General features: G+C 60.5%; 45 protein-coding genes, 1 tRNA gene and 1 pseudogene (1 of these 47 running past the window's edge). 30 read left to right on the top strand and 17 right to left on the bottom strand.

Annotation, left to right across the window (positions count from 1 at the left end; all coding sequences use genetic code 11):
• The 6 genes from KHP07_RS29640 to rfbB form a co-directional block, all read right to left on the bottom strand.
• A partial coding sequence (locus KHP07_RS29640) for a response regulator (protein WP_502937545.1) occupies positions 1-300 on the bottom strand: 300 nt, incomplete at its 3' end.
• Positions 297-2105, bottom strand: a complete 1809-nt coding sequence (locus tag KHP07_RS28425; RefSeq protein ID WP_214498448.1) for a sensor histidine kinase — start codon at positions 2103-2105, stop codon at positions 297-299. The genes KHP07_RS28425 and KHP07_RS29640, both read right to left, overlap by 4 nt.
• 36 nt (positions 2106-2141) lie before the next feature.
• Positions 2142-3011: a dTDP-4-dehydrorhamnose reductase gene (gene rfbD / locus KHP07_RS28430; RefSeq protein WP_078046408.1), complete on the bottom strand. Its 870-nt coding sequence runs from the start codon at positions 3009-3011 to the stop codon at positions 2142-2144.
• Positions 3008-3553 carry a dTDP-4-dehydrorhamnose 3,5-epimerase gene (gene rfbC, locus KHP07_RS28435; RefSeq protein WP_214498449.1) on the bottom strand — a complete coding sequence of 182 codons (546 nt, stop codon included), beginning with the start codon at positions 3551-3553 and terminating at the stop codon, positions 3008-3010. Before rfbC ends, rfbD begins: the two co-directional genes overlap by 4 nt.
• Complete coding sequence (gene rfbA, locus KHP07_RS28440; RefSeq protein ID WP_214498450.1) at positions 3550-4425, bottom strand: glucose-1-phosphate thymidylyltransferase RfbA; 876 nt, start codon at positions 4423-4425, stop codon at positions 3550-3552. The genes rfbC and rfbA overlap by 4 nt, the downstream gene beginning before the upstream one ends.
• Positions 4422-5504: a dTDP-glucose 4,6-dehydratase gene (gene rfbB / locus KHP07_RS28445; protein WP_214498451.1), complete on the bottom strand. Its 1083-nt coding sequence runs from the start codon at positions 5502-5504 to the stop codon at positions 4422-4424. The genes rfbA and rfbB overlap by 4 nt, the downstream gene beginning before the upstream one ends.
• Before the next feature lie 151 nt (positions 5505-5655).
• Here rfbB and KHP07_RS28450 point away from each other — a divergent pair, with 151 nt between their 5' ends.
• The 3 genes from KHP07_RS28450 to KHP07_RS28460 all read left to right on the top strand — a co-directional run bounded on the left by KHP07_RS28450 (position 5656) and on the right by KHP07_RS28460 (position 10238).
• The gene (locus KHP07_RS28450) at positions 5656-8556 is read left to right on the top strand and encodes an aminotransferase (protein ID WP_214498452.1); all 2901 of its coding nucleotides are present in this window, start codon (positions 5656-5658) and stop codon (positions 8554-8556) included.
• A 122-nt stretch (positions 8557-8678) separates the two neighbouring features.
• Positions 8679-9785, top strand: a complete 1107-nt coding sequence (aguA, locus tag KHP07_RS28455) for an agmatine deiminase (protein WP_078046413.1) — start codon at positions 8679-8681, stop codon at positions 9783-9785.
• A 234-nt stretch (positions 9786-10019) separates the two neighbouring features.
• Positions 10020-10238, top strand: coding sequence for a hypothetical protein (locus KHP07_RS28460; RefSeq protein ID WP_078046414.1), 219 nt, complete (start codon positions 10020-10022; stop codon positions 10236-10238).
• Between the two features lie 90 nt (positions 10239-10328).
• Here the strand turns inward: KHP07_RS28460 and KHP07_RS28465 are convergent, their stop codons facing one another.
• Complete coding sequence (locus KHP07_RS28465; protein WP_214498453.1) at positions 10329-12416, bottom strand: TonB-dependent receptor; 2088 nt, start codon at positions 12414-12416, stop codon at positions 10329-10331.
• Positions 12417-12827: 411 nt separating this feature from the next.
• Between KHP07_RS28465 and KHP07_RS28470 the strand changes: the two genes are divergently transcribed.
• Entirely contained in the window at positions 12828-14144 is a 1317-nt protein-coding gene (locus tag KHP07_RS28470) for an OprD family porin (protein ID WP_214498454.1), read from the top strand.
• 280 nt (positions 14145-14424) lie between these two features.
• Complete coding sequence (locus KHP07_RS28475) at positions 14425-15126, top strand: SDR family NAD(P)-dependent oxidoreductase (protein WP_100491723.1); 702 nt, start codon at positions 14425-14427, stop codon at positions 15124-15126.
• A gap of 15 nt (positions 15127-15141) precedes the next feature.
• Here the strand turns inward: KHP07_RS28475 and KHP07_RS28480 are convergent, their stop codons facing one another.
• Positions 15142-16029 carry an AraC family transcriptional regulator gene (locus KHP07_RS28480; protein WP_214498455.1) on the bottom strand — a complete coding sequence of 296 codons (888 nt, stop codon included), beginning with the start codon at positions 16027-16029 and terminating at the stop codon, positions 15142-15144.
• Positions 16030-16117: 88 nt separating this feature from the next.
• Between KHP07_RS28480 and KHP07_RS28485 the strand changes: the two genes are divergently transcribed.
• From KHP07_RS28485 to KHP07_RS28535, 11 genes and pseudogenes are all read left to right on the top strand, one after another.
• Positions 16118-16642 (top strand): hypothetical protein, encoded by a 525-nt coding sequence (locus KHP07_RS28485; RefSeq protein WP_250883754.1) that lies wholly within the window; start codon positions 16118-16120, stop codon positions 16640-16642.
• A 360-nt stretch (positions 16643-17002) separates the two neighbouring features.
• A complete protein-coding gene (locus tag KHP07_RS28490) occupies positions 17003-17935 on the top strand; it encodes an NAD-dependent epimerase/dehydratase family protein (protein WP_078046419.1) in 933 nt (310 codons plus the stop codon).
• A gap of 62 nt (positions 17936-17997) precedes the next feature.
• Entirely contained in the window at positions 17998-20811 is a 2814-nt protein-coding gene (locus tag KHP07_RS28495) for a bifunctional glycoside hydrolase/polysaccharide deacetylase family protein (protein ID WP_214498456.1), read from the top strand.
• The gene (locus tag KHP07_RS28500; RefSeq protein WP_214498457.1) at positions 20789-24397 is read left to right on the top strand and encodes a tetratricopeptide repeat protein; all 3609 of its coding nucleotides are present in this window, start codon (positions 20789-20791) and stop codon (positions 24395-24397) included. Before KHP07_RS28495 ends, KHP07_RS28500 begins: the two co-directional genes overlap by 23 nt.
• A gap of 26 nt (positions 24398-24423) precedes the next feature.
• A complete protein-coding gene (locus tag KHP07_RS28505) occupies positions 24424-24942 on the top strand; it encodes a penicillin-binding protein activator LpoB (protein WP_100491719.1) in 519 nt (172 codons plus the stop codon).
• Between the two features lie 5 nt (positions 24943-24947).
• Positions 24948-26315: a PelD GGDEF domain-containing protein gene (locus KHP07_RS28510; protein ID WP_250883755.1), complete on the top strand. Its 1368-nt coding sequence runs from the start codon at positions 24948-24950 to the stop codon at positions 26313-26315.
• The gene (locus KHP07_RS28515; protein WP_078046424.1) at positions 26293-27288 is read left to right on the top strand and encodes a HEAT repeat domain-containing protein; all 996 of its coding nucleotides are present in this window, start codon (positions 26293-26295) and stop codon (positions 27286-27288) included. Before KHP07_RS28510 ends, KHP07_RS28515 begins: the two co-directional genes overlap by 23 nt.
• A complete protein-coding gene (gene pelF / locus KHP07_RS28520) occupies positions 27278-28792 on the top strand; it encodes a GT4 family glycosyltransferase PelF (protein WP_025858569.1) in 1515 nt (504 codons plus the stop codon). The genes KHP07_RS28515 and pelF overlap by 11 nt, the downstream gene beginning before the upstream one ends.
• Positions 28793-30163: an exopolysaccharide Pel transporter PelG gene (pelG, locus tag KHP07_RS28525; protein WP_214498458.1), complete on the top strand. Its 1371-nt coding sequence runs from the start codon at positions 28793-28795 to the stop codon at positions 30161-30163.
• Positions 30164-30243: 80 nt separating this feature from the next.
• Positions 30244-30776: pseudogene (locus tag KHP07_RS28530) on the top strand (phage portal protein); the annotation flags it as partial.
• Positions 30777-30987: 211 nt separating this feature from the next.
• Positions 30988-31281: a hypothetical protein gene (locus tag KHP07_RS28535; RefSeq protein WP_214498459.1), complete on the top strand. Its 294-nt coding sequence runs from the start codon at positions 30988-30990 to the stop codon at positions 31279-31281.
• A 135-nt stretch (positions 31282-31416) separates the two neighbouring features.
• Here the strand turns inward: KHP07_RS28535 and KHP07_RS28540 are convergent, their stop codons facing one another.
• Positions 31417-31635: a DUF3077 domain-containing protein gene (locus KHP07_RS28540; protein ID WP_502937546.1), complete on the bottom strand. Its 219-nt coding sequence runs from the start codon at positions 31633-31635 to the stop codon at positions 31417-31419.
• A 193-nt stretch (positions 31636-31828) separates the two neighbouring features.
• Here KHP07_RS28540 and KHP07_RS28545 point away from each other — a divergent pair, with 193 nt between their 5' ends.
• Positions 31829-32152, top strand: a complete 324-nt coding sequence (locus KHP07_RS28545) for a hypothetical protein (RefSeq protein WP_214498460.1) — start codon at positions 31829-31831, stop codon at positions 32150-32152.
• A 581-nt stretch (positions 32153-32733) separates the two neighbouring features.
• Positions 32734-33603: an AraC family transcriptional regulator gene (locus tag KHP07_RS28550; RefSeq protein WP_122456247.1), complete on the top strand. Its 870-nt coding sequence runs from the start codon at positions 32734-32736 to the stop codon at positions 33601-33603.
• Positions 33604-33734: 131 nt separating this feature from the next.
• On the opposite strand, the gene KHP07_RS28555 is transcribed toward KHP07_RS28550, so the two are convergent.
• Positions 33735-33810: transfer RNA gene (locus KHP07_RS28555), tRNA-Thr, on the bottom strand.
• Between the two features lie 183 nt (positions 33811-33993).
• On the opposite strand from KHP07_RS28555, the gene KHP07_RS28560 reads away from it, so the two are divergent.
• Complete coding sequence (locus KHP07_RS28560; RefSeq protein ID WP_099491358.1) at positions 33994-34401, top strand: hypothetical protein; 408 nt, start codon at positions 33994-33996, stop codon at positions 34399-34401.
• Between the two features lie 54 nt (positions 34402-34455).
• On the opposite strand, the gene KHP07_RS28565 is transcribed toward KHP07_RS28560, so the two are convergent.
• Positions 34456-34680, bottom strand: a complete 225-nt coding sequence (locus KHP07_RS28565) for a DUF2790 domain-containing protein (RefSeq protein ID WP_100491712.1) — start codon at positions 34678-34680, stop codon at positions 34456-34458.
• Between the two features lie 589 nt (positions 34681-35269).
• On the opposite strand from KHP07_RS28565, the gene bcsQ (KHP07_RS28570) reads away from it, so the two are divergent.
• The 10 genes from bcsQ (KHP07_RS28570) (at position 35270) to bcsQ (KHP07_RS28615) (ending at position 50883) form a co-directional block, all read left to right on the top strand.
• A complete protein-coding gene (bcsQ, locus tag KHP07_RS28570; protein ID WP_256581627.1) occupies positions 35270-36346 on the top strand; it encodes a cellulose biosynthesis protein BcsQ in 1077 nt (358 codons plus the stop codon).
• Positions 36343-38562, top strand: coding sequence for a UDP-forming cellulose synthase catalytic subunit (bcsA, locus tag KHP07_RS28575; protein ID WP_214498461.1), 2220 nt, complete (start codon positions 36343-36345; stop codon positions 38560-38562). The genes bcsQ (KHP07_RS28570) and bcsA overlap by 4 nt, the downstream gene beginning before the upstream one ends.
• A complete protein-coding gene (gene bcsB / locus KHP07_RS28580) occupies positions 38559-40793 on the top strand; it encodes a cellulose biosynthesis cyclic di-GMP-binding regulatory protein BcsB (protein ID WP_078046434.1) in 2235 nt (744 codons plus the stop codon). Before bcsA ends, bcsB begins: the two co-directional genes overlap by 4 nt.
• Complete coding sequence (bcsZ, locus tag KHP07_RS28585; RefSeq protein WP_214498462.1) at positions 40790-41986, top strand: cellulose synthase complex periplasmic endoglucanase BcsZ; 1197 nt, start codon at positions 40790-40792, stop codon at positions 41984-41986. Before bcsB ends, bcsZ begins: the two co-directional genes overlap by 4 nt.
• On the top strand, positions 41968-45858 hold the full coding sequence (locus tag KHP07_RS28590) for a cellulose biosynthesis protein BcsC (protein WP_214498463.1): 3891 nt from the start codon (positions 41968-41970) through the stop codon (positions 45856-45858). Before bcsZ ends, KHP07_RS28590 begins: the two co-directional genes overlap by 19 nt.
• Positions 45859-45874: 16 nt before the next feature.
• Positions 45875-46537: an SGNH/GDSL hydrolase family protein gene (locus KHP07_RS28595; RefSeq protein ID WP_078046437.1), complete on the top strand. Its 663-nt coding sequence runs from the start codon at positions 45875-45877 to the stop codon at positions 46535-46537.
• Positions 46537-47202 (top strand): alginate O-acetyltransferase AlgF, encoded by a 666-nt coding sequence (locus KHP07_RS28600; protein WP_078046438.1) that lies wholly within the window; start codon positions 46537-46539, stop codon positions 47200-47202. Before KHP07_RS28595 ends, KHP07_RS28600 begins: the two co-directional genes overlap by 1 nt.
• 16 nt (positions 47203-47218) lie before the next feature.
• The gene (locus KHP07_RS28605) at positions 47219-48634 is read left to right on the top strand and encodes an MBOAT family O-acyltransferase (RefSeq protein ID WP_214498464.1); all 1416 of its coding nucleotides are present in this window, start codon (positions 47219-47221) and stop codon (positions 48632-48634) included.
• A 12-nt stretch (positions 48635-48646) separates the two neighbouring features.
• Positions 48647-49771 carry an alginate O-acetyltransferase AlgX-related protein gene (locus tag KHP07_RS28610; RefSeq protein ID WP_214498465.1) on the top strand — a complete coding sequence of 375 codons (1125 nt, stop codon included), beginning with the start codon at positions 48647-48649 and terminating at the stop codon, positions 49769-49771.
• 176 nt (positions 49772-49947) lie between these two features.
• Entirely contained in the window at positions 49948-50883 is a 936-nt protein-coding gene (bcsQ, locus tag KHP07_RS28615) for a cellulose biosynthesis protein BcsQ (protein WP_214498466.1), read from the top strand.
• Positions 50884-51124: 241 nt separating this feature from the next.
• Here the strand turns inward: bcsQ (KHP07_RS28615) and KHP07_RS28620 are convergent, their stop codons facing one another.
• From KHP07_RS28620 to KHP07_RS28640, 5 genes are all read right to left on the bottom strand, one after another.
• Complete coding sequence (locus tag KHP07_RS28620) at positions 51125-52312, bottom strand: methyltransferase (protein WP_214498467.1); 1188 nt, start codon at positions 52310-52312, stop codon at positions 51125-51127.
• Positions 52293-52982: an ABC transporter permease gene (locus KHP07_RS28625; protein ID WP_078050854.1), complete on the bottom strand. Its 690-nt coding sequence runs from the start codon at positions 52980-52982 to the stop codon at positions 52293-52295. The genes KHP07_RS28620 and KHP07_RS28625 overlap by 20 nt, the downstream gene beginning before the upstream one ends.
• A gap of 38 nt (positions 52983-53020) precedes the next feature.
• Positions 53021-53716 carry an ABC transporter permease gene (locus KHP07_RS28630; protein ID WP_078046443.1) on the bottom strand — a complete coding sequence of 232 codons (696 nt, stop codon included), beginning with the start codon at positions 53714-53716 and terminating at the stop codon, positions 53021-53023.
• 74 nt (positions 53717-53790) lie between these two features.
• Positions 53791-54543 (bottom strand): ABC transporter substrate-binding protein, encoded by a 753-nt coding sequence (locus tag KHP07_RS28635; protein WP_003187758.1) that lies wholly within the window; start codon positions 54541-54543, stop codon positions 53791-53793.
• 13 nt (positions 54544-54556) lie between these two features.
• Positions 54557-55330, bottom strand: coding sequence for an ABC transporter ATP-binding protein (locus KHP07_RS28640; RefSeq protein ID WP_214498468.1), 774 nt, complete (start codon positions 55328-55330; stop codon positions 54557-54559).
• Between the two features lie 555 nt (positions 55331-55885).
• Between KHP07_RS28640 and gabP the strand changes: the two genes are divergently transcribed.
• The gene (gene gabP / locus KHP07_RS28645) at positions 55886-57277 is read left to right on the top strand and encodes a GABA permease (RefSeq protein WP_078046445.1); all 1392 of its coding nucleotides are present in this window, start codon (positions 55886-55888) and stop codon (positions 57275-57277) included.
• A 117-nt stretch (positions 57278-57394) separates the two neighbouring features.
• Here the strand turns inward: gabP and KHP07_RS28650 are convergent, their stop codons facing one another.
• On the bottom strand, positions 57395-57671 hold the 3' portion of the coding sequence (locus tag KHP07_RS28650; RefSeq protein WP_099491338.1) for a hypothetical protein. Its footprint extends 137 nt past the window's final position; the window shows 277 of its 414 coding nt (coding positions 138-414); its start codon lies off the right edge, out of view — the gene reads right to left on this strand; it ends in the stop codon at positions 57395-57397.

Consider the following 57671-nt stretch of genomic DNA (forward strand, 5'->3'; position numbering starts at 1 on the left):
TACACTGCGGTCCTCGGACGGTTGCAGACTGACGCCCGGCGAGCCGGCACGCAATTTCAAGGTTAACAGCGCGCCGCCTTCCTTGTGGTTGGCAAACAGCAATTCGCCGCCAAAGGCACGCATCAGGATGTCACTGACCACCACGCCCGGCCAATCCCGCGACAGGCGCGCAGTGAGGCCGGTGGCTTCACCCAGGGTCAGGACTTTCAGCCCGGCCAGGTCCAGGGTCTGGCACAGGGCCTGACGCAGGTGTGGATCGTCGTCGATCAACACCACCTGAATCTGGTTATCGATACTCATACACTGCGGTCCTCGGACGGTTGCAGACTGACGCCCGGCGAGCCGGCACGCAATTTCAAGGTTAACAGCGCGCCGCCTTCCTTGTGGTTGGCAAACAGCAATTCGCCGCCAAAGGCACGCATCAGGGTGTCACAGATCGCCAGCCCCAATCCGAGACCCTGGGTGCGGGTCTTGGTGGTGTAGAACGGCTCGCTGGCGCGTCCCAGGGCTTCCATGCAAAAGCCCGGGCCATTGTCGCGAATGTACAGGTTGACGCCCTGATCGGTGGTTTCGGCACTCAGCCACAGTTTGCGCGGCGGCCCTTTTTCGGTGAGTGCATCGAGGGCATTGGCCAGCAGATTGCCGAGTACCTGGCGCAAACGGGTTTCGCCGGCCTGTACCCAGAGGGTGGCTTCGGGCAAATCACGGATCAGCTCCACCTCCATCGACCGCCGCCGCTTGCCCAGCAGCGCCAGCGCATCGTCCAGCGCCGGTTGCAGGGCCACGCTTTCGGGCGCATGGCGGTCGCGCCGGGCGAAGGCGCGCAGGTGCGCGATGATCGAGGCCATGCGCCCGGTCAATTCGCTGATCAACTTGAGATTGCCACGCGCATCCGTGGTGCGCTCATGGTCGAGGAGGATCTCGGCGTTTTCCGCATAGCTGCGAATCGCCGCCAGGGGCTGATTGAGTTCGTGGCTGATACTCGCCGACATGGTGCCCAGCGCCGACAGTTTACCTGCCTGCACCAGGTCATCCTGGGCGCGCACCAACTCTTGTTGGGCGTGTTCACGTTCCAGCACTTCCTGTTTCAGGCGCCGGTTGAGGCCTTCCAGGTCACTGGTCCGTTCGACCACGCGTGCTTCCAGCTCGCGCCGGGCCTTGGCTTCAAAGGCGATACGCTCCAAGTAATGGCGGCGACGTTGCATCATCAGGCCCAGCAACAACATCAACACCAGCAGCGTGGCGCCACCCACTGCAACCACCGTGCGTACCGGGCGGTTGATGAGCGAGCGCGGTGCGAGGATCTGCACATTCCAGCCGGTCTCGGCGATGGCCGTGGATTGGCGCAGCCACGCAGTGTCACTCAGGCTGAGCGGCTGCGGGTCGCGGGTCGGGTAGGGCTGGATCGCGATGATGGCCTGGCGCTCTTCGGCGGTCAGTGGCCGGGTGGCGCGGAATCGCCATTGCGGGCGTGACGTGAGGATCACCACGCCGTTATGGTCGGTGACCAGTAATTGTTCCGGCGTGTTGCCCCACAGGCTTTCGGTGTGGTCCAGGTCGACCTTGACCACCAGCACGCCGATGATCGTATCGCCATCACGCACGGCGGCGGCAAAGAAGTAGCCGCGTTTGGCCGAGGTGGTGCCCAGGCCGAAAAACCGCCCCAGGCGCCCGGCCATGGCTTCGCTGAAATAAGGCCGGAACGAGAAATTACGCCCGACGAAGCTGTCTTGTTTATCCCAGTTGGACGCGGCGAGGGTCTTGCCGGTGGTGTCCATCAGGTACATCACCTCCACCCCGGCCTGGGCGGCGACGTCCTTGAGCAGCAGGTTGGCGTTGACCAGGTTGGTGCTGACCTGGGGTGCGTCCAGTGCCGTGCGCAAGGCCGGCAGGTCACCGAGGATTTGCGGCAGCACTTCATAGCGGTGCAGGGTGCCCAGCAGGTTGGCCACGTAGAGGTCGAGGGTCTGGCGGTTCTGGCCGGCCAGTTCGCTGCGGTAATAACGTTCGGCCAGGTGCTCCAGTGGCCATAGCAGCGGCGCCAGGCACAGCGCCAGCAGGGCGAGGCTGCGCCAGCGGGGTCTACGCGGGAGGGATGGAGTCATGGGAATCGTGCGCCTGTGGGTACAGGCGCATTATGCCTAGTGCTGCTGTGCAAGACACTCGCGCAATGCGTCTTGCCACGCTGGCTGGCTGACGTGCCATTGCTGCTGCAGCCGGCTGCAATCGAGGCGTGAGTTCAGCGGGCGCTTGGCGGGCGTCGGGTAGGCACTGGACGGAATCGGCTCCAGCTCCGCGCAGGCCTTGCCCTGCTTGCGCAGGTATTCGCCGATGGCCTCGGCAAAACCGAACCATGAGGTTTCGCCTCGGGCGGTCAGGTGATAGACCCCCCATGGCCCCGGCTCGCCTGCTTGCCAGCGTTCAATCAATGCACGCGTGCTGTTGGCGATGCTGCCGGCCCAAGTGGGCGCGCCGATCTGGTCGGCGACGATGCGCAGGTGCGGTTTTTCCTGCAGCAGACGCTGCATGGTCAGCAGGAAATTCTTACCGTGGCTGGAATAGACCCAACTGGTGCGCAGGATCAGGTAGTCGCCGCCCACGGCCGTTATCGCTTGCTCGCCGGCCAGTTTGCTCTGCCCGTACACGCCCAGCGGGTTCGGCGTGTCGGCTTCGGTGTAGGGCGCCGGTTTACTGCCGTCGAACACATAGTCGGTGGAGTAGTGGATCAGCGGGATGCCCAGGGTTTTGGCCTCTTCGGCAAGGATGCCGGGGGCGATGGCGTTGATCGCAAACGCCAGCTCCGGTTCGCTTTCGGCTTGATCGACAGCGGTATGGGCGGCGGCGTTGATGATCAGGTCGGGGCGGTGGGCACGGACTTGCTGGCGGATCTGGTCGGGGTTGGCCAGGTCAAGTTGTTCGCGGCCCAGGACGATGAGTTCGCCCAGGCTTGGGAGCCGTTGTTGCAGTTCGCGGGAGACTTGGCCGTGCTGGCCGGTGATGAGGATTTTCATGGGAAGAGGTCGGCTTCCATCAGCGGTTTACCGGCCTGGTCCTTGGCGGACAACTGCGGTGCTACGGTCAGCTCCCAGTCGATGGCCAGGGTCGGATCACTCCACAGGATGCTGCGTTCAGCGCTGGGCTGATAGTAGTCCGTGGTTTTGTAGAGGAACTCGGCGTGATCGCTCATTACCACGAACCCATGGGCGAAACCTTCCGGCACCCACAATTGACGGTGGTTCTGGGCAGACAAGCGCACGCCAACCCATCGGCCGAAATTCGGTGAGCTGCGGCGGATATCCACGGCCACGTCCAGCACTTCACCGGCGGTGACGCGCACCAGTTTGCCCTGGGTGTGTTCGAGTTGGTAATGCAAGCCGCGCAGCACGCCCTTTTGTGAGCGCGAGTGGTTGTCCTGGACGAAATTACGCTTGAGTCCAGTGGCCGCTTCAAAGGCTCGGGCGTTGAAGCTTTCGTAGAAAAAGCCGCGTTCATCACCGAACACCTTGGGCTCAATGATGAGTACGCCGGGCAAAGCGGTTTCAACAATGTTCACTTGCTCTCTCCGGCCAGTGCATACAGGTATTGGCCGTAGCCGGTCTTGCCGAAGTACTTGGCGCGCTCTAGCAGGTGGTCACGGTCGATCCAGCCATTTTCATAGGCGATTTCTTCCAGGCAGGCGACTTTCAAACCCTGGCGATGCTCGATGGTCTGCACGTACTGCGAAGCTTCCAGTAAGCTGTCATGAGTCCCCGTATCCAGCCAGGCAAAGCCACGGCCAAAACGCTCTACCTGGAGGTCGCCACGCTTGAGGTAAGCATTGTTGACGTCAGTAATTTCCAGCTCTCCACGCGGCGAGGGCTTGACCGCCTTGGCAATCTTGATTACGTCGTTATCGTAGAAATACAGGCCGGTGACTGCATAGGACGACTTGGGCTTGGCCGGTTTTTCTTCGATGGAAAGGGCGCGGCCCTCCTTATCGAAGTCAATCACGCCAAAGCGCTCAGGGTCCTTGACCCAATACCCGAATACGGTAGCCCCGTGAGCGCGTTCGGCCGCCGTGCGCAATTGGTCGCCGAAGTGTTGGCCGTGGAAAATGTTGTCACCCAGGATCAGGCATACCGGGTCATCGCCGATAAACTCCTCGCCAATAATGAAGGCCTGGGCCAGGCCATCCGGAGTTGGCTGTTCGGCATAGCTGAAGCGCACCCCGAACTGGCTGCCATCACCCAGCAGGTTGCGGTATTGAGGCAAGTCCAGCGGTGTGGAAATTACCAGGATCTCCTTGATCCCAGCCAGCATCAGCACCGAGATCGGGTAGTAAATCATCGGCTTGTCATACACCGGCAGCAGTTGCTTGGACACGCCTAGGGTAATGGGGTGTAAACGTGTGCCGGAGCCGCCGGCCAATACGATTCCCTTCATCATGCAATCAGATCCTTACAGTCGGTATTGCCCAAACGTTCACCCTGATAACTGCCATCCTGGACCCTGCGGCACCACTCCAGGTTATCGAGGTACCACTGCACGGTTTTGCGCAGCCCGGTTTCAAAGGTCTCTTCCGGCGTCCAGCCCAGTTCGCGCTCAATCTTGCTCGCGTCGATCGCATAGCGCTGGTCGTGGCCCGGACGGTCCTTGACGAAGGTAATTAGGTCGGTGAACTGCTCGACATCGGCCGGGCGCTGTGGCGCCAACTCTTCAAGCAGGGCGCAGATGCCGCGCACCACGTCAATATTCTTCTGCTCGTTGTGCCCGCCAATGTTGTAGGTTTCGCCGACCACACCTTCGGTAACCACTTTGAGCAATGCTCGGGCGTGATCTTCGACAAACAGCCAATCGCGTACTTGCAAACCATCACCATAGACCGGCAGTGGCTTGCCCGCGAGGGCGTTCAAGATGACGAGCGGAATCAGCTTCTCGGGAAAGTGAAACGGCCCGTAGTTGTTTGAGCAGTTAGTCAACAAAACCGGCAGGCCATAAGTTCGCTGCCATGCGCGCACTAAATGGTCAGACGCCGCCTTGCTGGCGGAGTATGGGGAACTGGGCGCGTAGGGTGTGGTTTCGGTGAATAGATCATCCACACCATGCAGGTCGCCATACACTTCGTCGGTGGAGATGTGATGGAAGCGAAACGCTCGCTTGGCGGGCTCTTCGAGCTTCTGCCAATAGGCACGGGTGGCTTCGAGCAGACTGTAGGTACCGACGATGTTGGTCTGGATAAAATCCGACGGACCGTCGATAGAGCGATCGACATGGGACTCAGCTGCCAGGTGCATGATCGCCTCGGGCTCGAAGCGCGCCAGTACGGCGCTGACGGTGGCTTGGTCGACGATATCGGCCTGGACGAACTCATATCGGCTGTTGGACGCGATGCTGGCCAGTGACTCCAGGTTGCCGGCGTAGGTGAGTTTGTCCAGGTTGAGCACTTGGTGCTCGGTATTTTGAATCAGGTGGCGAATCAAGGCAGAGCCGATAAAACCAGCGCCGCCGGTGATGAGAATGCGCATGTCGGGGGCCTTTTCCTTAGACGGACATCAAGCGAATGAAGCATAGCTTGAGTTGTGCGGCGAAGTGGTGCAAGCGCGGTATGCGTAAGGGGTTGCATAAGCCCCTTGAACAATGGCGATATACACCCCTAAAAAAATCGAGGCCGACCCCATGCTGCTCGCCACCCTGATCCATCGCGCCAGTCTACCCTGCCCGCAAGTAGGCCCCGAACAGGCGGCGCAATTGCTCGAGCAGCATTACGGCCTAACTGGCACCTTGCAATCATTGGGCAGCCAGCAGGACCTCAACTACAAAGTCGACAGTGCCCGCGGCCGGTTTGTTCTGAAAATCTGCCGGGGCGATTACGCTGCCGTTGAGCTTCAGGCCCAGCACGCTGCGCTTAACAGCCTGCAGGCTGTGCGCGTACCCAAGGTCATCAAGGCCCTGACGGGTGAGGAGTTGTTGACCCTGACCGTCGATGGCCAAACCCTGCACGTGCGGGTGCTGGATTATATCGACGGCCAGCCGTTGACCCATCTGCCGCACGTGGGCCGCGAGGTGATCGCAGGGTTTGGTGACCTGTGTGGTCGAATGAGCCAGGCGTTGGCGCAGTTCGACCACCCGGGCCTGGCGCGTACGCTGCAATGGGACCCGCGCCACGCCCAGGCGTTGATCAAGCACCTACTGGCAACCTTGGACGATGTACCTCACCGTGACGCCCTCGAACGCGTGGCAGCACAGGTTGAAAACCGCCTGTGCGCCCTGGCCGACCATCTGCCGTGGCAAGCCGTGCACATGGACATCACCGATGACAACGTGGTGTGGCAGCGCGATGCGCGGCGGCACTGGCAGGTCCAAGGCGTGATCGATTTCGGCGACTTGGTGCACACCTGGCGCATTGCCGACCTGTCGGTGACCTGCGCAGCCCTGCTGCACCACGCCGAAGGTGACCCCTTTGCCATCTTGCCTGCGATCCAGGCCTGTCATGCGGTCACACCGTTGCAGCACGCAGAATTGCAGGCACTGTGGCCACTCATCGTCGCCCGTGCGGCGGTGCTCGTCTTGAGCAGCGAGCAGCAGCAACGGCTGGACCCGGATAACAGCTACCTGCTGAAAAACGCCGAGCATGAGTGGGAAATCTTCCATGTAGCGACTTCCGTGCCGTTTGAGCTGATGGAGGCGGCGATTCTTGGCTGTGTCGGGCAGGCACCGACGCCGCTCGACGGGCAGGGTTTTGCGCCCTTATTACCCGGGTTGGTAGGACGTGAGTTCGCATTGATTGACCTGGGCGTACTCAGCCCACATTTCGAAGCCGGCAACTGGGAGCAGCCTGGTATTGATCAGCGGCTGTTGCAGGACGCAGCGGTGGTGCATGGTTTGGCGGCGAGTCGCTACGGGCAATACCGTTTGTCGCGGACCCGGCCCGACAGCGCGGATGAACCTGAAACCTTCCCGCTGCACGTCGAGCTGTATGTGCCGTTGGGCACCGCCGTTGAATCGCCGTTCGCCGGGGTTGTTCGACTGGGTGCTGACGGCGGGCTTCACGTGCACAACAACGAAACAAACGTGCGGCTATGGGGTGTCAAAGCGCACTTGCAACCGGGTGCCGCAGTGCTCAAGGGCCAGGTGATCGGTGAAGTTGAAGGCCCGCTCACCGTGCAACTGTGCCGCACCGACCTGCCCGCACCGCTGTATTGCACGCCGTCCCGGGCACAGGCGTGGCAAGCGCTGTGCCCATCGCCGGCCGCGCTGCTGGGGCTGGCCTGCGATGCCGAGCCCGAGCTGGACCCCGAGGCGCTGCTGGCGCGCCGCGATGCCAGTTTCGCTCGCTCGCAAAAGCACTATTACGCCGACCCGCCGCGCATCGAACGCGGCTGGCGCAATCATCTGATCGACATGCAGGGCCGTTCCTACCTGGACATGCTCAACAATGTGGCGGTATTGGGCCACGGCCACCCGCGCATGGCGGCGGTGGCGGCGCGGCAATGGTCGTTGCTCAATACCAACTCACGCTTTCACTATGCGGCGATTGCCGAGTTTTCCGAACGCTTACTCGCGCTGGCGCCGGCAGGCATGGACCGGGTTTTCCTGGTCAACAGCGGCACCGAGGCCAATGACCTGGCGATCCGCCTGGCCTGGGCCTACAGCGGCGGGCGCGACATGCTCAGCGTGCTGGAGGCTTACCATGGTTGGTCGGTGGCAGCCGATGCGGTGTCCACCTCGATAGCCGACAACCCCCAGGCCCTGAGCAGCCGACCAGATTGGGTGCACCCGGTGACCGCGCCCAATACCTATCGCGGCGAGTTCCGCGGGCAGGACAGCGCGCCTGATTACGTCCGAAGCGTGGAACACAACCTGGCGAAAATCGCCGCAAGCAAACGGCAACTGGCAGGCTTCATCTGTGAGCCGGTGTACGGCAATGCCGGAGGTATTTCGTTGCCGCCGGGCTATCTGCAGCAGGTGTACGAGCGTGTCCGCGCCCAGGGTGGCGTGTGCATCGCCGATGAAGTGCAGGTGGGTTATGGCCGCATGGGGCATTTCTTCTGGGGCTTCGAGGAGCAGGGCGTGGTGCCCGATATCATCACCATGGCCAAGGGCATGGGCAACGGCCAGCCTCTCGGCGCGGTGATCACTCGGCGTGAAATCGCGGAAGCCCTGGAGGCCGAGGGGTACTTCTTCTCGTCCTCGGGTGGCAGTCCGGTGAGTTGTCGGATCGGCATGGCGGTGCTGGACGTGATGGCGGAGGAAAAGCTGTGGGAAAACGCCCAAGTGGTCGGAGCGCATTTCAAGGCGCGCCTGGAAGAACTGATCGATCGCCATCCGCTGGTGGGTGCTGTTCACGGTTCCGGCTTTTACCTCGGCCTGGAGTTGGTGCGCGACCGGCAGACCCTGGAGCCGGCCACCGAAGAAACCACGTTACTCTGTGACCGCTTGCGCGAGTTGGGGATTTTCATGCAGCCCACGGGTGATTATCTGAACATCCTCAAGATAAAACCGCCGATGGTCACCTCCCGGCGCAGCGTGGACTTCTTCGTCGACATGCTGTCGAAGGTGCTGGATGAGCAGCTGTAGTTAATCGATTGTTATCGGTTAATTAGTGTCATATTTATCGTCTATGATCTTTTGTTGCTTTTAAAGCCGATTTTTATCCGTTATAAAGTCGGCCTTTACCCCCATTCGGAGTCCTGATCGCCATGACCACCCTGCACAGCACCCCCCGCGCCGATGGCTTTCACATGCCTGCCGAATGGGCGCCACAGACCCAGGCCTGGATGGTCTGGCCCGAACGCCCGGACAACTGGCGCCTGGGCGGCAAGCCGGCGCAGGCCGCTCACGTGGCGGTCGCCAAGGCCATTGCGCGGTTTGAGCCGGTCACCGTGGCCGTCTCTGCCGGCCAGTACGAAAACGCCCGCGCGCGCCTGGATGTGCCGAATATCCGTGTGGTGGAGATGTCCAGTGATGACGCCTGGGTGCGTGACACTGGGCCTACCTTCGTGATCAACAACAGCGGCGAAGTACGCGGCGTGAACTGGGACTTCAACGCTTGGGGCGGTTTTGACGGCGGCCTGTATTCGCCGTGGAACCGAGATTCCCAGGTCGGCGGCAAGATCCTCGAGATCGAACGCGCCCCGCGCTATCGCACCGAAGGCTTCGTGCTGGAAGGCGGTTCGATCCATGTCGACGGTGAAGGCACCCTGATCACCACCGAAGAGTGCCTGCTCAACCGCAATCGCAACCCGCACCTGGGCCGTGCCGAAATCGAGGCTGTGCTGAGCGCCAACCTGGCTGTGGATAAGATCATCTGGTTGCCAGATGGGCTGTTCAACGATGAAACCGACGGCCATGTGGATAACTTCTGCTGCTACGTGCGCCCTGGTGAAGTCCTGTTGGCCTGGACTGATGACCCGCAAGACCCGAACTACGCGCGCTGCCACGCGGCCATGGACGTACTGCAAAGCAGCACCGACGCCCAAGGTCGCCCGTTCACAGTGCATAAAATGCCGATCCCTGGCCCGCTGTATGCCACCGAGGAAGAGTGCGCTGGCGTGGACCCGGTTGACGGCACCCAAGAGCGCAATCCTACCGTGCGGTTGGCCGGTTCCTACGTCAACTTCCTGATCGTCAACGGTGGCATCATCGCGCCGAGCTTCGACGACCCGCTGGACAGCCAGGCCAAGGCGATCCTGCAGGACCTGTTCCCGCAGCACGAAGTGGTGATGGTGCCGGGCCGCGAACTGTTACTGGGCGGCGGCAATATCCACTGCCTGACCCAGCAGCAGCCGGCCCCGCACAAAAACTGAGTGCAGTTGTAACAGCGCCATGACGGCGATCCGGTGCTGATCAGTTCAAGCGCCTACGACAAGCCCGCGGCCCAGACAGGTCGTGGGCTTTTTTGTGTCCGAGTGCCTATAAACACGGGACATTGGCATAGCTCTTGTATCGGTTTGGTCACAGTGGCCCAAGGCAGTGACTGCGCAGTTCTGTCATAAACCTTGAGTAAGTTAGCCGCTCACGCAGTAGGAGAGAGCGCTGAAATGAATGCCGATATCAACCCGATGTACACGCGCACGTTCCACCCCCTGCGGGTCAACGGCGACGCGATCCATGCACTGGCGCTCTGGTTGAAGGAAAACGGTTCGCGGCAGATCAGGCAACAACCAGACCTGCGCAGCGTGATGAGTGAACGCTACCCGGTGGGGTTGTTTAGCGAGGATGAAGTGCGCGCATTATGCGAATTGATGGCGCCCCTTTAGGAGCCGGCCGGTGATAGCGTCGGTGAAATCAGCGCATGACTTCAGGCCGCTATCGCCGTCAAGCCGGCTCCTATAGGTGGAGGTGGTGATTTAGAAACTGTAAGTGCCGGTGACGACGAGGCTGCGCGGTTCCCCTGGCTGAATCTGCGCCACACTGGTCGCTGAGGCGTAGTAGGTTTTATCTGCGATATTGTTCAGCGCCGCCGTGACATTCCATTCCTTCTGACGGAACCCGGCCAACGCGTCCCAACGGCCATAGCCCGGCAGCACCACGGTGTTGAGGCTGTCGGCATAACGGTCGCCCACCAGCGTCAAGCCGGTTTCGGCGTACCAGCCCATCTCCGGTTTCCAAGTGATGAACAGGCTGGCATTGCGCTTGGCCACGTCGCTGACGCGTTTGCCTTCAAAGCCGTTGTTGTCCTTCTCGACCTTGGCGTCCTGCACGCCCACGCCACCGCGTACGTACCAGTTACCAACGATCTTGCCGGTGGCGGTCAGCTCCACACCGCGTGAGCGCTGCAGACCGCTGAGCAGGGTGATGGTGCGGTCCAGCGGGTCGCTGGTGCGACGGTTATAGAGTTCCAGTTCGTACACGGCCAGCGTGGTGCTCAGGCGGTCGTCGAGCCAGTCGCTCTTGACCCCGATTTCCTTCTGCTTGGTCAGCTCGGGGCTCAGGTCGTTGACGCTACCGGCGGCGTTCGGCGTGATGCCGATCAGGCCACCGCCTGCCGGGGAGAACGTCTTGCTCCATGAAGCGTAGAACGAGTGGTGCTCCAGTGGCGTCCACACCAGGCCAAAGCGCGGGCTGGTGCTGTGGCTTTTGACGTCCTGCTGGGTGTTGAGCAGCTTGTTCTTGGTGTCGACTTCGAAGCGGTCGTAACGCAGGCCGGCGAGCACTTGCCACTGGTCATTCAGGCGCAGTTGGTCCTGCACATATACGGCGCGGCTGTCGACTTCGGTGTGGTTGTTGCTCGACACACTCATCCGCCCGGTGTGGCTGAGATTGCGATTGGGTTGGTTGAGGTCCAGGGGCGGTACGACGCGGCCGCCTTGTGCGACCGCAGTGGCGGTATACAGCTTCGGATCGCGACGCTGGCTGCCCAGCTCGAGGCCGGTGAGCAGACGGTGCTCCAGGCCGAAGGTGCTGAAGCCGCCTTCGAGCTCGACGTTATTGAATATATTGAGGGTGGTCAGGTCCTGCTGCCAGCGCTGGCGCGTGACACGATTGGTCGCCGGGGTGTAGCCGGTGGCGTAGGTGTTGTCGAAGTCGCTGTCGAGCTTGAACACACCCAGGGTCTGGCGCAGTTGCCAGTTATCGTTGAGCTCATAGGCCAACTTGGAGCGCAGCGACTGGGTTTTGTCGTCGATGTAATCGCGGCTGTCACCGTAGGTGGTGCTGCGGCTCACATCCGCGGGGCGGCCATTGACGCCGGGTATGCCACGGTCTGGCGTGCGGTTGTAGCGGCTGTATTCGTATTGCACCAGCCAGTTCAGGTCCGGCGTGAGTTGCCAGCTCATGGACGGTGCGAACAGCTGGCGGTTGCCGCTGACGCCATCGCGGAAGCTGTTGTTGTCCTGGTTCCCCATGTTCAGGCGCAGGCTGATGTTATCGGTGGGGTCGGTGCTGAGATCGGCGTACACACTACGTAAATCGTTGCTGCCACCTTGGGCCTCGATGCTCGATTTGTGTCCGGCCGTAGGCAGTTTGCTCACGCGGTTGACGATCCCTCCCTGACCGCCTCGCCCGTAGAGGACTGCTGCCGGCCCCTTGAGCACTTCGATGCGCTCGATGTTGTGCAGGTCGCGAATGTATTGGCTGTCGTCGCGAATGCCATCGAGGTAGAAGTCATTGCTCGCGTCAAAACCCCGGATGCGCAGGCTGTCGAAGCGCGTGTCGGCGCCGCTGCTCACGTTGGGGATACCGCTCAACGCCTGGCCCAGGTCATTGGTGCCATAGGCGCGCAGGGTTTCGGTCTTTACTGAATCGATGGCCTGGGGCACATAACGCACGGGCGTGGCGGTGCGGGTGGCGGTGCTGGTTTCCTTGACGCGTGGGTCGTCCTCGTCAGCTTCGGCACTGACCGAGGTTTCGGGCAAGGTTGTGGTCGCACAGGCAAAACCGGCAGACAGCAGAACAGAAAGCCCAAGGGAAAGGGGCGTCAGGCGAGGGGCTGGCATGGAGGAATGTATCCGAATTGTTAGGAAGGAAAGTTGCGCGTTAATGGTAATGCTTTGCATTTGCGCGCGTTATCCATTACCAAACGTGCCGGCCATGAAATATGTTACGAGATGTGTTTTTTGCCGTTTTCGATGCGGTTTTTTGTCGCTCTCAGTATGTCGATAGGGCTTTCCTTAGAATTATTTCGCCTAAATACAGACGATTCGCGAAATTGACACATAGTTCCGGGCGCGACTAGGATTGCGCCCAACGCCTGTGGCTAACCGCCATGACTCATCGAATAAAAAAGGCTCGCGGCCAGTTAAGTCGTCCGCGGGCCTTCTTTTTTCCGAAATCAGTCGACACCAGAAAAGCGACATGGAGCCTGGTGTCACAGCGCGTACTCAACCAGGAATAAGGAATACAAGAAAATGTTGAAGCAACGGATGAGTCTGATCGCTCTGGGGATTTTGAGCGCATCGGCAGCAATGGCTAACGACCAGGACCAGTCCAAGGGTTTTATCGAAGACAGCCACCTGAACATCGCCGCACGTAACGCCTACATCAGCCGTGACTACAAAAACGGCAAGCAAGACAAAGCCGAATGGGGCCAAGGCTTCATCGGTAAGCTGGAGTCCGGTTTCACCCAAGGCACCGTCGGTGTGGGTGTGGACGTGATCGGCCAATACGCTATCCGTCTGGACGGTGGCAAAGGTCGCGCCGGCGCTGGCGGCATCGACTTCTTCAAACAGGGCAATGGCACGACCAACCCTGATGGCTCGAACAACCCTGGCTCGGCACCACACGATTTGGCCAAGGGCGGCGCTGCCGTGAAGTTCCGCGTTTCCAACACCGTGCTCAAGTACGGTGATCAGTTCCCGGCCGTGCCTGTGCTGCAGTACGACAACTCCCGTCTGTTGTCGGAAACCTACACCGGTACTTCGATCGTCTCCAAAGAGATCGCCGGTCTGCAACTGGACGCGGGTCACTTCACCAAAGAAGCGCGCAAGAGCATGGAAGGCACCGACAGCGGTCGCCTGAAAAGCATCGACTACATCGGTGGTAGCTACAAATTCACCGAAAGCCTGTCCGCCGCGCTGTACGCCTCCGACATGCAGGACGTACTGAAGAAGCAATACGTCAACGTCAACTACGTGCTGGCCCTGCCAGAAAAACAGTCGCTGACTTTCGACTTCAACGGCTACAAAACCAAGCTGGACAAGAGCTTCGCCCTGGAAAACCAGAAGGACGAAAACGCTCGTGACAACAAAATCTGGAGCCTGGGCGCCACGTGGGCCGTTGGCCCGCACAGCTTCACCGTCGCTCACCAGCGCAGCACCGGCGACACCGGCTACCTGTACGGCGGCTACCGCAATGCTGGTGGCATCGGCGACGGTGGCAACACCATCTTGCTGGCCAACTCCTACTGGTCCGACTTCAACGGCAAGGACGAGCGTTCGTGGCAAGTGGGCTACGGCATCGATTTCGCCACTTTCGGCGTGCCAGGCCTGACCTACAACGTTGCCTACGTGCGCGGTACCAACATCGACGACGGTACCAACCGCGGCGACGGCACCGAGCGTGAAATCTGGAACCAGTTCAAGTACGTCGTACAGAGCGGCCCGGCCAAAGACCTGAGCCTGCGTGCTCGTGCCTCGTGGCTGCGCGTTTCCAGCAACGCTGACCAGTACAACGTAGGCGGTAACGAAATCCGTCTGTTCGCCGACTACCCGATCAACGTTTTCTAATTGATCGCAGGTCGCGCCTGATTCAAGGCGATAAAAAACCCCGACTGGTTCGGGGTTTTTTTATGGGCAGCGATCAGTCCAGGCGGCAAGAGCTTGCAAGGTAGGCCCATAGCGGCGGGAATATTACTAATAGGAAAAGCAGTTTCACGCCGTTCAGTTGATCTATTACACCGCATCACTAATGAAGTACCCAGGCCTATCTTTATCCACTCCCTGCGCAAGCCTAAATTGGCCCCACTGCCCGGCCATCATCCCGATGCCCGGATACTGGAGCACCATCATGAAAAAAGTCGTCATCATCACCGGCGCGTCCCAAGGTATCGGTGCCGCCGTGGTCCAGGCCTACCGCGCCCTCGACTATCGCGTGGTCGCCACTTCGCGCTCGATCCAGCCGTCCACCGATCCCGACATCCACACCGTCGCGGGCGATATCGCCGAACCGGCCACTGCCCAACGCGTCGTTCGTGAAGCCCTGGCCACGTTCGGTCGCATCGACAGCTTGATTAACAACGCCGGCATTTTCATCGCCAAACCGTTTACGGCCTACACCCAAGAGGACTACGCCAACGTCCTCGCAGTGAACCTCAACGGCTTTTTCTACATCACCCAACTCGCCATCGCCGAGATGGAAAAACACGGCGCCGGCCATATCGTCAACGTCACTACTAGCCTGGTGGACCATGCCATCGATGGCGTGCCGTCAGTACTCGCCAGCCTCACCAAAGGCGGGCTGAATTCGGCGACCAAATCGTTGGCGATTGAATACGCCAAGCGCGGGATTCGCGTGAATGCCGTGAGCCCGGGGATCATCAAGACGCCGATGCACAGCGCAGAAACCCACGCGGCGCTGGGGCAATTGCACCCGGTCGGGCACATGGGCGAGGTGAGTGATGTTGCCCAGGCGATCGTCTACCTGGAAAACGCTGGGTTTGTGACGGGTGAGATTCTGCATGTCGATGGCGGGCAAAGCGCCGGGCATTGATACAGGCGTCCCGGCCTAAGCCGGCCGGGCGTTATCTTCGCGTGGCGACCGGCCAAAAAAGGCTTTATAGGCGCGACTGAACGCCGCTTCGGATTCATAGCCAATCGCAAAACCAATCTCGCCGATGCGACCGTCCTGCTTGGCGAGCATGGTTTTCGCCAGTGTCAGCCGCCACTCGTTCTGATAGCGCAACGGTGAGCGGCCGATCAGGGAGCTGAAACGCTCGCAGAAATTGGAGCGCGACATCCCGGCAACCTCTGCCAGCGCATCAATGCGCCACTGCTTGCCAGGCGTTTCATGAATGGCTTTCAGCGCGCGGGCGATACGCGCATCCGACAACCCACCCAGCCAACCGGAAGCGACGCCCTGATGCACCCAGGTGCGCAGGATGCGAATCACCACAAGGTCGATCAGGCGCGAAATCATCAACGCCCCGCCCGGCTGCGTGTCATGGGCTTCGAGCAACATGAAATGCAGGATGCCCTCCGCCCAGGCGGCAGCCTCGGCGTGCTGAATATGGATAAGCCGCGGCAGCGCAAACAGCATCGCCTGGAAGCTGCTCGCATCGAACCAGAACCGGCAGATGACCACGTTGGCGGGGCCGTTGACCGCCGTCATCGTAATGCCCGAGGGGTCGTGGGGCAGCAGGATCACATCGCCCTGGTCGAGCGTCAGCGGCGGTTGGTCGGCCACTTCCAGATGCAACTGGCCTTGCTGAAGCACGCAAATGTGCGCGCTCCTTTCATCCAGCGCGAGGCACTGCGCATCCGCCAGCGCGCAGGGATACACGCGATCACCTGTCAGACGGATCTGGGCCAAGACTTGGGACAGCAGATCGCCCCTGGCAAACCCTTCAAGCTGCATTTCTGGATGAATGATCAAGTTTTCCAGGGGATTCATCATGTCGGTTCGACCACGTCCTCAATATGCTGACCCTCGAAATCATAGCGTACCGCGCCATCGGGAAGCGCCTTTCCAGCGAAGGCCGTCTATGCGCATCATCCAATTACATGGGAGCACTGAAATGTTCGGAATCTCCGCCCTAGGCTGGATCCACACCCTCGGCAGCCTGCCGGCCATTCCACTGGCCGCCTACATGTTCATTCGTCACGGACGCATTGTTCCCCGCTCAGTGCCGGGGTTGTTCTATCTCGTCTCGATGTTGATCGGTGGCCTCACCGTGTTCCTGGTCGCAAAGCAACCCGTCAGCAATATCATTGGTGTCATCACGATTGCATTGCTCGCTGCCGGTTATGGTGTAGGGCACGTGGCCTGGTTGGGGCGGGCGCGGGTTTACCTGGAAACGGTGTTCCTGAGCCTGACCGCTTTCTTTCTGATGGTGCCGACGGTTTCCGAGACCTTGCGACGCGTGCCGGATGGCCACCCCTTCGTCACAGACCTGCAGTCGCCACTGCTGCTAGGTGCGCAGGCGAGCATCGCGTTGGCGCTCGTCATTGGCCTGACTGCACAAATGATCCACCTGCGCAGAAGGGCGCGTCTCAGCATCGCCCACTGACCCATTCAGCGCCTGCCATCACCTGCGCACAGCCCGCGTCATTGAAGGCCCGATCACTTTTTCACCCTATTACCGTCGTCAAATAAATGGCATTTTTAGGCCCGAATTGCCGTCTGGCGGCAAAAAAGACAATACGTTGACAGTTCACTTGGGATCCAACATTATTCGCGACGTTTTGATGGCTCCAAGCCATTAAAATGATATCGGCGACGCACATTCGTCGCGCGCTGTGGATCTTCAAGATATAGGGATGTGGCGGCTTCGACTCGGACGGCCAAGCGTGTAGCCCTTAAACATTGTCACTGTATTAGCAGGCTCGCTTCTACGCGCCTGCATATGAGTCTTAGGGAAGTGAACGTCATGGCTGTAGGGCGAATTCTGGTTACCGGTGGTGCAGGTTTTATTGGGTCACATCTGGTAGATGCGCTGCTGGGTAAAGGCTACAAGATTCGCGTGCTGGATGATTTGTCGACTGGCAAAACAGCGAATCTGCCTGTCGGGAATCCTGACCTGGAACTGTTGGTCGGCGATGTCGCGGACAGCGCCATCGTTGAGCTGGCCATGGCAGATTGCAGCGCGGTCGTGCATCTGGCTGCGGTGGCTTCGGTGCAGGCCTCCGTTGATGATCCTGTCGCCACCCACCAGGCCAATTTCGTCGGCACGCTCAATGTATGCCAAAGCATGCTGAAGGCCGGCGTGACGCGCGTGGTGTTTGCGTCCAGCGCGGCGACCTATGGCAACAACGGTGAAGGCACCGCCATCGTGGAAGACACGCCCAAGTCGCCACTGACACCTTATGCCAGCGACAAATTGGCCAGTGAGTACTACCTGGACTTCTACCGTCGCGAGCATGGCCTGGAACCGGTGATATTCCGTTTCTTCAATATCTTCGGCCCACGCCAGGACCCTTCCTCACCGTACTCCGGTGTGATCAGCATCTTCACCGAGCGCGCACTGTCGCGTAAGCCCATCACCGTATTTGGCGACGGCGAGCAAACGCGCGACTTCGTCTATGTGCAGGACCTGGTGAGCATCCTTGTGCAGGCAGTCGAGACCCGCGAGCCGGCGCCTGATGCAATCAACGTCGGGCTTAGCCGTTCGACCAGCCTCAACGATCTGATCGCTGAGCTGGGCAATGCCACAGGTGCCCCGTTGGATGTGACGTACCAGGCGCCACGCCAAGGCGACATACGCCATTCACGCGCCAATAACACCCGTCTGCTGGAGCGCTTTGCACTCCCGGAACCGACCTCGATCGGCCAGGGTCTGGCGCAGCTTTTGCGCAGTTTGTAGTTCGCCGGTCAATTCGCCCGACGTTAACGCAGTATTGGCTCAGTCATCTTCTAGAGTGAATTATGGAAATCGTTTTCCGCAGGACGCGTGTCCGCGCGATCGCTGAGCGGCTGTTGGCTGCTCTTGCCTTGTTCGTCGGTGGGCCGGCCGTGCACGCTGCTGCTGTCTCCCAGCCGGCCAGCGTGGCCTTCTGGTATGCCGAGCAACCACCGCTGCCGGAACTGGCGCAGTTCGACTGGGCCGTGGTCGAACCGGGCCACATGACGCCGGGTGATGTGAAAACCTTGCGGGCGCTGGGCAGCCAGCCGTTTGCGTACCTGTCCATCGGCGAGTTCGACGGCAACAAGGCTGAGGTCGAGAAAGCGGGGTTGAGCAAGGCGGTCTCCCCTGTGCGTAACGACGCCTGGAACAGTCAGGTCATGGACCTCACCTCGACGGCCTGGCGTGAGCATTTGTTCGGTCGCGCCAAGGCCTTGGCAGCGCAAGGCTATGCGGGTCTGTTTCTCGACACGCTCGATAGTTTCCAACTGGTGCCGCAAGACCAGCGCGAAGCTCAGCGCGTGGGCCTGGCCAGCCTGCTGCGTGAGTTGCACAAGCGTCAGCCCACGCTGAAGCTGTTTTTCAACCGCGGCTTCGAAGTGTTGCCGGAACTGGATGGCGTCGCCGCCGCCGTGGCTGTCGAATCGATCCATGCCGGTTGGGATGCCGCTGCCAAGCGTTATCGTCCGGTCTCGGAGTCCGACCGCCAGTGGCTTGAAACGCACCTGCAACCACTGCGCGCCAAGGGCGTCCCACTGGTGGCGATTGACTACTTGCCACCTGAGCGTCGCGATGAAGCGCGCAAGCTCGCCAAGCGTCTGCGCGACGAAGGTTTTATCCCGTACATCAGCACGCCTGACCTCAATACGCTGGGCATCAGCAGCATCGAAGTCCAGCCGCGCCGCATTGCGATGATCTTCGACCCGCGCGAAGGCGCGCTGGAAGATTCCGCTGGCCATAGCAACCTCGGTGGGTTGCTGGAATACCTCGGCTACCGTGTCGATTATCTGCCGGCCAACAGTGACCTGCCGCTCTACGGTTTCAGTGGCGTGTACGCGGGTGTTGTGACCTGGATGACCAGCGGCCCGCCCCAGGACGTAGCGGCGTTCAATCGCTTTCTCAATGCTCGCCTGGACGAGCAGGTGCCGGTGGTGTTTTTCAGCGGCCTTCCGGTTGAAGACAAACTGCTGCTCAAGCGCCTGGGCCTCAAGCGTGATGTGCCACCCGCGACCCAAGTGTTGACCATCACTCACCAGGACAAGGCTTTACTGGGTGCGTTCGAAGCGCCAGTGGTCCCTCGCTCCCGTGATCTGGCTTCGGTGTCCGTCCTGCCCAACGGCCCGACACCGGCGTTATCGTTGAGCGGTGCCGGTGGCGCCGTGTTCAATCCGGTAGTGGTGGGCAACTGGGGCGGCCTTGCACTGGCGCCTTACCTGCTGGAAATCAACAACGAGCGCAGCCGCTGGATTCTCGATCCTTTCGCGTTTCTGCAAGCCAGCCTGAGGCTGCCGGCACAGCCGCGCCCGGACACCACCACCGAAAACGGCCGGCGCATCGCGACTGTGCATATCGACGGTGACGGTTTCCCCTCCCGCGCCGAAGTGCGCGGTACTCCGTACGCCGGTCGCCACACCCTGGATGACTACATCAAGCCCAACCCGTTCCTGACCTCGGTGTCGATCATCGAAGGTGAGATCTCGCCGCGTGGTGCATTCCCGTTCCTGGCGCGTGAGCTTGAGCCGATTGCCCGAGAAATCTTCGCCAACCCTAAAGTCGAAGTGGCCACGCACACCTACAGCCACCCCTTTTTCATGCAGCCTGAAAAGGCCAAGAAGCGCGAGAATTTCAACCCGGAATACGGCTTGAACATGAAAATCGCCGGCTACGACAAAATCGATTTCCGTCGCGAGATCTTTGGCTCGCGTGACTACATCAACCAGAACCTGACCACCCCGCAGAAGCCGGTGAAGATGGTGTTCTGGCCAGGCGATGCGCTGCCATCGTCCGACACCATCAAGCTGGCCTACGACGCCGGCCTGAAGAACGTCAATGGCGCCGAAACCATCATGACCAAGGCCAATCCGTCGCTGACGGGCTTGAACCCTTTGCTGCGCCCAACCCCAGGCGGGTTGCAGTACTACGCACCCATCATCAACGAAAACCTCTACACCAACCTGTGGAAAGGCCCGTATTACGGCTTTCGCGAGTTGGTCGAGACCTTTGAGCTGACCGACAGCCCCCGCCGCCTGCGTGGCCTGCACCTCTACTACCACTTCTACTCCAGCACCAAGCAGGCCTCAATCAAGGCCATGCACGAGATCTACGGCTACATGCGCGAGCAACAGCCGATGTCGTTGTGGATGAGTGACTACGTCGACCGTCTGCACGGCCTGTACCAGTCGAGCCTGGCGCGTACCGCCGACGGCGCCTGGCAGATCCGCGGGATGGATGCACTGCGTACCGTGCGGCTCGATGCGCAAATGGGCTGGCCGGACTTGCTGCAATCACAGGGCATTGCCGGTGTGCGCGACTTGCCGCAAGGGCGCTACGTGGCACTGAGCAGCGACAAGGCATTGCTTGTGCTGCGCGCGGACAGAGACCCCAGGCCCGCACTGGAGGAAGCCAACCTGCCGTTGCTGGATTGGCGCTACCTGGATGATCGGCGTGTGAGTTTTTCCTTCGCCGGTCAATTTGACCTGTCCTTCTCCGTGCGCTCGGCAACAGCCTGTCGCGTGGAGGTGGATGGGCAGCGATTCGCGGGCAAGGCTTCGGCCGGCCTTTGGACTTTTCAATTACCTATGAAGCAGGTGAGTAATGGTCAGCTCCTCTGCAACTAAGAACAGTCGGCTGCTCAACCCCTGGGCGCTGGCGGTAGTCGCGGTTGCCGTAGGCGGTCTGCTGTGGGCGACTTTTCAGCGTGAATCCGTGTTCCAGCCCGACGGGCGCGAACCCGACGCCGTGTCGGCCAACTATGCCGAGCTGTTGCTGACAGCGCACCCGGACGACGACCGCCTGCGATTGCAGTTGGTTGACCTGCTGATTCGCCTCGGTGACTACGCCAAGGCGCGCGAGCACATTGAAGCCTGGCCCACGCCACAGTTGGAAACCCAGGCTTACTACCGGCTGGAGCTGGATGCGCTGGTTGCCGCCAGTGGTAATGATCTGATCGCGCAGCAGGCATTGGTCGAGCGCCTGGAAAGCTTCGATCACCGTAAATTGCCGGTGGCGCAGTTGCAGAACCTAGCGAAGCTGGCGTTGACATTGCAGGCCCCGGCATTTGCCGCGAGCGTCTTTGAAGAGATTGCCGGGCGTGATCCTGGGCAAAAGAACGAAGCCCTCAAATCGGCCGCGCAGTGGTACCTGGCGGGTGAACAACCGGCACGTGCGGCGGCGATCTATTTGCAACTCAAGCGCGACGCCCAGCAACCTGGCGAGCAGCGTGAGTACGCGCAACTGGCGTTCAACAGTTTGCTCTCGGCCGGCCGTGACGAGCAGGCTGCACAGGTTCTTGCCGACCAGTTGCCGATGCTCACGAACCCGCAGACCGACGTAGCATGGCTGAAGCAGGGCGTCGACGTCGCGGTGGCGACCAAGCAGTTCGAGCTCGCACAGCGTGTGCTTGAGCAATGGCATGCCTTGGAACCTGATAACCCGAGTATCCCGTTGAAGCAGTTCCATGTTCGCCTGGCCATCAATGACCTGGCGGGCGCGTGGGACACCGGTCAGCAACTGACGGTCGACTATCCGGATGATATCGAGTTGCTCGAACAGATGGCCAAGCTCGGTGAATGGCGCGGCGAAAATGAAGCGGCGCTGGGTTACTGGATCCGCGTGCTCAAGCTCAAGGAAGACGCGCAAGTCCGCGAGCATGCCTGGCGCCTCGCGAGCCAGCAGTTCGACTTTGACCGCTCTATCCCGTTGCTCGCCGAGATCATGCAGCAACGTGCGCTGACAGATACCGAGTTGGACGCGCTGATCTACGGCCACGAATCGCGCGGTACACCCGCCGAAGCCGAGGCCTGGTTACGCACTTACTTGCGCAAATACCCGTCGCATCGCCTGGCCTGGACGCGCCTGCTGCAAAACCTGGAAAACACCGGGCAGTTTGCGGCCAAGGGCACGCTCTACAAGGACTATGCAAAACGCTACAAGTTGACCACGGATGAATTGGTTGATTGGGCCAGCACTGAAATGAAGCTGTTCAATGAACAGGCTGCATGGGAAGTGGTGAAGTCCGCTGACGCGTCCATCGATGACCCTGAGTATTGGCGCACCCGTGCTGCCCTGGCCTGGGACTTGGAGCGCGACGAAGACCTGCGCGTCTCGCTGGAAAAACTGCTGTCCCTCAATGGCAAGCTGGTCAGTGGTGACGAGAGCCAGCTGATCACGCTGTACCGCACACGCGACCCACAGCGCGCCCTGGCGTTGATGGTTGCCAGTTGGCATCGCGCCCAAGACCCGCAGCGACTGGTCGAGGCGCTGCAACTGGCTCAGGAGTTGGAGGAGTGGGACCAGGTCGTCGCGTTGCTGGAAGACGCCAAGAAGTACCCGGATGCCTACGAGCAGGCCCAGGTTCTGGCGGTGCGTGGCGCGCTGGCGATCGAGCAGGGTGATAGTGCTGAAGCCGAGCGTCTGTACCTGCTGGGCTTGTCGCGCTATCCCAATGACAACCTGTTCCGCGAGCGCCTGACCTGGCTCTACGTCGACCAGGCTGACACGGCCAAACTCAAGCCCTTGCTGACCAAGTGGCGTGCCTATGCACGCGAAGACCGCCTGCTGTGGTTGCCGTTCGCCAGTGCCAGCCAGCTGTTGGGTCGCGATGCCGAGGCGTTGGCCTGGTATCGCCTGTACCTCAAGCTTTCCCCGAACGACTGGCTGGTGCAGGCGGCCTATGCCGACGCACTGGAAACCTCTGGCTACCAGGATGCCGCCCAGCGTCTGCGCCTGAAACTACTGCGCAACCCCGAGGCCGACAACTTGCAACCGTCGTCCCAGCGCTACGCGATCTGGCTGCGCTTGATGTCCAGCAGCTACTCGCCACGCAAGGCACAGCAAGAACTGCTGAAGTGGAAAGACGGTTCGCCGTCGATGAAGCAGCTGTGGTTCGAACGCCTGCTGGCTCGTCTGGACGCGACCAATCAAGAAGCGCAGAAAGACGATTGGCTGGCCTGGGCGCGCACCCAAGGCCTCAAGGTCGACCGCTATGAGCAAATCCAAGAAGCCTTGCGCAGCCGCAACAAAGCGCAGGTCGAAACCCTGTTGGCCAGCAGCGACCTGAACCCGGCGCAGCGTGCCCAGGCCCTCAGTCGTCTGAACCGTAACAATGAAGCCCTGGAAACCAGCCTCTCGGCATTGGGCGATGACCAGCCAGGCTCGGTGAATGAGCAACTGCGCCGCCAGGCGGTAGAGATCCACGAATCCACCCCGCAAGGCGCCCTGCTGTCCTATCAGAAGCAGGATTTTGGTGGCCTTTCGTTTGACTCTCCACGCCTGGAGATCGCCCATAACCTGGGTGACAAATGGTACGCCGACGTCGAGATGGAACATGGCAAATACAAAGGCGACGACGTGATCTCCTCGCGAATCGGTGAAGAGAGCAACGCGGCCCTGACCCTGATTCGCTCGGTGGAAAACGGCAGCTGGAAGCTGTTCGCCGATACCAGCCAGCGCCAGGACGACGATCGCAACGGCCTGGGGCTGTCGCGTATGTGGCAACTGGGTACCAGCCATCAACTCGAGACCGGCCTGGACTGGCATCGCAAGAGCGACGACAGCGGCCTGATGCGCGCTTTCGGCCAGCAGGACCGGGCTTGGGTCGGCGGGCGTCATGGCTTGACCGCACGGGATCAACTGAGTTGGGAAGTGGCGCAGCGGTCGTTTTCGACCCGCGCTGGCGACTCGCTGGGCACCGGCCATGCAGTGAAGCTGGAGCTTAACCACACGCTGGAATTCGCCGGGCCTAACTGGACGGTGCGCAGTGGTGTGGATTACCAGAAGAACAGCGTGAAGGATCGCAATCTGGATTACCTGTCCAGCCGCAATGGCGGTGCTATCAAGATCACGCCTCAGTCGACAGACCCGGATACCGGCGCGCTCGATCCTCTTGATGTGGACACCGTCACCGGTGCCGACCTGCTGCAAAGCCGCTACGGCCAACTCTACGTCGGTAGTTCCTGGCGCCGCGGCATACCGGGAGCGCTGGTGCGCAGCAAGCCGCAATACACCTGGTTGGTGGACATGACGGCGGGTTGGCAGTGGACCGATCAAACCTTCAATTACGGCATCAACACCGGCGTCGGCTTCGAAGTCCTGGGTGACGACGAACTGGCCCTCACCTTCGGCTACCAATCTGCGCCACAAGGCGGGGATGGCAAGTCCGGCGGCACACTGGGCATGAGCTACGGCGTGCGTTTCGGGCGCTGATTACAGAATCTACGGGAGAAAAACCTATGCAAGCAATTCGTAACCTGAGCCTGGCCCTGACAGTACTGTTTGTCGCCGGCTGCTCCAGCTTCACCAGTGAAAACAGCCCGAACCTGCCGCGCAATGCGCAGTGGGGCATCGTGCCGATGATCAACTACTCCCAGACCCCGCAAGCCGGTGAGCGCAGCGAGCAGATCCTGCTCAGCGTGCTCAGCAGCCACGGCCTGCAACCGCGGGTTTACCCCGCCAGCACCCAGGGCGAACAGGCGCTGATGGATGACAACGAGCGCTTGACCGGTGCCCTTGAATGGGCGCGTGAGCAAAAGCTCGATTACGTCGTTGCCGGCAGCGTGGAAGAGTGGCAGTACAAGAACGGCCTGGACGGCGAGCCAGCGGTCGGCATCAGCCTGCGCGTTCTGGAAGCCAGCAGCGGTCGTGTGCTCTGGAGCAAAAGTGGCGCACGCGCCGGCTGGTCCCGTGAAAGCCTGGCGGGCAATGCTCAGACGGTAATCGACAAACTTGTTGGCGCCCTTCGGTTCGAGTGAACGCAATGAATTCTCCACACATGGATTACAGCCTGGCGCCTCGCGCCAGCGGGCCGGTGTCTTGGCTGGAAACACTGCTGGTGACGGGCTTGGCGATTGGCCTTGGCTTCTGGCTGACTCCCGAGGACCCGTTGCAGATGCACGGTGGTTTCCCTTGGCCGATTCTGGCGCCGCTGCTGTTGGGTGTGCGTTACGGTTTTGTGCGCGGCCTGTTCAGCGCGGGGCTGCTCGTTGCGGCGCTGTTTGCGCTGCGTTACAGCGGTCATGAAGGTTATACCCAGCTTGAGCCGTCGTTCATCGTCGGTGTGTTGGTCTGCGGCATGCTGGTGGGTGAGGTGCGTGACCTGTGGGTGCGCCGCCTGGAGCGTCTGCAGATGGCTAACGAATACCGTCAGTACCGTCTCGACGAATTTACCCGTGCCCACCAGATCCTGCGGGTTTCCCACGACCTGCTTGAGCAACGTGTAGCCGGCAGTGACCAGAGCCTGCGCAGTTCGCTGCTGGGCCTGCGCGAAAAACTGCGTGGCATGCCAGTTGAAGGCGATGCATTGAGCGAACTGGCAGAGCCGATTGTGGCGATGCTCGGACAGTATGGTGCATTGCGTGTGGCGGGGCTGTACCGCGTCGACGACAGCGAGAAAAACGTATTGCCGCAAGCCCTGGCGATGATCGGTGTGATGGGCCCCCTGGGTACCGACGACGGTTTGATCAAGCTGTGCCTGGAGCGCGGTGAACTGGTCAGCGTACGCCAGGAGCTGATCGACTCGGGTAACTCCGCGCAGTTCTCATCGCTGCAGGCGTGCATCCCGTTGATCGACGCCGAAGGTCGGTTGCTGGCGATCCTGGCGGTTCGGCAGATGCCGTTCTTCGCGTTCCAGGATCGTACGCTGAGCCTCTTGTCGCTGCTGGCTGGCCACATCGCCGACCTGTTGCGCCGCGACCCGCACGTTCTGCAATTGCCCGACGCCGATTCCCAGCAGTTCACCCTGCAGCTCAAGCGTTCGCTGGTGGATGTCGAGCAGCACACCTTGCCGGCCGGTCTGTTCGCGTTCGAGATGACGCGCGCCAACGAGGAACTGTCGCGTCTGATGGAGCGCAGCCAACGTGGCCTGGACCTGCACCTGGCGGTGCGCAACAACCGCGAACATCGTCTGCTGCTGGTGCTCTTGCCGCTGACAAGCCCTGAAGGTACCGAAGGCTACCTGGCGCGGATTGGCATGCTGTTGCACGAGCACTTTGGTATCGATACCGACTTGGACAGCTTGGGTGTGCGGGTCATGCCTTTCAACCTGGAGCCTGGCTGTGATCGCAACGGGCTGCGTAACTTCCTCTACAACGAGTGTGGCCTGAATGATCAGCAAGTGGCTGTTTAGCGGGGCCTTGGTGTTAGAGGCGGGCAGTTGGGGCAGTTTGTGGCTTGATGCGCCGGTGTCTCATCAATTGCTGGTGTTCATCTTCAGCCACGCCCTTGCCTGCCTGATGCTGTGTGGCGCCGTCTGGCTATTACTGCCGGCGCGCTACCGCGCACCCTTGCCTTGGAGCCCGATTTTTATTTTCAGCCTGGCGTTCTTCGTGCCGGTCATCGGCGCGTTGGGTGTGGTTGCGTCGATCTTTCCTGCGCTTTATCTGCCTCGCAAACGTGACCGTCAGGCCTGGCAATCCGTGGGCATCCCAGGTTTGCCATTTCGTGCGCAAGCCCAGACGCGCTCGCCGATTTTCGCGGATGGCGGACTGCAGGACGTACTGCGTCATGCGCCCGACCCGGACCAGCGCCTCGCCGCATTGCTGGCGACCCGCCGCATGCCCGGCAAGGACGCCGTGCCAATCCTCAAATTAGCTTTGGGCGACCCGAGCGATGACGTGCGCCTGCTGGCGTATTCGATGCTCGACAAGCAAGAAAGCGACATCAACCTGCACATCCAGATGGCCCTTGAGCAGTTGGCTGGCGTCAGCCCGCGCACCGCTGGGCCGGTACATGGCATGTTGGCGCGCTGGTACTGGGAACTGGCCTATCTCGGCCTGGCCCAGGGCAGCGTACTCGAACACGTACTCAGCCAGGCCAGTGAGCACGCCGAGCAGGGTTTGGCGGCAGGCGAGGGTGGCGAACTGTTGCTGCTGGCGGGTCGTATTGCCTTGGAACGCGGCGAGAACGAACGCGCCGAAGTGCTGTTGCATGAGGCCGAGAAGAACGGCCTGGGCGCTGCTCAGTTGCTGCCGTTCCATGCTGAATTGGCGTTTGAGGCCGGTCGTTATCATGAAATCCCTGGGTTGCTCGCCAGCCTTCCTGAAGAAACCCGCCAGCGGCCACCGTTCGCTGAGCTGGTGAGGAGCTGGAATGAATCATAAGCAAACGCCACCGACTGCCGATATCTGCCTGTTGCTGGAAGGGACCTGGCCGTACGTGCGTGGCGGCGTCTCGAGCTGGATTCACCAGATGATCCTGGGCCTGCCGGAGCTGACGTTCTCGGTGATGTTCATTGGCGGCCAGCGTTCAGCCTACGCCTCGCGACGCTATGAGATACCGGCCAACGTGGTGCACATCGAAGAGGTATTCCTCGAAGATGCGACGCACCCCACCAACACCCGGGGTACGCCGCGCGAAGCCGACCCGCAGCAACTCGCCGACCTGTATCGCTTTTTGCACCACCCGGACCAGCCGGAACGCGAGCTGGGCGAGCGCTTGCTCAGTTGCATCGCCGACGGGCATATGACCCTCGATGATGTACTGCGCAGCCGCGCCAGTTGGGAGACCCTCAGCGAAGGCTATCGCCAGCATTGCGCCGACCCCTCGTTCGTCAACTATTTCTGGACCCTGCGTTCATTGCAGTCACCGCTGCTGATGCTCGCTGAAGCCTCGCGCAAGATGCCGCCGGCGCGGGTGCTGCACTCGATCTCCACCGGTTACGCCGGACTGCTGGGCTGCATCCTCAAGCACCGCTGGAAGTGCACCTACCTGTTGAGTGAGCACGGCATCTACACCAAAGAGCGCAAGATCGATCTGGCCCAGGCCACGTGGATCGCCGAAAGCTCCGGGCAGGCGCTCAACCGCAGCCTCGATGGTGGTTCGGGCTATATCCGCACCCTGTGGGTGCGCTACTTCGAACGGATCGGCCAATTGGCCTACAACAGTGCCGACAACATCATCGCCTTGTATGACGGCAACCGTCAGCGCCAGATCAAGGACGGTGCCGACCCGCGCCGTACGCAACTGATCGCCAATGGCATTGACTTGTCGCAATGGGCCAGCGCCATGGAAACCCGCGAGCCGGGCATAGCCCCCGTGGTCGGGTTGATCGGGCGGGTGGTGCCGATCAAGGACGTGAAAACCTTTTTGCGCGCCATGCGTGGCGTGATCAGCGCCATGCCGAACGCCGAAGGCTGGATTGTCGGCCCGGAAGAAGAAGATCCGGAATACGTCAGCGAGTGCCGCAGCTTGATGGCAAGCCTGGGGCTTGAGGGTAAGGTGCACTTCCTCGGCTTCCAGCGCATCCAGGACATTCTGCCCAAGCTTGGCCTGATGGTGCTGACGTCGATCAGCGAGGCACAACCCTTGGTGATCCTCGAAGCCTGGGCCGCCGGCACCCCAGTGATCAGCAGCGACGTCGGCTCGTGCCGCGAATTGATCGAAGGCGGCAGCGCCGAAGACCGTGACCTTGGCCACGCTGGCAAGGTGGTGGCGATCGCCGACCCACAGGCCACTTCCGCTGCCATCCTCGAGCTGCTGCGCAGCCCCGAGCGCTGGAAGGCTGCACAAGCCAGCGGCTTGCTGCGGGTCAACCGTTACTACACCGAAGCCTTGATGCTGCAGCGCTACCGCGACCTGTACCAGGCAGCCATGGAGAACAGTTAAATGGCCGGTATTGGCTTCGAACTGCGCAAGATCCTCTCGCGCGACTCATACACCGCCACCCTGCACGCCTATGTGTACGCAGGGTTGATCAGCTCCGGCCCCTGGGTGCTGTCGATCATCAGCGTGATGCTGGTGGGGATCATCAGTCTTGGTCTGTTGTTGCCTAACTCGCTGGTGGGACAATTCCTGGTCACGGTGACGTACCTGATGGCCAGCTCGTTGATCCTGACGGGCGGCCTGCAGCTGTTCTTCACCCGCTTTGTGTCCGACCAGTTGTTCGAGCACAACTACGAACAGATCCTGCCCAACCTGCTGGGCATTCTGTTGATGGTGACTGTGGGGGCAGGGGTGCTGGGCGTCATCGTGCTGGCGCTGCTGTTCGATCAGCCGCTGATCTACCGTGTACTGGTGCTGTCGAACTTCGTGGTGCTGTGCAACCTATGGCTGGTGATCATCTTCCTCTCGGGGATGAAGAAATATAACCGCATCCTCCTAGTGATGGTGGTGGGCTACTCGCTGATGGTTGCGAGCGCCTACCTGCTGAGCTTCCTGAAGATGCCAGGCCTATTGCTGGCCTTGTTGATCGGACACGGCAGCCTGCTGTTCCTGTACCTCTACGACATCCTGCGCGAGTATCGCGCCGAGAAGATGATTGCCTTCGACTTCCTCAATCGTCGCAACGTCTTCCTCAGCCTGCTGGTCACCGGGTTCTTCTATAACTTCGGCATCTGGGTCGACAAGATCCTGTTCTGGTTCAACCCAAGCACCTCCAACGCCGTGATCGGCCCGCTGCGAGCATCGATCCTGTACGACATGCCCATCTTTATTGCCTACCTGGCGATCATCCCTGGCATGGCCGTGTTCCTGGTGCGCATCGAGACCGATTTTGCCGAGTGGTACGACCGCTTGTTCCGCGCCATCCGCGACGGCGAAACCTTGCAGCACATCGGTTCGCTGAAAACCGAAATGACCCTGTCCATTCGCCAGGGCCTGCTGGAAATCTGCAAAGTCCAGGGGCTCACGGTGGTGCTGCTATTCCTCTTTGCACCGCGCATGCTGGAGTGGATCGGCATCTCCAGCTACTACCTGCCGCTGTTCTACATCGACCTGATCGGCGTGAGCATCCAGGTCGTGTTCATGGCGCTGCTCAACGTGTTCTTCTACCTCGACAAACGCCGCGTAGTCCTGGAACTGTGCGTACTCTTCGCCGTGCTCAACGCAGCCCTGACACTGCTCAGCATGCACCTGGGCCCGAGCTTCTTCGGCTACGGGTTTACGCTTTCGTTGCTGGTGTGCGTGTTGCTGGGGCTGGCGCGCTTGTCGTCGGCGCTGGAAGATCTGGAGTATGAGACGTTTATGTTGGCGCGTTGATTGGGGTTTGATGGGTGTAAAAAAGGCACTGGCCGTTAGCGGCAGTGCCTTTTTTTGTTGGCGTGGGGGCAGTTGGGGGCGTTTTGGACTACGACGTAGAGCAGAACATTTACGGCGTACCCGACTACCTGGGCGGAATGCATGCCCTGTTGCTCAATGAGTCCGCCACGCTGTTCCGGCGCCGGTACTACAACAACGGCGCGCACGCGGGTTTCATCTTCTACACCAATGACCCCAACCTGTCGGAGGCGGACGAAGAGCGAATGCAGCCCAGATCGGGGCTAGCAAAGGGGTGGGGAATTTCAGGTCGCTGTTTGTGAATATTCCGGGGGGAGGGGATAAGGCGATACAGATCATTCTGGTGGGGGACATTGCGACCAAAGATGAGTTTGAGCGGATCAAGAACATCACCCGCAATGACGTGATCGCGGCCTGGAGGATGAACCCGGCGCTGGCGGGGTGCATGCCGGAGAACGCGGCGGGATTTGGGGATGTTGAGAAGATGGATCGGGTGTACACCAACAACGAGATACGGCCGATCAGGCAATTGTTTTTGCAGGTGAATGGGTGGTTGCGGATTGATCGCTGGATTGGGTGGTTGCAAGCTAACTGATCGTTAAATTTATGTGTTTTTTTTGTGTTAGCTACATCGCGCTTGTTCAGTAGGACTACTCATGACTATGGAAGAATTAAGACGTGATAATTAGGTTATTTATGTCGAATAGGTATAGCGGACTGTTATATTTCACAGTATCAGTGGGACTTAAGTGAACGTACCCTGTCGTTGAAAGGTGCTGTTATTATTCATTTGTGTGAGGTGTTCCATGAGCGCTGCTAAAGGAAGTACTACTGATACGGTTTCCGATGAAAAAGTTGAAGAAATGTTTAAGGCTGTTGGCGTGGGTAATGAATGTACGGTTTATTATGTCGAAAATAATGTTTACTCAAACGTGACTGGTACGTTGGAAAGTTATGATATTAAGGCCAGAACGTGTACGGTAAAGGTTTCAGGCGTAGATAAAGTTTTTAATATGAATGTGATGACCGCTTTTGGCAAAAATATAGAGCACGAAGATAAAAAAAAGAAATTTCGCGATTATTTATCTGAATTAAATTAAGAGTTAAACGATCTCAATAGTTGGTGTTTGTTTGCCGTGGTGATCGTTGAATAAATGTCCGATGCTTGCATCGGACATCCCTTTTGAATTTCAGCAGAGGCTCGATAACAGGTATTGGGGGCCGGCCAACCTCAGTTACTGCGGATGCTGACCACCTGGCTGTATCGCCAGGAGCAGGTCGTTAAGGATCGCCCTGGCCATTTCGCTCAGGTAGTGCGAGGCAAATATGAATTTCTCTGCCCTCGGGTCCATGGCCGCTTCAAGCGCGAGCATTTCAGCGGAGTCAAGCAAATGGGCTGCGTGTTCAACGGCTTCGTAAAGCGGAACCCCGGCGTTTACACGAAACAGCTTCAAATGGCTTTTGTTCTCCCCGCAGTCTGCGAAGGTTTGAAAGCCAATGGTTGTCGCTTGAGGATGGGGTGCTCATTGCTGACCTCCCACACGATAGGTGGAGGTATTGGTACGGACGGCGCTACGGTAATCAAGCATGGTGTGAAACCCCTCTGATGACCAACTGAGACGTCCACACATCGTTTCCAGGCGATGGGTGGCAGCCGTGCGCAGGCTGGGTGCCTCAGTAACAGAAATCTTTGAGCCCAGGTTTTTGAAGTACTCCGTCAACATTCATGAGCACTACAACCGGGTGTATCAGGCAAACGTGACTCGGCTCGGTGGGTTGTCGCCGAATGAAGCTAAACAGATTGTCCGTTTCTATCAATTGGCTGACAGCGTGAGATTAGATGTCACCATCGGCGGATCCCTTTTCGAAGGGACTACAGATCCAGATAGTTTCTGCGAGGCAGCAGATCTGTTGGCGGCTGCGATGAAAATCGGCCGTGAGCTGACCGATGAGGCAACCAAAAAGAAGTGAAGCTTGTGGAAATGCGGACTGTGATTTTTTGAACGTGGACGCTTTGTGGACGTTTTCCCAAAAAATGCAGTATGGATTTTCGGAGTTTTCCAAACCCCAGAAACCACAAAGCCCCGCATTGCGGGGCTTTTAGATATGGTGCCGGCACCAGACGAACGGTATGTTTCGGCGGGGCTAGGATTTTCGGGCATCTGGAGTTCGTTGGAAAATTCGGCATACCCCAACAAGTAACTATAAATAAATCAGCTAGTTATGGCGTTCGGTGGAATCGAACTCGGGATTCTTGATATGTCAGCACGTTGTCGGTCTGCAAGTAATTCAGAGCCGCATACGGATGGTAATCCTTCGAACGTTGTCGATCATCCCCTCCGTAGAGAATAGGCAGGAATCCGCCAAAAGCTGCCGTGGCGACAGGCAGCAGACGGTCAGAAGTGGACGCCTGGATGCCCCCGACCTTTGCATCGTCTTGGAAGAGATCACATTGGCCAACCCAAAACGCACCTTGAGCAAACGCGGCTAGGCGCGTTCACGCCGTTATAGTCGACTCTATTGCCGACCGTACTTCCCGGAGCCTTTTCCCAGTGTCTGACATGCCGACCAACTTCGCTTACACAAAACGCTTCAACGCCGTACTCGCCTACATTGATGCCAATCTCGAAGGTGACCTGTCGGTGAAGACGTTGAGCCATGTGGCGAACTTTTCGGCGTTTCACTTCCATCGGCAATTCACCGCGTTCGTAGGAGTGCCTGTCTCGCGTTATGTGCAACTGATGCGGCTACGACGCGCGGCACATCGCCTGGCCTCCCTCGCTGATCACTCGGTACTGGACGCCGCACTCGGTGCCGGCTTTGAAAGTCCCGAGGCATTTTGCAGGGCGTTCAGGCGGGCGTTCGGTATGACGCCGAGTGCGTTCGGGAAGGAACCGAACTGGCAGGTCTGGAGTACGGTATTCGCAATCCCTCACTTTTCCAGGACTATCATCATGCAAGTACGAATCGTGGAATTCCCTGAAGTCAGGGTAGCAACGCTTGAGCACTGCGGACCCGCCGGGCTCGTCAATGAGAGCGTATGCAAGTTCATCGAGTGGCGTATGCAGAGCGGACAGTCGCCGGTGGCATCGAGTCGCACCTTTGGCATTCCCTATGGCAACCCCGATACGACACCTCCACAAGAATTCCGCTTCGCAATCTGCGGCGAGATTCACGAGGCCGTGGCGTCGAATGAGTTCGGTGTGCACGAGATCGTCATTCCTGGCGGTCGCTGCGTCGTGGTGCGACACGCGGGGTCACCGGATCACATCGGCGAAACGATCTATCCGATTTACCGCGATTGGCTTCCGGCCAGTGGAGAGGAACTCCGTGACCAGCCGTTGTTCTTTCATTACCTGAGCGCCTATCCCGAGACACCGCAGGATCAATGGCAAACTGATGTGTATGTTCCGCTGCAATAGCGGAGCAAGCAGCTTTCGACCCTGACGGACGTTGACGAGTGTCCGCGCAGCAATGTGACAGGTTCTAGGGGGAGTTTCCAAACCCCAGAAACAACAAAGCCCTCGTATTTCTACGAGGGCTTTGTTTTGTATGGTGCCGGCACCAGGAGTCGAACCCGGGACCTACTGATTACAAGTCAGTTGCTCTACCAACTGAGCTATACCGGCGTGTTAGGGCGACGATTATAGCGATTGGCAAGGTTCTGTAAACCCCTGAATTCTGACTATTTTTGCAGAACCCGCGCTTTTTTCACGCTCGCCCCTTTTTTCGGCTAGCAAGTGTAGGATTCTTCCCTGGTCGCTGAATGGCCTACCCCTGCGAAATTTTATCCAAACCAAAGGAAGCCCCACGTGAAACGGACTCTCTCTCTGTCCCTCATCCTTCTCACCGTCGCACTCGGCGCGTGTTCCTCCAATAAGCCAGCCAACGATCCCGCGCTGGTGGGCACATGGAAGGGCCTGCGCACCGAGACCGGTAAGTGCCAGTTCCTATCGTGGACCAATAACCTCAAGCCCGACGGTCGCTTTGTGATCACCTTCTACCGCGATGCGCAGCAGACCCAGGTGATTCAGACCGAGCAGGGTTCGTGGTCGGCGGCCAATGGCAAGAATGAATTGCGCACCGACGGCGTGCGTTCGCCGGATGTGTACACCTATAAGCTGCTGGATGCAGACACGGTGCATTACGTGAGCGTGGCATCGGACCCGACCAGCGATTGCCAGGATGATTACGCGTTCACCGAGCGACGCGTGCGCTAATCCGTCAAACGCCGTTCCAAAACCGGGCGCTCGGGCGCCCGGTTGGCGCAATCCTCAACTGCCTTCCGCGCAGTTGTCCGCAAACTTCTTGTAGTCCAGTACCTGTTTTTGCCCATGGGAATCCAGGTAGGTCATCCGCGCGTTGACGATCCCGCATGAATTTCCTGTGTCTTCGACGGTGGCCAGCACACGCTGGATATCCGGCTTGGGCTGCGCGTCGGCATGGGCATTAACGGCAAGTGCCAGCAGGCTGACGGCGATCAAGGTGTTCCAGTTCATGGTGAGTATCCTCCGGGTTCAACAAGTGGGTGTGGGCTAATTGAGCACCCTGGAGGTATCCGTTCTGTGTCGTGCGGCGCGGGTTTTGCTTCGTTGTGTAGCGAGGCGGTGACTGCATACACAGCGATACACGGGCCGTGGCTTTGCGGGGAATTTTGAATCGACCGCTCAGCGGTAATCACCTTGAAAGCAGATACGGTTTACGTATTCTGTCGCGCGATATAAACCGTCATATTTATTGCGAATCGTTGTAGTCAAATTTTTGAGTGACTGCGCTGCGATCGAATTTTTGTTGGAACACGTGTCAGATTTGTGTCGTTTCTGCCCAACCAGACAATGTTTTTCGTGAAAAAATAACGCATGTCTATGTTCTTACAGGGAATGGTTTTTTTCTCGAATAAACGTCATGAAAATGGCGTCATGCCGTTCGTCGGATTGCTTTGGGCTTTGAGTATCAAAATACTGACACCACTAATGTGGTATCACAAAATGCGCGCGACTTCACATAACTAGAAAAGTTCAAGGTCAGCACAGCGCTGGCCTTTTTATCGCCTTTAAAGCGCAGATCAGGGTGGGGGAGGGGCAGAACGTGAGTCGAGCAGATGACATTTCAAGACTATTCAACAAGCTGGGCGTCAGCCCCAGCGGCTACCGGGAGATCGACTTCGTCCACGAGTACATCGAGGACGCAATAGAGGTCCTGGAAACGCCTGCCGTTGCTATCGACTTGCCTGTGCTCGTTCAAACGCCTACCCGGCCTGTGGTTGCCACTGTCATTGACGAAGCCCCGTCGGCGCCGTTGTTACGCTTGCTGGAAGAACTGAACCACGGTGAAGCCGACCACCTGCACCCGCCCGAAGTGGTAGAGGGGCCTCAAGGTGAGGTGTACTCGGAGCCGACCACGCCGAAAGTCGTGGTGGTGGTCTCGATCAAAGGCGGCGTCGGTCGCAGCACCCTCACTGCGGCGCTTGCCAGTGGCTTGCAGCGCCAGGGCCGCCCGGCGCTGGCCCTGGACCTAGACCCGCAAAACGCATTACGTCATCACCTGTGCCTGGGCCTTGATATTCCCGGCATCGGTGCCACAAGCCTGCTGAATGAAGGCTGGGGCAACCTGCCCGAGCGCGGCTTTGCCGGTTGCCGGCTGGTAGCGTTCGGCAGCACCGACCATGAGCAGCAAAAGAGTTTGAATCGCTGGTTGGGCCAGGATGCCGAGTGGCTGGGCAAGCGCTTGGGCGGGCTTCAATTGAACGGCCAGGACACGGTGGTCATCGATGTCCCGGCCGGCAACACGCCGTATTTGAGCCAGGCGATGTCGGTTGCCGACGCCGTGTTGGTCGTGGTGCAGCCGGACGTGGCTTCGTTCGGCGCCCTGGCGCAGATGGACGCGATGCTCGCGCCGTACCTTGAGCGTGAAAAACCGCCACAACGCTTCTACGTGATCAACCAGTTGGACGCTGCCCACCGCTTCAGCCTGGACATGGCCGAGGTGTTCAAGACGCGCCTGGGCAGTGCCTTGCTGGGCACGGTGCATCGTGACCTTTCGTTCAGCGAAGCCCAAGCCTATGGGCGTGACCCCCTCGACCCTACCGTCAACAGTATCGGCTGCCAGGACGTCCTCGCCCTGTGCCGCGCGTTGCTTGAACGCCTCGACTCGGACCTTCCATGAACGACAATACGTCCTCCACGCCCTTCGTCGAGGGGCGCGTAGAACGGCGCCTGAACGGCGCCATCGCGCGCTTCAATCGCTGGCCTGCAGTGCTGCGCATGTTGCTGGTGGTGGGCAGTTGCGTGCTCGGTGGCTTGCTGTTGCTGGCGATTATCTGCGCGCCACTGGACCTCGTGACTCAATGCCTGTTTGCCGCGGTGTGCTTCGTGGCGGTGCTGGTGCTGCGCAAGATTCCGGGGCGCCTGGCGATTCTCGCGCTGGTGGTGTTGTCGCTGGTGGCGTCGTTGCGCTACATGTTCTGGCGCCTCACCTCCACCCTCGGCTTTGAAACTTGGGTCGACATGTTCTTCGGCTACGGCCTGGTCGCGGCCGAGTTCTACGCCATGATCGTGCTGATCTTCGGCTACGTGCAGACCGCCTGGCCGCTGCGCCGCACGCCGGTGTGGTTGAAGACCGAGCCAGAAGAATGGCCAACGGTCGATGTGTTCATCCCCACCTATAACGAAGCCCTGAGCATCGTTAAGCTGACCATCTTCGCCGCCCAGGCGATGGACTGGCCCAAGGACAAGCTGCGCGTCCACGTGCTGGACGACGGCCGCCGCGATGACTTCCGCGACTTCTGCCGCAAGATCGGTGTGAACTACATCCGCCGCGACAACAACTTCCACGCCAAGGCCGGTAACCTCAACGAAGCGTTGAAGGTCACCGATGGCGAATACATCGCCCTGTTCGACGCCGACCACGTGCCAACGCGCTCCTTCCTGCAAGTGAGCCTGGGCTGGTTCCTCAAGGATCCGAAGCTGGCGATGTTGCAAACGCCGCACTTTTTCTTCTCGCCGGACCCGTTCGAAAAGAACCTCGACACCTTCCGTGCCGTCCCCAACGAAGGCGAGCTGTTCTACGGCCTGGTGCAGGACGGCAACGACCTGTGGAACGCCACCTTCTTCTGCGGCTCCTGCGCAGTGATTCGCCGTGAGCCGCTGCTGGAAATCGGCGGCGTAGCCGTCGAAACCGTGACTGAAGACGCCCACACCGCGCTCAAGCTCAACCGCCTGGGCTACAACACCGCTTACCTGGCGATCCCGCAAGCTGCGGGCCTAGCCACCGAAAGCCTGTCGCGCCACATCAACCAGCGGATTCGCTGGGCACGGGGCATGGCGCAGATTTTCCGCACCGACAACCCGCTGCTGGGCAAAGGCCTCAAGTGGGGCCAGCGCATTTGCTACGCCAACGCCATGCTTCACTTTTTCTATGGTTTGCCGCGCTTGGTGTTCCTCACCGCGCCGCTGGCCTACCTGGTGTTCGGCGCCGAGATTTTCCACGCGTCGGCATTGATGATCGTCGCCTACGTGCTGCCGCACTTGGTGCATTCCAGTCTGACCAACTCGCGGATCCAGGGGCGTTTTCGCCACTCGTTCTGGAACGAGGTGTACGAGACCGTACTCGCCTGGTACATCCTGCCGCCGGTGCTGGTGGCGCTGGTCAATCCCAAGGCTGGTGGCTTCAACGTCACCGACAAGGGCGGCATCATCGACAAGCAATTCTTCGACTGGAAGCTGGCGCGCCCGTACCTGGTGCTGTTGCTGGTGAACCTGGTCGGTATCGGTTTCGGCGTGCACCAGTTGATCTGGGGCGATGAGTCCACCGCCGTGACCGTGGTGATCAACCTGACCTGGACCCTCTATAACCTGATCATCACCAGCGCCGCCGTGGCCGTGGCGTCCGAGACACGCCAGGTGCGTTCCGAGCCGCGCGTGAGTGCGAAACTGCCGGTCAGCGTAATCTGCGCCGATGGCCGGTTACTCGCCGGTATCACCCAGGACTTCTCCCAGAACGGCTTTGGCCTGATCCTCAATGATGGACACTCCATCGGCCAGGGCGAACGGGTGCAATTGGTGCTGTCGCGAAATGGCCAGGACAGTCTGTTCCAGGCGCGGGTCGCGTTCAGTAAAGGTTCGCAGATCGGGGCGCAATTTGAATCGCTGTCGCTGCGCGAGCAAAGCGAGCTGGTACGCCTGACGTTTTCCCGTGCCGACACCTGGGCCGCCAGTTGGGGCGCCGGCCAGCCCGACACGCCGCTGGCGGCCCTGCGTGAAGTCGGTGGCATTGGCATTGGCGGCTTGTTCACCCTGTGCCGCGCCACCCTGCATGAATTGCGAATGGCCCTGCGACGCACCCCCTCACAACCGCTCGACACGTTGATGGACAAGCCATGACTTCCACTTTGTTTTTTGCGCGCACGCGTATGCGCGCGGCACTCACGTTGATGATTGCCTCGCTGCTGGGCCTGAGCTCGCTGGTACAGGCTGCCGAAAGCGCTTACAGCCTGACGCTCAAGCAGTTGGGCCGTCGCGACACCATGAACCTGCAGGGTGTGGAGTCGTCCGACAGCGTCAACTTCGACATCCGCGCCGACCAGGTGGTAACCGGCGCGCAAGTGCTGCTCAACTACAGCTACTCGCCGGCGTTGCTGGCTGACCTGTCGCAGATCAACGTGCTGGTCAACGATGAAGTGGCGGCCAGTATCCCGCTGACCAAAGAGGGCGCGGGCACTGCGCAACAGACGCTGGTGCAGATCCCGCCGCACCTGATCACCGAATTCAACCGCCTGCGCGTGCAGTTCATCGGTCACTACAGCATGTCCTGCGAAGACCCGTTGCATAGCAGCCTGTGGGCAAAAATCAGCAACAGCAGCGAGCTGAAACTGCAGGTGTCGCAGATCCAGTTGAAGAACGACCTGTCGGTGTTGCCGCTGCCGTTTTTCGACAAGCGCGATGCGCGCCAGCTCAGTCTGCCATTCGTGTTTGCCACCGCCCCGGACAACGCCACGCTGGAAGCGGCGGCCACCTTGTCGTCGTGGTTCGGCGCGCTGGCCAGCTACCGTGGCGCGACGTTCCCCACCACCTACGGCTCGATCCCGGCCAAGGGCAATGCCATTGTGCTGGTGCTGAGCCCGAGTGCGGTCGACGTCAACGGTGTCCAGGTTGCACAGGCCACCGGGCCGACCCTGAACCTCATCGCCAACCCCAACGATCCGCAGGGCAAACTGCTGATCGTGTCGGGCCGCGACGGTGCCGAGCTCAAGCGTGCCGCCACCGCCGTGGCGCTGGGCAACCCGGTGCTGGCTGGCAGCAGCGTGGTGATCGACAAGCTCGAAAGCCTGGCGCCGCGTCGCCCCTACGACGCGCCGAACTGGGTGCCGAGTGATCGCCCGGTACGCCTCGGTGAACTGGTCGAGCTGAAAAAGCTCAGCGTCGCGGGCTACAACCCGGGCGCCATCAACGTCGACTTCCGCCTGCCGCCCGACTTGTTCAACTGGCGTGAAGAAGGCGTGCCGCTGCACCTCAAATACCGCTACACACCGCAGCAGGTGTCGACAAACTCGTCGTTGCTGGTGGGTATGGATGACCTGTTCATGAAGTCCATGCCGTTGCCGTCGATCACCAGCCTGGCGGACGGCAAGACTTTGCTGAGCATGCTGCAGACAGACAACACGCTGCCGCGCGAAGCCACTGTGCTGCTGCCGATCAGCTCGGCGTCACCGATGTCCAAGCTGCAACTGCGCTTCATGTACGACTACATAAAAGAAGGCGAATGCCGCGACATCATCGTCGATAACATGCGCGGCACCATCGACCCGGATTCGAGCCTGGACATCAGCGGGTACCAGCACTTCATCGCCATGCCTAACCTGGGTGTGTTCAACGATGCCGGCTTCCCGTTCACGCGCCTGGCGGACCTCTCCGAGTCGGCCGTGGTCTTGCCGGACACCTTCGGCACAGAAGAGCTGAGCGCCTACCTCACCATCCTCGGTCGCTTTGGCGAGTCCACCGGCTACCCGGCCACTGCGGTCAAGGTGGTGCAGGCCAAGGACGTGCAAAGCGTGGCCGACAAAGACTTGCTGGTGATTGCCACCGGTGCTGACCAGCCGTTGTTCAAGCAGTGGCAGCAGTACTTGCCGGCCAACATTGACGGGGCGCAGCAGCACTTCAAATTGTCCGACCTGCCGCGCTACGTGAGCAACTGGGTCAGCCCTGACGACGAGGCCAACAAGCACGCCGCCAACGCCGCGATCAGTCTCAACAGCTTGAGCACCAGCACCTGGTTTGCCGGCTTCGAGTCGCCGCTCAAGGCGGGTCGCAGTGTGGTGTTGATTTCCAGCACCAAGCCCGAAGGCCTGCAGGCCGCGACGGCCGTATTGATCGGCGGTGACCAGTTCAAGGACACCATCCAGGGCAGCCTCGCGGTGGTGCAAGGTACGCAGGTCAGTTCACTGGTGGCCGACCAGCAGTATTACGTTGGCAAGCTGGGGCTTTTCAAGCAGGTGCAATGGCGCCTGTCGCAGAACCTGGGCTGGATGCTGCTGTTCACCTTCCTGGGCCTGGCGATCGTGAGCTCCCTGGTCTACCTGTCCCTGCGGGCACGTGCAAAACGGCGGTTGGCATGATGCGTAAAGCCGGTTGGGTGGCGTTGGGCCTCGCGCTCTTCGCCGGCGCGGCCCAGGCGCAGACGTGCGACGCGCAGTGGCCGTTGTGGCAGAACTACGCGACGCGCTTTGTGCAGGATGACGGGCGGGTGTTGAACTCGTCGCTGAACCCCAGCGAAAGCAATTCCGAAGGCCAGTCCTATGCGATGTTCTTTGCCCTGGTGGGCAACGACCGTGCGCGTTTTGACAAGCTCTGGACCTGGACCAAGGCCAACATGGCCGGCAACGACATCACCCGCAACCTGCCAGGCTGGCTGTGGGGCAAGAAGAAGACTGGCGAGTGGGGCGTGATCGACGCCAACTCTGCCAGCGACGCTGACCTGTGGGTGGCCTACGCGCTGCTGGAAGCGGCGCGGGTGTGGAATGTGCCGCAGTACCGCGCCGATGCGCAGCGGGTGTTGGCCAATGTCGAAAAGACGTTGATCGTGCGCGTACCGGGCCTGGGCAAGATGCTGTTGCCGGGGCCGGTAGGTTACAGCTACCCAGACGGGTTGTGGCGTTTCAACCCCAGCTACCAAGTGCTGGCGCAGTTGCGACGCTTCCACAAGGAACGTCCCGACGGTGGCTGGAACGACGTGGCCGAGAGCAATGCCAAGATGCTCGCCGACCCCAAGAGCAACCCCCACGGTATCGCCGCCAACTGGGTCGGCTACCGCGCTACCGGCGCGAATACCGGCGTGTTTGTGGTCGACCCGTATTCCGATGACCTCGGCAGCTACGACGCCATCCGCACTTACCTGTGGGCCGGCATGACCGCCAAGGCTGATCCGCTGGCGGCGCCGATGCTCAAGGCGTTGGCTGGCTTTTCCCGTGCGACGGCGGCGTCTCCCAGTGGCTTTCCGCCGGAGAAGATCCACGTGCTCAGCGGTGCTGCCGAAAACAACAACGGCTTTTCGCCGCTGGGCTTCTCGGCCTCGGCCCTGGTGTTCTTCCAGGCGCGTGGCGAAACGGCCCTGATGCAACTGCAGAAAAACAAGCTGGACGACGTGCTGGGCAAAGCCATGGCCCCGTCGGCGCCCGATAGCGCGCAGCCGGTGTATTACGACTACATGCTCAGCCTGTTCAGCCAAGGCTTTACCGATCAAAAGTACCGCTTCGAACAGGACGGTACGGTCAAATTATTCTGGGAGGGCGCATGCGCCGTCACACGCTAGCCCTCGCGATAGTGGCTGCCCTGGTGTCCAGCGCCAGCCTCGCCGCGACCACTGACCCCCAAGCCTTGCTGATCGAACAGGGTTACTACTGGCAGTCGAAGAAAAACCCGGAACGGGCCACCGAGTCCTGGCAGAAGCTGCTGGGCCTGAGCCCTGAGCAGCCGGACGCGCTGTACGGCCTGGGTCTGATCCAGGTGCAAAAGCAGCAGCCGGATGAGGCGCAAAAGTACCTGGCCCGCCTGCGCGCGATTTCGCCGCTACCACGCCAGGCGTTGCAGCTTGAGCAGGACATCCTGGTCAACGTACCCGCCAATGCCACGTTGCTGGAGCAGGCCCGTGAGCTGGGCGAACCGGTGGAAGAGCGCGAACAGGCTGTCGCGCTGTACCGCCAGATTTTCCAGGATCGCCAGCCTCAAGGCTTGATCGCCCGTGAGTATTACAACGCCCTGGCCTTCACCCCCAAGGGCACTGCCGAAGGTATCGCCGGCTTGCAACGAGTGACGCGTGAGCGGCCGGATGACGCGATTGCCGCGTTGTTCCTGGCTCGGCACCTGGCGCGCAACCCCGGCACCCGTGTCGAAGGGATCCGCGCCATGGCACGCCTGGCGCCCAACAACGAAGTCGGCGGCGCCGCTGACGAAGGCTGGCGCTTTGCGTTGGTCTGGCTCGGCGCGCCCAACCGTGACCAAGTGCCGTTGTTCCAGGAATTCCTTGCCAAGCACCCGGACGACAGCGAGATCCGTGAGCTGATGAACAAGGGCATCGCCCAGGGCAAAGGGGACGGTGGCTGGCAGCGTGATCCGAAGCTGGTCAAGGCATTCAAGGCCCTCGACGCGGGTGACCTGAAAACCGCCGAGCCATTGCTGGCGGCGCGCCTGGCGGAAAAATCAAACGATGTCGATGCCCTCGGCGGTATGGGCGTGTTGCGCCAACAGCAGCAGCGCTTCAGCGAAGCGGAAAATTACCTGGCCCAGGCCACCCGCTTGCCTGGCGGTGCGGCCTGGCAAAAAGCCCTGAATGACGTGCGTTACTGGAGCCTGCTCAAACAGGCCAGGGACGCGCAGAATGCCGGCCGCAGCAGCCAGGCCCGCGACCTCGCCGCGCAGGCCGAGCGCCTGAACCCGAGCCGGGCGGATGCCACCGTGGCCCTCGCTGGTTTCCAGGCCCAGGACAATCAACTCGACGCCTCCGAAGCCAGCTACCGCAAAGTGCTGGCGCGCAACCCAGGCGATGCGGACGCGTTGAATGGCCTGATCGGCGTACTGTCGCAGTCCGGTCGTCCGGAAGAAGCCTTGAAGCTGATCGACTCGGTGTCCGCAGCGGACCGCGCCAAGCTGTCCTCCAACGTGAAAATCAAGGCCCTGCGAGCGACCCAGTTGGGCAAGGTCGCCGATCAGCGTGGCGACTTGAAGGCCGCGCAAGCCGCGTACCAACAGGCGCTCGACGCCGACCCGGAAAACCCTTGGACGCGTTTCGCCCTGGCACGGGTTTACTTGCGCGACGGGCAGATTCGCAATGCCCGCGCCTTGCTTGACGGCCTGCTCAAAAGCCAGCCCAACCAACCGGACGCGCTGTACACCAGTACCTTGCTGTCGGTTGAACTGGACGAGTGGAAAGCCGCCGATGCAACACTGTCGCGCATTCCTGCCGGCCAGCGCACCGCTGATATGAATGAGTTGGCGAGTGACATCGCTCTGCACAAGCAGACCGAAATCGCGATCGAAAGCGCTCGCCGTGGCCAGCGCCCGGAAGCCCTGGCCTTGCTGGGACGCAGCGCGACGCTGGCAGGTAAAAAGCCCGAGCGTCTGGCGGTGTTGGCATCTGCCTACGTGGACGTTGGCGCGCCGGAAGAGGGCTTGCAGATTATGCAAGGTGTGCTGGACAGCACGCCTGATCCGACTGCCGACCAGAGGCTGCTCTACGCGGGTGTACTGCTCAAGGCCAACCACTACACCGAGGCCGGCGACATCCTGCGCGGCATGCAGGGCCAGCCGCTGAGTGATGCCGGGCGTCAACGCTACGAAGACCTGATCTTCCAGTATCGGGTCAAGCAAGCCGATGCGTTGCGCGAGAAGAACGACCTGGTGGCAGCCTACGACATGCTCTCGCCGGCACTGGTGCAGCGGCCCCATGACACCTCGGCCATTGCCGTACTGGCGCGTATGTATGCCGACGGCGGCGACGGCAAGAAAGCCATGGCGCTTTACGAACCGCTCGTGCAGCAGAACCCCAATAACGCGCGCCTGCAACTGGGCCTGGCCGGTATCGCCTTGAAGGGCGGTAACCGTAGCCTGGCCGAGTCGGCCACCGACAAGGCGCTGCGGCTCGACCCGACCAGTGCCGAGACGCTGACGACGGCGGGGCAGATCTACCAGGGCCTGGGCCGCAATGCCGAAGCAGCGGAGTTGTTGCGTCGCGCCCTGGCGATTGAAAACACCCAGCGGACCCAGGCGCGTTCGGCCCTGGCGGACGCGCAAGGCGTGGCGTACAACCCATTTGTTGGCCTGCCGGGTCAGCGCCGCCAGATCACCGACCTGGCCGTTGACCGTGGCGCGGTGCCTCCGCCGATCGACGCGCCGGCCAACGTCATGCCCGCGCCGGTAACGACGCCTGGAAATACGGTAACCGCTGCCGGCTTTGCCCCTTCGAACAAACTGAGCGACCCGTTCGTGCCGCCTACGCGCATCGCCGCGTTGGACAACCCGACCCTGAGCCCGGCGCGCCGTGCCCTCGACGGTCTGCTGCGTGATCGTAGCCCGTACCTGGTGCAAGGCTTGAGCGTGCGCAGAAACAACGGTGAAAGTGGCTTGAGCAAAATCACCGATGTGGAAACACCCTTCGAGGCGCGTATGCCGGTGGGTGACTACAACGTGGCGTTGCGTGCGACGCCGGTGAGTTTGAGTTCCGGGACGGTCAAGGCCATCTCTGCGGCGCGCTTTGGCGCTGGTGCAGGTGAGGATGGCGCCAAGAGAGAAAACGGTGTCGGCCTGGCGGTCGCGGTCGAAGACCCGGCGCAAGGCGTCAAGGCCGACATCGGCGTCAGCCCGGTGGGCTTCACCTACAACACCGTGGTCGGTGGCGTGAGTGTGAATCGACCGTTCACCGAAGGTGGCAACCTGCGTTATGGCGTGAATGTTTCGCGGCGGCCGGTCACTGACAGCGTGACCTCGTTTGCTGGTTCGAAAGCACGGATCACTACCGCCGATGGCGAGGTCATCGAGAAGAAGTGGGGCGGTGTCACTGCCAACGGCGGGCGTGCAGAACTGAGCTACGACAATCAGGAAATGGGTGCCTACGGGTATGCGTCGTTACATCAATTGCTCGGCAATCACGTCGAAGACAATACGCGCATGGAACTGGGCAGTGGCGTCTACTGGTACCTGCGCAATACCCCAACCGACACCCTCACACTGGGCATCAGCGGCATGGCCATGGGTTTCAAGGACAACCAGGGTAACTACACCTACGGCAATGGCGGCTACTTCAGCCCGCAGCGCTTCTTCTCCCTGGCTGTTCCAGTGCGTTGGGCGCAGAGTTTCGATCGCTTCAGCTACGAGTTGAAAAGCTCGGTGGGCGTGCAGCATATCGCGCAAGATGGCGCCGATTATTTCCCGACGGAAAAAGACCTGCAGGAAGCGTTTGAAAACCCGAAATACAAAAGCAGCAGCAAGACCGGCATCGGCTACAGCCTCAACGCAGCCGCCGAATACCGTCTTACCTCACGCTTCTACCTGGGTGGCGAAGTCGGCGTCGACAACGCCCAGGATTATCGCCAGTACGTCGGCAACGCCTACCTGCGCTACCTGTTTGAAGACCTGAGCGGGCCTATGCCCTTGCCGGTCAGCCCTTACCGTTCCCCTTATTCGAATTGATTGATAGGAGTCATCCATGCCTGTTTCTGCAATTGCCGGCCTGACCCTGCTGGTACTCGGTGAAAGCCACTTGAGCTTCCCGGACCATTTGCTGGACCCGCTGCAAGCCAACCTCACCGCCCAAGGCGCCAAGGTGCACACCATCGGTGCCTGCGGCGCCGGTGCAGCCGACTGGGTCGTGCCAAAGAAAGTCGATTGTGGTGCCGAGCAGTTGCCGGGTGGCAAACCTCAGGTGTTCGGCAAAAACGCCATGAGCACCACGCCGGTCAAGGACCTGATCGCCAAGGACAAGCCGGACCTCGTGGTGATCATCATCGGCGACACCATGGCCTCCTACCCGGACCCGCAGTTCCCAAAAGTCTGGGCGTGGAAGAGTGTGACCTCACTGACCAAGGCTGTCAGCGAAACCGGCACCAAATGCGTATGGGTAGGCCCGGCCTGGGGCAAGGTCGGCAGCATGTACAAGAAGGATGACGCGCGCACCAAGTTGATGTCGTCGTTCCTGGCAACCAATGTGGCGCCATGCACTTACATCGACTCGCTGACCTTCTCCAAACCGGGCGAGTGGATCACCACTGACGGCCAGCATTTCACCATCGACGGCTACCAGAAGTGGGCCAAGGCCATCGGCGGCGCGCTGTCGGCATTGCCGGCGGATGCCGTGAAAGGAGCCAAGTGATGAAGCGCATCACTCTGGGCCTGGCGACCTTGCTCGCCAGTGTCAGCGCCTACAGCGCCGACATTCCGCTGTACCCCACCGGGCCGGAAAAAGACTCGGCGTTCCTGCGGTTTGCCAATGGCACCGCCAGCGAATTGAAACTGGTCGCCGACGGTTCCAAGGCCAGCCTGGTATTGGCGGGCGACAAGCTGGTTTCCGACTACCTGCCGGTATCGGGCGGCAGTGCTCCTATCAAGGGTGTGTTGAGCCAGGGCGACAAGACGGCTGACCTGACCGTCACCGTGGCCCCGGGCGAGTTTGCCACGGTGGTCGCGGTGTCGGATGCCAAAGGCGGCATTCGCCAAGTGGTGATCCATGAGCAACCGGATGATTTCAATGCACTGAAAGCCTCCCTGGCGTTCATCAACGCCGACGCCGCGTGCGCCGACGCCAGCCTGGAAGCTGTGGCACAGAAGGCCGAGCTGTTCAAAAAGGTTGTTGAAGGTTCGGTGCAGCGCCGCATGATCAACCCGGTGGAACTGTCGGTGCAGCTCAAGTGCGCGGGGGCGCCGGTTGGCCAGCCGCTGACGTTCAGCCTCAAGGCCGGCGAACGCTACAGCGTGTTGGCGCTGCCATCCGCCACGGGCTCACGGTTGTTGTTCGCGCCTGATTCGCTCGCTAACTGATCGGGCCCGAACCACCATGGTCTTTGCCTCACTCGAATTCCTCACGCTGTTCCTGCCGGCCTTCCTGTTGATCTACGCCCTGGCTCGTCCGAGCTGGCGCAACGTCATCCTGTTGATCGGCAGCTGGTTGTTCTACGGCTGGTTGAGCCCGTTGTTCCTGTTCCTGCACATGGTGTTGACCGTGGTGGCATGGGTCGGCGGCTTGCTGGTGGACCGCTCCCGTGAGGACGGCAAAGGCCGGGTGCGCCTGTTGATCGCGTTGATCGTGTTCAACACGGCGGTGCTGTGTTGGTACAAGTACGCCAACATCGTCGCTGGCACTGTGAGCGAGGTGATCACTTGGTACGGTGCGATGCCGCTGGATTGGCAGCGCGTGGCCTTGCCGGCCGGCTTGTCGTTCATCGTGCTGCAGGCGATTTCCTACCTGGTGGATGTGCACCGGCACACGGTGCCGGTGGAGCGCAGCTTCATCAACTACGCCACCTATATCTCGATGTTCGGGCACTCGATTGCCGGTCCGATCATCCGTTACGACTGGGTTCGCCGCGAGCTGAACCAGCGTTATTTCAACTGGACGAATTTTTCCCTGGGCGCGCGGCGCTTCATGATCGGCATGGGCATGAAAGTGCTGGTGGCCGACACCCTGTCGCCGCTGGTGGACATTGCCTTTCACCTGGAGAACCCAAGCTTGGTGGACGCCTGGATCGGTTGCCTGGCGTATTCGCTGCAACTGTTCTTCGACTTCGCCGGCTACAGCGCCATGGCCATCGGCCTGGGCCTGATGCTGGGCTTCCACTTCCCGGAAAACTTCAACCGGCCCTATCTGGCCAGCAGCATCCAGGACTTCTGGCGGCGCTGGCATTTGTCGTTGTCCAGCTGGTTGCGCGACTACCTGTACATCGCCCTGGGTGGTAACCGCGATGGCGTGTGGCGCACCTATCGCAACCTGTTCCTGACCATGGCGATCGCCGGCCTGTGGCACGGCGGCGACAGTTGGAACTACCTGCTGTGGGGTTCGGCTCACGGCGTGGCGTTGTGCGTCGACCGTGCGTGGTCGCGTTCGAGCTTGCCGAGCATTCCGCCGGTGCTGTCGCACATCCTCACCTTGCTGTTTGTGTGCCTGGCCTGGACCCTGTTCCGCGCGCCGGACTTCCACTCGGCGCTGACCCTGTACGCCGGCCAGTTCGGTATGCATGGCATGGGCCTGGGTGACGCGATTGCCGTGGCCATGCGCCCGGCCCACGGCATGGCGGCCTTGTTGGGCCTGGTGTGCATCATTGCGCCGATCTGGCAGGTGCGTTGCGAACAGCGTTTCGGCACCCAGCCGTGGTTTGTCGTGGCGGCTTCACTGTGGCCGGTGGCGGGGTTTGTGTTGTCGTTTGCGTTGATTGCCAGCCGCGACGCCGTGCCGTTTCTGTACTTTCAGTTCTAAGGACGCCCGACCATGCCTGCTCCTACCGCGCCGACTCCACCGAGCGACTTGGCCGTTCGCACCAGCCCCCTGGCGGCCTGGGTGCTGGTGCCCTTTTTGGCGGCGGGGCTGTTGTCCTGCGCTTGGCTGATGGTGAAGGGGCCGATCAGTTATGTGCCGGCCAAGGTCGACAGCGACATGTTGCTCCATGGCGACCTGACCCACCGTTTTGCCAAGGAACTGGCCAAGGCGCCGATGGCGATCCAGGCCGCCAACCTGGAGCGCGGCGGCAGCTGGCTGGTGTTCGGCGACACAGGGCCACGCGTGCGTCCGGGTTGCCCCGGCTGGCTGTTTATCAGCGATGAGCTGCGCATCAACCGCCATGCCGAGGGCAGTGCCCAGACCAAGGCCCAGGCGGTGATTGACCTGCAAAAACAACTGAGTCACAAAGGCATCGACCTGCAAGTGGTGGTGGTGCCGGACAAGAGCCGCATCGCCGCCGCCCAGCGCTGTGGCCTGTACCGCCCAGCCGTGCTCGATAGTCGAATCCGCGATTGGACCGCCGCGTTGCAAGCGGCTGGTGTTTCCGCTCTGGACCTCACGGATACACTCAAGCCCTTGGGCGCCGAAGCCTATCTGCGCACGGACACCCACTGGAGCGAAACCGGCGCTAACGCCGGTGCCCAGGCCCTGGCGCAGCGTATCCAGCAACGCGGTATCAAGGCCACGCCCGAGCAAAGCTTCGACATCACCCAGGCGCCGCTCGCCGTGCGCCCAGGTGACCTGGTGCGGCTGGCCGGTCTCGATTGGTTGCCGCCCAAGCTGCAGCCGCCCGTCGAGTCGGTCGCGGCCAGCACGGCCCATGAAACCGCAGGCGCCACCAGCAATGCCGACGACCTGTTTGGCGACGCGGGCCTGCCCAATGTGGCGCTGATCGGCACCTCGTTCTCGCGTAATTCCAATTTCGTCGGTTTCCTGCAAAAGGCCCTGAATGCGCCTGTGGGTAATTTCAGCAAAGACGGGGGGGAATTCTCGGGCGCGGCCAAGGCTTACTTTGAAAGTCCGGCCTTCAAGCAAACACCACCAAAATTACTGATTTGGGAAATTCCAGAGCGAGATCTGCAAACGCCCTACGATTCGATCAGCATTGGTCAGTAATTTGACGATCTGCCGTTTGTCTAAAAAATAGACAACCACATCATCAAAATAATGACACTTTTATGCGCTTGAAGCAGACTGCCTGCACTAGGGCGACCACAAAAAGACCTGCGGTAAGCAGTCGTATCAGCTGACCTTCTCACGTCTTTGAGCTTCGCCGTGATGAGGAATTCGCTATGAGCTTTACCGATGGCCTTCTCGTGCTGCTTGGCAAGGATGTCAGCCGTGACGTCCAGGGATTGAATGCGCGCTTGCATTTTTTTGGCAGCATCCCTGTGGATGACGGCACCCCGTTCCCCCCGCAAACACCCAGTGCAAGTGCGCAGTCCCAGCCGGTGGATAAGGCGTTGCGGCGTCCGTGTGTGGTGGCGTTGGTGTCGGTTAATGGTGGAGTGGGGCGCAGTACCCTGGCCACGGCGTTGAGCAGCGGCCTGCAGCGCCTGGGCGAGTCGGTGGTCGCCATCGACCTGGACCCACAGAACGCCCTGCGGATGCACTTCGGAGTCAGCCCGAGTTCGCCGGGTATCGGCCCGACCAGCCTGCGCAATGCGCATTGGGACACGCTCCAACAACCCGGCTTTGTCGGCAGTCGCGTGATTACCTTTGGCGACACCGACCTGCGCCAGCAGGATGACCTGCAACGCTGGCTCAAGCATGAGCCGGACTGGCTGGCGCAACGCCTGGCCGCCTTGGACCTGAGCGCCCGTCATACCGTGATCATCGACACCCCTGCCGGTAACAACGTCTATTTCCATCAAGCCTTGAGCGTGGCCGATGTGGTGTTGGTGATCGCCCAGGCCGATGCCGCCTCCCTGGGCACCCTGGACCAGCTCGACGGGCTGCTGGCGCCGCACCTTGAGCGCGAGCATCCACCCCACGTTCATTTTGTGCTCAACCAACTGGATGAAGACAATGCCTTCAGCCTGGATATGGTCGAGGCGTTCAAGCAGCGCCTGGGCGCTAAAGAACCACTGGAAGTGCACCGCGACATGGCGATCAGCGAGGCATTGGCGTTTGGCGCCGACCCCTTGGACAGCCAGGAATTGACCTTGGCCGGGGACGATATCAATGAGCTTTGCCGCCTGTTGATCGCACGCAAAAAACACCTATAAATCGCGCTTTATACGGTTAACGCCAGATGCTTATGCACAATCGGTTGGATGTCGGTGTCATCAAACAGCCCTTTTGTGGAGGCGTTCTCATCACACCGCAACTGCCTGTTTTACGTGCGTTTTATTTTGTGAACAAAAAATGACCAGCCTGGCTTTTGCCCTGTAGCGTAGATGGCTACAGGCTCCGTAAAGAATCCATCAACAGAGTTATCCACAGGCTGCACGGCGACAATTTTGCCCCTTAATCGCGCTCGGCAAGCACCATCAGGTTGCGCGGCGTCAATGCGGGTTCGCAGAAGGTGCCTACGTCGACCTTGTAGCCGTTTTCGCCAAGAAATAGCGCCCGATCCAGCACCAGCCATACCTCCAGCGGGCGCCGAAACAGACCACGCAGCAATTCCAGGTTCCTGACCTCGGCCAGGCGATGCCAGCCGTGTGCTTCCAGGGCCGCCCAATCCTGTTCACCTGTGGATAAGCCTTTGAGGCTTGCCAGCTCCCGGCAGTAGTCCGCAAAGGGTTTGTCGAGCCAACCGGCCGGCAGGGAGGGTGTTGGCAGGTACTCGTCCAGACCGCGCAGTTCACGTTGCAGCTGATCGAAACCCAGGCGCCGCGCCATGGACATGTCCCGCTGCCAGCGCACGCGTTTGCCGGCGGTGACGGTTTCGCTCAGCGGCAGGCCGAGGTCATCCAGCGACAGTTGCAGGTGTGAGGCACGGCCTGCGTGGGACAGTGGGTGGTAGATGTCGGCATGGATGCGGTTGTAGCAGCAGGGCGCCAGGGCCAGTTGTTTGCAGCCGGCCGCACTGGCCAGTCGCAGCAGGCGCACATGCAGGTCGCCGCAGGCGTGCAGGGCGACGGGCGTGTGTTCAGGGCCAATCTCAACGTCCGTCATGACGTCTTGCAGGCGATGGGTAACGGCCAAACGGTGGTGGTCGCTCAAGGTCTGGCCTGCAGCGATCAACGCCGGGTCATACTCCAGGCACGTCAGGGCCTGATCGTCTTGTAGCAGGCGGCGACCCAGGTGGCCCTTGCCCGCGCACCAGTCCAGCCAATGCGTGGGCGTCTGCGCAAACTGCAGCGCAGCGCCAAAGGCTTCTATCTGTTCCCATTTGCGACCCGGCACATCGACGTTCAGGCGATGGCGAGCGGTAGGCAGCGGATCCGTCGGTAACTTATCCACAGCACTGAGCTGACGAGCCTGCGCAGCGAGCTGCGGAAAAGGTGCCGGTGCCGGCAGGTCGTGGGGATGGTTGTGACTGGCTTCGGCATCGTCCAACGAGCGTTGGCGCAGCCAGTGGGCGAGTGCGGGGTGCTGGGTTTCCCAAGGCAAGTGCAGATGAGTAAAGGGCTGTGGTTTCCACAGCCCTTGGTGCTCGATCAGAAACGCATCCAGCGCCTGGAAGCGTGCTTCAACGTCCTTGGCAGGCATCGACGCGTAGCCAGCGTTCCAGCAGTTTGAAGCCGCGTACCAGCAGGTACGCCATTAACAGGTAGAACAGGCCGGCGGCGAAGAAGATCTCCACCGGCAAATAGGTACGGGCAATGATGGTCCGCGCCATGCCGGTCAATTCCAGCAGGGTGACGGTACTGGCCAGGGCGCTGGCCTTGAGCATCAGGATCACTTCGTTGCTGTACGCCGGCAGGCCGATGCGCGAGGCGCGCGGCAGGATGATGTAGAACAGCGTCTTGGGCTTGGACATGCCCAGTGCGCGCGCCGCCTCAATCTCGCCCGGCGGAATGGCCTGGATCGCGCCGCGCAGGATCTCGGCGATGTAGGCGGCGGTGTGCAGCGTCATGGTGGCAGTGGCGCACCAGAACGGATCGCGCAAGTAGGGCCACATGAAACTCCCGCGCACCGAGTCGAACTGCGCCAGGCCGTAATAGACCAGGAACAACTGCACCAGCAGGGGCGTGCCACGAAAGAAGAAAATGTAGGCATAAGGCACAGCGCTGATATACCAGCGCCGTGAAGAGCGGGCGATACCCAGCGGGATTGCCAGCAGCAGGCCGGCGATCACTGCAATGGCTACCAGCTCCAGGGTCAGAGTGGCGCCCTGCGCCAATTTGGGTAGCCACTTGATGATCACGGCCCAGTTCAGGCCCAGATCGAAATGCGCCAGCCAGCTGTAGTCGCCGCTCATTGGGTGCTCCTCGCAAAGCCGCGGGCGGCGCGTTTTTCCAGGAAGTGCATGCCGGTCATGGCCAGTACGGTCAGGCCCAGGTACATGAAGGCGGCGACCATGAAGAAGGTGAAAGGCTGCTTGGTGACGGTCACGCCGATCTGCGCATGGCGCATGATTTCTTCCAGGCCGATCACCGATACCAGCGCGGTGTCTTTCATCAGGATCATGAACAGGTTGCCCAGGCCCGGCAGGGCGATGCGCCACATCTGCGGCATGATCAGCCGGGTGAAGATCCGGAACTTCGACAGCCCCAAGGCTACACCCGCTTCACGGTGGCCCTTGGGAATGGCGAGGATCGCGCCACGGAACACTTCGGTCGCGTAGGCGCCAAAGCACAGGCCCAGGGCGATCACCCCGGCGGCAAAGGCGCTGAGGGAAAGGTCGGGGTCGCCGAAGAACTCACCGAGGGCACGCATCAGGTTGACCGTGCCGAAATAAATCAGCAGCACCCACAGCAATTCGGGGATGCCACGCACAATGGTCGAATAGGCACCGCCTAGCCATTGCAGCGGCTTGTACGGCGAAGTCTTGGCCAGGGCACCGGCCAGGCCGAGCACCAGCCCCAGGCACAGGGCCGTGAGCGCCAGTTTGACGGTCATCAGCGCGCCAGCGGCAAGCGCCGGGCCGAATCCGTAGAGATCGAAATTCATGGTGTTTTCATATCGCGGCAGGCATTGCAAAAAGCCGACGCGCTCAACTGAGCGCGCCGGGCATACCGTTCAGATCATTCGATGCTGAAAGGGAAGTACTTGTCGTTGATCTTCTTGTAGGTGCCGTCTGCCTTGATCTCTGCCAGGGCTTTGTTCAGGCGCTCGCGCAGTGGGTCGCCCTTGCGTACGGCGATACCGATCTTGTCGCTCTCTACAACCGGATCGCCCTTGAACTCGTAGGCGGAACCGTCTTTGCTCTTGAGCCATTCGTACTGCACGTACTTGTCGGCGAGGATGCCGTCCAAGCGACCGGACGTCAGGTCGAGGTAGGCGTTTTCCTGGGTGTCGTACAGCTTGGCTTCGGTATCCGGCAGCTTGTCTTCCAGGTAAGTACCGGCCAACGTCGCGCGTTGTGCACCGATGACTTTGCCTTTGAGGTAAGCGGCGTCGGTCTTGAAGTCGGCGGTGGCTTTAGGCGCGATGAATTGCAGCTTGTTGGAGTAGTACGGGTCAGTGAAGTCGACGGCCTGCTTGCGCTCGTCGGTGATCGACAGCGAGGACACCAGGAAGTCGAACTTCTTGGCGTTCAGAGCCGGGATGATGCCGTCCCAGTCGGACACATACACTTCGCACTTTTCGACCTTCATCTTGGCGCACAGGGCGTCGCCGATGTCTTTGTCGAAGCCCACGACATTGCCGCTGGCGTCTTTATTGTTGAACGGCGGGTAAGCCGCTTCGATCCCCATTTTCAAGGTTTCTGCCATGGCCGTGGCGCTGAACGCCATCGAGACGGCCGCGGCCAGAAGGAATTTTTTATAGTTCTGCATGCATGTTGCTCCGTTAGCGGTTGCTGGACATGAATTGTTTGCAGCGCGCCGAAAGCGGGTTTTCAAACACCTGCTGTGGCGATCCTTGCTCTTCGACCAGGCCCTGGTGCAGGAACACCACCTCACTGGACACCTGACGGGCGAAGCCCATTTCATGGGTGACCAGCAGCATGGTGCGGCCTTCTTCGGCCAGCGCGCGGATCACATTAAGTACTTCCTGAACCATTTCCGGGTCAAGGGCCGAAGTCGGCTCGTCGAACAGGATGACTTTAGGCTGCATCGCCAGGGTGCGCGCGATGGCCGCCCGTTGTTGCTGGCCGCCGGACAATTGCGCGGGGTAGGCGTGGCGCTTGTCGGCGATGCCGACCTTGTCCAGCAGGGCTTCGGCGACTTCGATGGCCTCGGCCTTGCTCTGGCCGAGCACACGGCAAGGAGCCTCGATGATGTTGTCGAGGATGCTCATGTGCGGCCACAGGTTAAAGTTTTGAAACACAAAACCGATTTCGCTGCGCAGGCGGTTGATCTGCTTGCCGTCGGCGGCCATCAGCTCGCCATTTTTCGCAGCCTTGAGCTTGAGTTCTTCGCCGGCCACCAGGATCTGGCCCTGGTGCGGGTTTTCCAGCAGGTTGATGCAGCGCAGGAAGGTGGACTTGCCGGAACCGGAGGAACCCAGGATCGAGATCACATCGCCGTCGCGAGCGGTCAGCGAGATACCTTTGAGTACCTCAAGCTCACCATAGCGTTTATGCAAGTTGCGGATTTCAAGCGCGGGCGCGGCCTCGGCCATGTGGGGTCCTCATTGTGTTCGTTGCGATCGTCGCTGTTGGGCCGCCTTCCTGGCGAGGCGCCAAGCTAGCATAGCGTCTTGACGGCAGCCAACAGCGTGGCGGGCGGTAATCAGGTGGTGTGCGGCAGGGTGTCGCATCGGCACAGCAGCGTGTCGCGCCATCAACAACCGAACAGCCGTTTGAACCCGAAATACCACAGGCTTCGCGTAAAAAAGGGCGCGATGGTGCCAGCTTTGGCCGGGTGTTGGAAGGGTTAACCGGGCAAACGGTGCATATCAGCCCTTTTGTGGGGCGTCACGTACTTTTTGTGTGTGTTTATGGTGCGTTTGTTCGTCGTATATGTGGGTCGCACGGTAACGCTATAGCGGAATGCCATTGTTCTCAATGACTTGCGACGGTTGTTGAATCGTCCTACAGCCCGCGTCAATCGCGGCTCTGTAACATTTTGGCGCAAATCTTGCGTAAAAAATAAAGAACGCCCTGTTGGTTTCTTTTCACGAGAAAGATCCCGGGCCGGGCCGACCGTTTTCGCAATTCCTCGCAAAGGTGTGTCAATGAGTAGTACGCAAAGCTCCAATGACCTCGAACAGGGGCTCAAACCGCGTCACGTCACCATGCTGTCGATTGCCGGCGTCATCGGTGCCGGTCTGTTTGTCGGCTCCGGCCACGCGATTGCTGCCGCCGGCCCGGCTGTACTGCTGGCGTACGCCGCGGCGGGTACGCTGGTGGTATTGGTGATGCGCATGCTGGCCGAAATGGCCGTGGCGTCGCCGGACACCGGTTCGTTCTCTACTTATGCCGACCGCGCCATCGGTCACTGGGCCGGGTTTACCATCGGCTGGTTGTACTGGTGGTTCTGGGTGCTGGTGATTCCGCTGGAGGCCAACGCCGCCGCGACCATCCTGCACGCCTGGTTCCCGGATGTGGCCATCTGGGCCTTCACCCTGATCATCACCTTGCTGCTGACAGCAACCAACCTGTTCAGCGTGAAGAACTACGGCGAATTCGAGTTCTGGTTTGCGTTGATCAAGGTCGTGGCGATCGTGGGCTTTGTGATCCTGGGCCTGGCCGCGATTTTTGGCTTCCTGCCGACCAGTCAGGTCAGCGGTGTTTCCCATCTGTTCGACACCCAAGGCTTTATGCCAAACGGCATGGGTGCAGTCCTTGCGGCGATCCTGACTACCATGTTCTCGTTCATGGGCACCGAGATCGTCACCATTGCCGCCGCTGAATCGAAGAACCCTGGCCAGCAAATCACCAAGGCCACCAACTCGGTGATCTGGCGGATTGGTTTGTTCTACCTGCTGTCGATCTTCATCGTGGTGTCCCTGGTGCCGTGGAATGACCCGACCCTGGCGGCCGTGGGTTCCTACCAGACTGTGCTTGAGCGTATGGGCATCCCGAACGCCAAGCTGATCGTCGACCTGGTGGTACTGGTCGCCGTGACCAGTTGCTTGAACTCGGCGCTGTATACCGCTTCGCGCATGCTGTTCTCCCTGGGCCGTCGCGGTGACGCACCGGCCGTGGCCAAGCGCACCAACAAGAGCGGCACGCCTTACTGGGCTGTATTGTTGTCCACCGGCGCAGCGTTCCTGGCGGTGTTCGCCAACTACGTGGCCCCGGCTGCGGTATTTGAATTCCTGCTGGCCAGCTCCGGCGCCATCGCGTTGCTGGTGTACCTGGTGATCGCCGTGTCGCAACTGCGCATGCGCCAGAAACGCACGGCGGCGGGCGAGAAGATTGTCTTCAAGATGTGGCTGTTCCCAGGCCTGACCTACGCGGTGATGGTGTTCATCGTCGGTACGCTGACCATCATGCTGTTCCAGGAAGCGCACCGGGTCGAGATCATCGCGACCGGTGTGCTGAGCGTGCTGGTGGTGGCGGCGGGGTTGTTTGTGTCCAGCCGGCGCAAGGCGCAGAGAGCGGGTGCAGCCGTACTGAACTGACGGCGTGCGGTAAAAAATGTGGGAGCGGGCTTGCTCGCGAAAGCGGTGTATCAGTGGATGAATCTGTTAACTGACTCCGCATTCGCGAGCAAGCCCGCTCCCACATTTGGTTCTGCGTCAGTCTTGCGAACTGGTCAGCGCTTGGGAGGCCGCAACGTAATCCGCCTGGAATTGCGGCGACTCGATCCACGCCAGTGCGGCGGCTTCATCGTCGGTGTCCGTGGCCCACTGCCGGTACTCGATCAATGCCGCAAGAATGAAGTCGGTGGCTTCCTCTTCGCCTTCCTGCTCCAGCACCAGTGCCAGCAAGGGATGGGCCAGGAATACGGCGCACAGCGCCTGCTGGCTGGTCTCGCCTGCGGTGCGCATCTCTACAAACAGCTCAGTCAAATCC

Source organism: Pseudomonas sp. VS40 (assembly GCF_018587885.1).
Lineage (GTDB): Bacteria > Pseudomonadota > Gammaproteobacteria > Pseudomonadales > Pseudomonadaceae > Aquipseudomonas > Aquipseudomonas pergaminensis.

What these genes read in the sequence shown, in the direction of transcription:
- KHP07_RS28425 (WP_214498448.1), bottom strand. Translation starts at nt 2,105, where the DNA reads ATGACTCCATCCCTCCCGCGTAGACCCCGCTGGCGCAGCCTCGCCCTG.
- rfbD (WP_078046408.1), bottom strand. Translation starts at nt 3,011, where the DNA reads ATGAAAATCCTCATCACCGGCCAGCACGGCCAAGTCTCCCGCGAACTG.
- rfbA (WP_214498450.1), bottom strand. Translation starts at nt 4,425, where the DNA reads ATGATGAAGGGAATCGTATTGGCCGGCGGCTCCGGCACACGTTTACAC.
- rfbB (WP_214498451.1), bottom strand. Translation starts at nt 5,504, where the DNA reads ATGCGCATTCTCATCACCGGCGGCGCTGGTTTTATCGGCTCTGCCTTG.
- KHP07_RS28450 (WP_214498452.1), top strand. Translation starts at nt 5,656, where the DNA reads ATGCTGCTCGCCACCCTGATCCATCGCGCCAGTCTACCCTGCCCGCAA.
- aguA (WP_078046413.1), top strand. Translation starts at nt 8,679, where the DNA reads ATGACCACCCTGCACAGCACCCCCCGCGCCGATGGCTTTCACATGCCT.
- KHP07_RS28460 (WP_078046414.1), top strand. Translation starts at nt 10,020, where the DNA reads ATGAATGCCGATATCAACCCGATGTACACGCGCACGTTCCACCCCCTG.
- KHP07_RS28465 (WP_214498453.1), bottom strand. Translation starts at nt 12,416, where the DNA reads ATGCCAGCCCCTCGCCTGACGCCCCTTTCCCTTGGGCTTTCTGTTCTG.
- KHP07_RS28470 (WP_214498454.1), top strand. Translation starts at nt 12,828, where the DNA reads ATGTTGAAGCAACGGATGAGTCTGATCGCTCTGGGGATTTTGAGCGCA.
- KHP07_RS28475 (WP_100491723.1), top strand. Translation starts at nt 14,425, where the DNA reads ATGAAAAAAGTCGTCATCATCACCGGCGCGTCCCAAGGTATCGGTGCC.
- KHP07_RS28480 (WP_214498455.1), bottom strand. Translation starts at nt 16,029, where the DNA reads ATGATGAATCCCCTGGAAAACTTGATCATTCATCCAGAAATGCAGCTT.
- KHP07_RS28485 (WP_250883754.1), top strand. Translation starts at nt 16,118, where the DNA reads ATGCGCATCATCCAATTACATGGGAGCACTGAAATGTTCGGAATCTCC.
- KHP07_RS28490 (WP_078046419.1), top strand. Translation starts at nt 17,003, where the DNA reads ATGGCTGTAGGGCGAATTCTGGTTACCGGTGGTGCAGGTTTTATTGGG.
- KHP07_RS28495 (WP_214498456.1), top strand. Translation starts at nt 17,998, where the DNA reads ATGGAAATCGTTTTCCGCAGGACGCGTGTCCGCGCGATCGCTGAGCGG.
- KHP07_RS28500 (WP_214498457.1), top strand. Translation starts at nt 20,789, where the DNA reads ATGGTCAGCTCCTCTGCAACTAAGAACAGTCGGCTGCTCAACCCCTGG.
- KHP07_RS28505 (WP_100491719.1), top strand. Translation starts at nt 24,424, where the DNA reads ATGCAAGCAATTCGTAACCTGAGCCTGGCCCTGACAGTACTGTTTGTC.
- KHP07_RS28510 (WP_250883755.1), top strand. Translation starts at nt 24,948, where the DNA reads ATGAATTCTCCACACATGGATTACAGCCTGGCGCCTCGCGCCAGCGGG.
- KHP07_RS28515 (WP_078046424.1), top strand. Translation starts at nt 26,293, where the DNA reads ATGATCAGCAAGTGGCTGTTTAGCGGGGCCTTGGTGTTAGAGGCGGGC.
- pelF (WP_025858569.1), top strand. Translation starts at nt 27,278, where the DNA reads ATGAATCATAAGCAAACGCCACCGACTGCCGATATCTGCCTGTTGCTG.
- pelG (WP_214498458.1), top strand. Translation starts at nt 28,793, where the DNA reads ATGGCCGGTATTGGCTTCGAACTGCGCAAGATCCTCTCGCGCGACTCA.
- KHP07_RS28535 (WP_214498459.1), top strand. Translation starts at nt 30,988, where the DNA reads ATGAGCGCTGCTAAAGGAAGTACTACTGATACGGTTTCCGATGAAAAA.
- KHP07_RS28565 (WP_100491712.1), bottom strand. Translation starts at nt 34,680, where the DNA reads ATGAACTGGAACACCTTGATCGCCGTCAGCCTGCTGGCACTTGCCGTT.
- bcsA (WP_214498461.1), top strand. Translation starts at nt 36,343, where the DNA reads ATGAACGACAATACGTCCTCCACGCCCTTCGTCGAGGGGCGCGTAGAA.
- bcsB (WP_078046434.1), top strand. Translation starts at nt 38,559, where the DNA reads ATGACTTCCACTTTGTTTTTTGCGCGCACGCGTATGCGCGCGGCACTC.
- bcsZ (WP_214498462.1), top strand. Translation starts at nt 40,790, where the DNA reads ATGATGCGTAAAGCCGGTTGGGTGGCGTTGGGCCTCGCGCTCTTCGCC.
- KHP07_RS28590 (WP_214498463.1), top strand. Translation starts at nt 41,968, where the DNA reads ATGCGCCGTCACACGCTAGCCCTCGCGATAGTGGCTGCCCTGGTGTCC.
- KHP07_RS28595 (WP_078046437.1), top strand. Translation starts at nt 45,875, where the DNA reads ATGCCTGTTTCTGCAATTGCCGGCCTGACCCTGCTGGTACTCGGTGAA.
- KHP07_RS28600 (WP_078046438.1), top strand. Translation starts at nt 46,537, where the DNA reads ATGAAGCGCATCACTCTGGGCCTGGCGACCTTGCTCGCCAGTGTCAGC.
- KHP07_RS28605 (WP_214498464.1), top strand. Translation starts at nt 47,219, where the DNA reads ATGGTCTTTGCCTCACTCGAATTCCTCACGCTGTTCCTGCCGGCCTTC.
- KHP07_RS28610 (WP_214498465.1), top strand. Translation starts at nt 48,647, where the DNA reads ATGCCTGCTCCTACCGCGCCGACTCCACCGAGCGACTTGGCCGTTCGC.
- bcsQ (WP_214498466.1), top strand. Translation starts at nt 49,948, where the DNA reads ATGAGCTTTACCGATGGCCTTCTCGTGCTGCTTGGCAAGGATGTCAGC.
- KHP07_RS28620 (WP_214498467.1), bottom strand. Translation starts at nt 52,312, where the DNA reads ATGCCTGCCAAGGACGTTGAAGCACGCTTCCAGGCGCTGGATGCGTTT.
- KHP07_RS28630 (WP_078046443.1), bottom strand. Translation starts at nt 53,716, where the DNA reads ATGAATTTCGATCTCTACGGATTCGGCCCGGCGCTTGCCGCTGGCGCG.
- KHP07_RS28635 (WP_003187758.1), bottom strand. Translation starts at nt 54,543, where the DNA reads ATGCAGAACTATAAAAAATTCCTTCTGGCCGCGGCCGTCTCGATGGCG.
- KHP07_RS28640 (WP_214498468.1), bottom strand. Translation starts at nt 55,330, where the DNA reads ATGGCCGAGGCCGCGCCCGCGCTTGAAATCCGCAACTTGCATAAACGC.
- gabP (WP_078046445.1), top strand. Translation starts at nt 55,886, where the DNA reads ATGAGTAGTACGCAAAGCTCCAATGACCTCGAACAGGGGCTCAAACCG.